This window comes from Stenotrophomonas sp. Steno-C17 (genome assembly GCF_056393165.1).
The window spans coordinates 227346-283388 of sequence record NZ_JBWJPD010000001.1 but is presented as its reverse complement, the minus strand read 5'-3'; the positions used below and the strand labels follow the sequence as shown (position 1 = coordinate 283388).

Below are 56043 nucleotides of genomic sequence, written 5' to 3'. Positions count from 1 at the left end.
CGCGGCCGCCTGATCGACCACCTGCAACTGGTGGTGCGCGACCTGGCCGCCAGCCGCCGCTTCTACCAGGCGGTGTTCGACACGATCGGCATTCCGGTGGCCGGCGAAGGCCCGGACTATTTCTGGGCCGACGAACTGTTCATTTCCACCGCCAGCAGCGGGGCCGCCGCCGGCCAGCTGACCGGCCGCCACCACCTGGCGTTCCAGGCCCGTGATGCGGCCACCGTCGATGCCTTCCACCGCGCCGCACTGGCCGCCGGCGGCACCGACAACGGCGCCCCTGGCGAGCGCCCCTACCACCCCGGCTACTACGGGGCGTTCGTGCTCGACCCCGATGGCAACAACATCGAAGTGGTCTACCACGGCCCTGCCCGCTACAGCGCCGACTCGGTGAAAGTCACCTTCTGAACCCAGCGACGAAGGGGATCGCGTCGCTCTACCTCAGTGGGACGGAAGCGAGCGGATCCCCGCCGTCCCTGTCTGCAAGGAGCGTGCAATGAGGATGTGGCTGTCGTGCCTGTTGCTGTGGGCCCTGCTGGGCCAGAACGCCGTTGCGCAATCGCGCTGCACCGATACGCCGCGCGGCCTGCTGACGCCCGCGCGGGTGACCTGCACGCACCAGACCGCGTGGATCGATTCGGGCGTGGTCGGCCAACGCCGGGTGACCTACCAGCTGCCACTGGGCACACCGCCCACACACGGCTGGCCGGTGGTGCTGGTCTACCAGGGCTCGTTCTTCCCGCTGCAGAATTTCGATTACCGCAGCAACCAGCCGTTTGGCGGCTATTACGAAGGCAAGCTGATCCAGACCCTGCTCGACCACGGTTACGCGGTGGTGGCACCGGCCGCGCCGGCCGATCTGTTCTGGCAGACCAACGTGCCGGGCCTGAGTGCGGCCTACGAGCTGGGCACCGATTACGATTTCCTCAGCAACGTCTTCGATGCGATTGCCGCCGGCCAGTTCGGCCCGCTCGACCCGCTGCGGCGCTATGCCACCGGCATTTCCAGCGGCGGCTACAACACCAGTCGCATGGCCGTTTCGTTCCCGGGCGAGTTCCGCGCGCTGGCCATCCAGTCCGGCTCTTACGCTACCTGCAGCGGGCCGCTGTGCGATGTGCCGGCGGTGCTGCCGTCCGACCATCCGCCCACCTTGTTCCTGCAGGGCTTCATCGACCCGGTGGTGCCGTGGTGGACCACCAACCGCTACTTCACCCGCCTGCAGGACCAGGGCCTGGAAACGGCGCTGTACACCGAACCGCTGGGCGGGCATGAATGGTTCGCCAGTTCACCGGCGCGCGTGCTGGCCTGGTTCGACGCACATCCGTAAGGCGCAGACCGCAGGTTCGGCACCCGTTGTACGTGCCAGTGTGCATACCGGTAGCGCCGGGCCATGCCCGGCGGATAGTAGTGCCAGCCCATGGCTGGCAGCCCGGAAAATCAGAACGTCTTCCGCAAGGACAACACGGTGAACGAGATGGACCTGTACGTAAGAAGCGACGTCTGGCGGCGTCTGCCAAAAGGCGCCTGCGTGCGCTACACCGTGTTGACCCACACGGCATCAGGCCTGCATGCGGTACACAGCGCGGATTTCTTCTCCGACGACGATCCCGATAGTCTCGCTCGCTTCTTTCTGCAGTACGTCCAGCTTTTTCGTGAGCAAAGCCCGCTCGAACGCTGCGATTGGTTTGACACCATCGAAGACGCGATCGCAGCGCACGATCAGGAGTTTTCTGAGGACCCTGCGGCCCCGGTCGGGTGATGTGTGCCCTCGGCACAGCCTTTGGGCTTTCGCGCTGTTGCAGCGTTTCCGTCTCAAGAAGACCTGCTGCGCGCCGGGGCCGACCCCGGCGCGCACACGGCACTCAGTGTGCCGCCATGTAGATGTCCTGCAGCACGGCCTTTTCCAGCTCCAGCTCGCCCAGCAGGTTCTTCACGATATCGCCCAGGCTGAGGATGCCGACCAGCGTGTTGCCCTCGGTCACCATCAGGTGGCGGCGGCGCGAGTACGTCATCAGCGACATGGCCTGCTTCAGCGTGGCGTCCGGCGCAATGCCTTCCAGGCCGGTGGAAGGCAGCGTGGAAATGACCCGGCGGCCGGCCTGCGGGCCGTCGTCGGCCAGCACGCGCACGATGTCTTTTTCGGAAATGATGCCCACCGGGGCACCGTCCTTGATCACGACCAACGCGGCGATACGGTTCGCGCTCATCTTGTGCGCGGCGGCACCGATCGTGTCTTCGGCGTCGATGGTGATGACAGCTTCTTTCTTCGATTGCAGGAGTTCGCGGACGTTCATTCTTGTTTCCTGGTGCAGGTCACTGAAGTCAAAAAAGTGTGCTCTTCCGAATCGCCCCCTCCCCGGGAACAGACCTTTCAGCGCACGTCTGGCGCATGCCACCTGCCGGTAAAAACAATGGGCAGTCGGCGTGCTGCAACGCGATCGAAACCGAACGCTGCAGCAGCAGCGGAGGCCCCGGTCGATTCGATTCTACGACTGCCCTGAGCGGCCACTACCGGCACCGGTGGGACAGTTCGTCGTGGAACCTGTCGACGATTCCGAGAATCGCACCCGCGCTGAAACCGGCGCTGAATACAGCCGCCCGGCAGCACTAAAGTTCGCGCCACGACGGCCGACGCATGCGCAGCCGCCCGACCCTGCAAAGTCAGGGGAACGGGCGCCAGCTGCCCAGCACCGCCTCGGTGCTGTACTGCGCCGCTTCATCGCCCGACAGGTGGTGCGACCACGGCACACGCTCCTCCGGCGAAGCGCCAGGCCCGATGCTGCCGAACTCACCGTAGTAAGTGGTACGTTCGGCATCGGGCTTGTCCCAGTTGTGCCAGCCCGCCTGCACGATGTGCGGGCCCAGGTTGGACTGCAGGAACACCGTGCGCGCGAACGGCCGCCACGGCCGGCCCAGGTAGGTGGTGCCCACCCCTTCGCCACGCAGCAGCGCACGCCGGAACACGTAGCCGAAGCGCTGCCCTTCCGGGGTGGACGCGGCAGTCACCCAGCCCAGCCGCCCCTTGGACACGATCGTGCAGTCGTCGAACAGCGCTGTGGCCGCGCCGAAGATGAAGTCCACCGTGCCTTCGATATAGCAGTCCTTGAAATGCAGCACGCTGCCTTCGTGGGTGTACAGCGTGTCCTGGTTGCCGAGCAGGCGCACGTTGCGGAAACCACCGCGTGGCGACGCCGCGTACAGCGCCAGTGCCTGGCCGACATTGCCGGCCGTGTTTTCGATGGTCAGGTCTTCGGCGATGAACTCATCGCCGTACACGTAGACCGTGGCCGAACCACTGGTGCGCTTCGCCTTGCCGGTGGCCGGGTCCACCAGGTCGGCGTAGTTGTTCCAGCTGATGATCGAGGCGCCCGCACCGGCGCCGCGCAGGGTGATCCGGCTCTTCTCCTTCGGCACTTTCACTACGCCGCGGTACAGGCCTTCGCGCAGTACGATCACCTGCCGCGTGCGGTTGCCATCGGGCACCGCATCGATGGCCGCCTGCACGCTGCGGTAGTCGCCGCTGCCATCGGCGGCCACCACCCAGTCACGGGCAGTGGCCGGCAGGCTGGCGCACCACAGCAGCATCGCCAGGGGAAGAAAACGACGGCATGGAATACGCATATTGGCTCCTGCGGGACGTGGCAACGGTCAGAACTTGTAGCGCAGGCCGACCAGGTACTCGCGCCCGGTCTGGGTGTAGGTCAGCGGCAGCTTCCAGGCCGTGGTGCCCACCCATTCGTTGCTGGTTTCGTTGGTCAGGTTGATCGCTTCCAGGCTGATTTCCAGCTGGTCATCGATCTTCCAGCTGATCGAGGCATCCACCGTGTCCACCGCGTCCATGCCGTGGAAGCTGAAGCCCTGCACGCTGGCCGGTACCTGCGTGTAGTAGCCGTCACGGTGGGTGTAGGACACGCGCGCGCCCAGCTTTTCGCCTTCGTAGAACAGCGTGCTGTTGTACGCATTCTTCGACAGCCCGGTCAGGTCGGTCTTCAGCGATGCCGCACCGGTGGAGGTGAGGTACTGGATCTGCGAATCCACCCAGGTGTAGTTCAACTGCAGGCCCAGGTTGCTCCAGCGCCCGGGCAGGAAGCTGAAGGGCTGCACGTAGTTGAACTCGGCGCCCTTCAGGTCACCGCCCGGGGTGTTCAGCGGGCGGGTGAAGGTGAAGTCCTCGTTGGGCGATACGCCGGTGCCGTCGAGCAGACTGGCCGGCAGGCCGCTGGCGGTGAACGGCATCACCGTGCTGGTGCCCTGCACGAAGCTTTCGATGTCCTTGTGGAACAGCGCCAGGCCCAGCAGGCCGCCTTCCTGGAAGTACCACTCCACGCCCAGGTCCAGCGTGCGTGCGCGGATCGGGTCCAGGTTGGGGTTGCCGCCGTTCACGTAGCGGTGGCCGCTGGACAGGCTGAGGGTGGTGCCCGGCGTAAGCGATGACAGCCCCGGCCGCGCCATCACCTTGGCCGCACCGAAGCGCAGCATCACGTCGGGGCCCAGCTCGGCCACCAGGTTCAGCGAGGGCAGCGTGTCGGTGTAGTCGCGCGAGACATGGGTCAGCACCATCGCCCCGTCCACGGTGGAATAGCCGGTGGACGACTGGGTGGTCTTCACCCGGCGCACGCCCACGTTGCCCGACACCGGCACGCTGCCGATATCGAAGCCGAACTCACCCATCAGCCATGCACCGCGGTCGCGCTCTTCCACGCTGCGCCGCGTGGCGTTGCGTTCGTACAACTGGTAGATGCCCTGCCCGCTGTAGATGCCCAGCAGCTGCGACAGCGCGGCAAGATCGGGCACCGCCCAGGCCTCGGGCGCACCGGCCACGCCGCCCAGGCGCGCGATGTCCACCATCGCTGCCGGCACGGTGTAGCTGCCATCGGCGAAGGCCGGCACCACCGTCTCGCTCTGTCGGCGGTATTCGCTGGTGTCGAACTGGTAGTCCTTGGCCAGCAGACCGCCCTTCAGGGTGAACGACGGCCCGAAGTTCCAGCTGAAATCCAGCGCGGCGGTGTCGAAGGTATTGGTGGCGTACTGCGGGCGCAGGCGCACTTCGGCCAGGGTCCAGCCCGTGGCATCGGTCGGGTCGATGCCGTAGTTGAAGGTCGGGTGGGTGACGCTGTCGCGGAAATCGTAGCTGTAGCCGGCCACGTTGGCCTTGTCCATGATCAACGTGGTCTGCACCGGGTTGGCGTGCTTGGAACTGGAATGCCCGGCCAGCAGGTTGATCTTGAACGCATCGCTGAAGCGGTGTTCGCCACTGAGCGAGACCTGCTTGAACTCGGTGCTCCACTCGTCGCGGCGCTGTTCCGAACGCACGCCGGCACCGTCGAACACGCCGTACAGCAGCGCGCCGGAGGTCGGATCGATGTAGCCATCGCGCAGCAGCATGTTCTGCTTCTGTGCCGAGTAGGCAAACGAGATCGCTTCGATGTACTTCTCGCTGCGCACGGTATCGATCTTCGAGTACAGCGCATCCAACGCGAATTCGGTGTTGTCGGTCGGCTTCCACTGCAGCGCGGCGGTCACGCCCAGGCGCTTCTGGTCGTGTTCCAGCAGGGTGTAGCGCGGGAAGTACGGGTGCCACACGCCATCGGCCAGGCCGGCGGTGAACGGCGACGCCGGATTGAAGCCGCCATTGCTGCTGGCGCTGTACCAGCGCCCGGTATTGCTGCCTTCTTCGCGCACCTGGCGCTCGGAATAGGCCACCGACAGCAGGCCACCGAAGCGGCCATCGGCCCAGGTATCGGCAATCAGCGCGGCCGCGCGCGGGCTGGCCTTGTTCGACAGATCGTTGAAGCTGCCCTGCCCGCTGGCGGCAAAGGTGAAGCCGTCGTAGTCGAACGGGCGCGCGGTGCGCAGGTCCACCGTGGCGCCCAGCGAGCCCTCTTCCACGTCAGCCGAGGCGGTCTTGCGCACGATCAGCTGCGAGAACAGGTCCGAGGCGAACACGTTGAAGTCGAAGCCGCGGCTGCGGTTGGTGCCACCGGACTGGTCCGAGCCACCGACGGTGGTCAGTGCTTCCAGGCCGTTGATGCGCACGCGGGTGAAATCCGGGCCCAGCCCACGCACGGAAATATTGCGGCCTTCGCCGGCGTCGCGGGTGATGGTGACGCCGGGAATGCGCTGCAGCGATTCGGCCAGGTTCAGGTCGGGGAAGTTGGCGATGTCCTCGGCCACGATCGCGTCGACCATGCCCTTTTCAGAGCGCTTGATGTCCAGCGCTTTTTCCACGCTGGCCCGATAGCCGGTCACGGTCACGGCATCCAGGTCGGTGGGGTTGGCGCCGCTGTCCTGCGCCGCGGCCGGGCCGGCCAGGGCCAGCAGCACGGCGCTGGCCAGCGCGCTGGCCGCGAAGGTAACCGGTGTCTTTTTGCGATTCAGCCTGTGCGTCATGAAAATCCCTTGCAATCACTGCTACTGGCGGTCGTAGGTGCGCATCAATCGATGACACCGGGGGACAGGCAACGTAACAGTGTCATCCGGCTGAAACATCGTGCGGCGCAGCACGGCGCCACAGCCAGCCAGGGGATTTCAGGCGGTATGGGTGGCCGGCGGCGCCGGCGGTGGCAGCGCGCGCGGCGGCCGGGTGGCCCACCAGCACAGCAGGGAACCGGCGGTCACGCAGGCCACCCCACGCACGAAGCCCATGCCCGGCTGCAGCGACAGCCACAGGCTGCTCCACAGCACCGACAGCACCGGCGCGAAGTAGGAAAAGATCGCCATTGAGGTGACGTTGCCGTGCTGCAGGCCGTGGTTCCAGCAGCCATAGGCGGTGGCGGTGAGCAGGCCGAACACCGCCACCTGCGCCAGCCCACCCCAGTGCAGGTGCAGCGGCGGCGCATCGCCCAGCAGGTACTTCAGCCACAGCACCACGGCGGTGGCGGCCATGAACAGCGGTACCGCATTGCGGGTGCCGCCGATGCGCTTGGTCACCAGCGAATAGGTCGCCCACATGCAGGCCGCGCCCAGTGCCAGCGCATAGGCCAACGGGTTGCTGCGCAGGTTGCCCCACAGCACCGCCGGCGACCAGGCGCCCTCGCCGGTCACCACCATCACCACGCCCAGCAGGCACAGCACCGTGGCCGGCAGCAGCAACCAGTTGCCGCGCTGCAGGCGGGTCAGCACGGTCAGCAGCACGGTCAGGCAGGGCCACAGGTAATTGATCATCACCAGTTCCAGCGCCTGCCCACGGTGGTGGGCCAGGCCGATGGACAGCGACAGCGACGCCTCGGTGCCGATGAACAGCGCGCCGCCCAGCAGCAGGTAGCGGCGCGGCAGCTGCGAAGGCCGCGGCATGCCCAGCATCAACGCGGAAAACAACGCGGCGGCAGTGAAGATCAGTGCGGCGCCACCGGTGGCACCGAAGATCTCGCTGATCGTGCGCAGCATGCCCAGCGTGGGGCTCCACAGCAGCACGGCACTGGCACCGATCAGGGTAGGAAGATGGGGGGACACAGAAGCGCGCAGCGCGCGGAAGCCGTACATGGGGGCGACGACAACAAGGGCAGTTCGGTTGAAAGGCACGCGCCCGCCTGCGCCCGGCCCCGACAACGGAACAGGCAGACAGCGGAACAGGTGAGTCCTGGGAAGTACGCTGGTCCGTAGCGACGTCCCCGGAATGCCCCGGCACTGTGCGTTGCAGGGGAATACGGCAGGAGGCGGGTTACAGCAGACGACTGGCCGAAGCGGATTGTACGCCTTCGATGTTGCGCCGCAATAGAACCCTGTTCAGGCGCTACGTGGCGCGGTCGCGGCGGAAGCGTGGCAGCCCGCGCAGGCGCTCCACCAGCCACTGTGCCGCGCCCGACAGCGGCCACTCCGCGCGGTGGATCAGCCACAGCGTATCGCGCACCGGATCGCCACATTCCACCGTGTCGATCAACGCCGGCTGCGCGAACGACTCGCGCGCGTGGCGCGGAATGACGGTGAAGCCCAGGCCGCGCGACACCGGCTCCAGGATCAGCGCGACCTGGTTGGTGAAACCGTGCACCGGCAGCGTGCCCACCCCGGGGTTGCCCGGGAAGCGCCGCGACAACAGGCGGGTGGCCATTGCCCGCCCATCGGGGTGGTCGATGAAGCCCAGCCGCTGCAGATCCTCCCAGTCTTCGGCCTGCGCACCGGCAGGCACCACCAGTTCCAGCACTTCCTCGGTGAAGGCCGAGGCGGCCACGCGCGGGTCGTCCGGCTTCAGCGTCACCAGGCCCAGTTCGTACTGTTTGTTCACCACCGCCTGCAGCGCTTCGGGGTCGGGCGCGAAACGGTGGCGGATCACCAGCCCCGGGTGATTGCGCTGGTAGTCCAGCAGGATGGGATACAGCGCCAGGCCCACGCTGCCGGGGCTGATCAGGCTGACCTCGCCCTGGTCCGAGACCGTCTGCGACAGGCTCGCCCGCAAGCGCCCCTGCGCGCGCTCCATGTCCTGGATGAAGGCCAGCAGCGCGGTGCCCGCCGGGGTCAGTTCGATCTGCCGCGGCCGGCGGATCAACAGCGGCCCCAGTTCGTCTTCCAGGTGGCGCACGTGCTGGCTCACTGCGGCCTGGGTCAGGCCGAGCTGCTGGGCCGCACGGGTGAAGCTGCCTTGGGCAACCACGGCGGCGAACGAACGGAGCCACTGCGGGTTATGCATAACCAGATTTTATCCATGGGATAAGTCGCCATTAGATCACCGATGGGCATGCGCCACCTACGCTTGTACAGCCCCCTTTCCCTCCCCTGCGCGACTCCCCCATGAAAATGAACGCCATCCACTGGCCCGACGGCTACCTGCCGGGCCTGACCGACAATTTCGTCTCCAATGAAGTCATCGTCGCCGGCCTGACCGCGGCCGACGTCTGGCCGCTGCTGGCCACCCCGGCGCACTGGCCGACCTACTACGCCAATTCGGCCAACGTCCGCTTCGACGATGGCCGCGGCCCGGTGCTGGCAGCAGGCGACCGCTTCTACTTTGAAACCTTCGGCTTCCCGGTCGAAGCCCGCTGCACCGAATACGTTGCGCCGACCGCCGCTATGCCGGGCCGGGTGGCCTGGCACGGTTGGGCCGGCGAGGAAGGCGCCGCCGATCGGCTGGATGTCCACCATGCCTGGCTGGTGGAAGACCTGGACGGTGGCCGCGTGCGCATCCTCACCCAGGAAACCCAGAACGGCGCACCGGCCAAGGCGCTGCAGGCGGCCAAGCCGAACCCGATGATCAACGGCCACCAGGACTGGCTGGACGGCCTGGTCGGCGCCGCCCGCGCCCTGCCGCCGCGCTGAGCCGGTCCCTGCCCGCCCGTTCGCAGCCCCACTACCGAGATCTTCATGACCGCTCTGTTCAGTCCCTTCACCCTGAAGGGCATCACGCTCCGCAACCGCATCGCCATTCCGCCCATGTGCCAGTACTCGGCGCACGACGGCTATCTCAGCCACTGGCACGCCACCCATTACGCCGGCATGGCGCGAGGTGGCGCCGGTCTGGTCATCGTTGAAGCCACCGCCGTTTCCCCTGAAGGCCGCATCACGCCCGGCTGTGCCGGGCTGTGGGAAGACGGCCAGATCGAAGGCATGGCGCAGGTCGCCGCGGCGATCAAGGCGGCGGGTGCCGTGCCGGGCATCCAGATCGGCCACGCCGGGCGCAAGGCCAGCGCCAACCTGCCGTGGGAAGGCGACGACCATATCGCCGAGGGCGACCGCCGCGGCTGGCCCACGCTGGCGCCGTCGGCGCTGGCCTTCGGCGGCGGGCTGGGCAAGGTGCCGAAGGCAATGACGCTGAACGACATCGCGCGCGTGCAGGCCGATTTCGTGGCCGCCGCCCAGCGCGCGCTTGCCGCCGGCTTCCAGTGGCTGGAACTGCACTTCGCCCATGGCTACCTGGCGCAGAGCTTCTTCTCGCCGGTGGCCAACCAGCGCACCGATGCCTACGGCGGCAGCGCTGAAAACCGCGGCCGCTTCCTGCGCGAAACCCTGGCCGCCGTGCGCCGCGTGTGGCCCGAACACCTGCCGCTGACCGCACGCTTCGGCGTTGTGGAATACGACGGCCACGATGACACCTTCTACGACGAGGCCATGCAGCTGGTGCGTGACCTGCGCGATGGCGGGCTGGACCTGATCGATGCCAGCATCGGCTTCTCCACCGCCGTCAGCCGTGCGCCGTGGGGCCCGGGCTTCTTCGTTCCGGTGGCCGCACGCCTGAAGCGCGACGTGCAGATGCCGGTGGCGGCAAGCTGGTGCATCGACGACCCGCACATGGCCGAAAAAGCGGTGGCCGAGGGCAGCATGGACCTGGTGTTGATCGCCCGTGCGCACCTGGCCAACCCGCACTACCCCTACCAACTGGCGCTGGCACTGGGCGAACAGAACCCGGCCGGCGTGCTGCCGCCGCCCTATGCGTACTGGCTGTCGCGCTACCGTGGCCCGGGCAAGGGCGCGGCGCAGTAACGCGGCAGGCGCAGCGCCGCCCTCACCCGCTTGCGGTGAACTGCAACCCCACCCCGGGCAGCGTCTGGATGTACCGGGGTGCGGCGGCGCTGTCGCCGATCTTGGGCCGAAGGCGCGCCAGCAGGATGCGGATGTAGTGCGCATCGCGGTTGTGGGTGGGCCCCCAGATTTCGGTCAGGATGACCGGCTGGGTCACCAGTCGCCCCGCGTTGCGCGCCAGCAGCAGAAGCAGGGCGTACTCCTTGCGCGACAGCGCCAGGGGGGCGCCTTCGTAGGTCACGGCATGGGTCTGGTCGTCGATGCACAGGCAGCCGTCATCGAAGCGGAACGGCGCATCGCTGCTTCGGCTGGCCGAGCGCAGCAGAACACGGATGCGCGCCATCAGCTCATCAATGCCGAACGGCTTGGTGACGTAGTCGTGGGCGCCGGCATCGAGCGCGGCGACCTTGTCCCGCTCACCCGCGCGGGCGGTCAGCATGATCACCGGCACCGGTGAAAACGTCCGCAGCTGGGCCAGTACCGTATGCCCGTCCATGTCCGGCAGGCCGACATCCAGCACGATGATGTCCACCCGGCAGCTGCGCGCCACGTCCAGCCCGCCCTGCCCATCGTCGGCCATCAGCACCGTGTACCCCTGGGCACGCAGGCTGATCTGCAGGAACCGGCGGATGTGCGGCTCATCATCGATCACCAGCACGCTGACACCGGATTCGGCGGTTGCAGGTTGCATCATCTCAGGCCCCTCCTGCCGCCGTCGGCCGCAGCATCGGCAGGGTGATGCGGATGACGGTGCCCACCCCATCCGGCCCGGAAAACGCCTCCACTGATCCACCATGCGCACCGATCATGCCCTGCGCGATGGTCAGGCCCAGCCCGGTGCCCTTGCGGTTCCGGTCGCCGCGCTCGACGCTGTAGAACATGTCGAAGATGCGCTTGCGTTCGTCCTCGGGAATGCCAGGGCCACGATCGCGCACATCGATCTGCAGGTTGCCGCCCAGCAGGCGTGCCGACACATCCACCGCCGCCCCCGGTGGTGAGAACTTCGCAGCGTTCTCCAGCACATTGAACAGGCCCTGTTCGACCAGGGCCGGATGCACCCAGATCGGCGGCACGTCGGCGGCAATGGTCACATCCAGCTTGACCCCCGGCTGGTACCGGCGCAGACGCCCCGATGCCGACCCGATCAATTCATCCACGCCCACCCAGTCGCGATTCAGGGTCAGCCCGTCGTGGCCCAGCCGGGTCATGTCCAGCAGATTCTGGATGTAGCGGTCCAGGCGGTCGCCTTCCTCCAGGATGGTGTCGAGCAGGTTGGCCTTGTCCTCGGCCGACAACGCATCGGGATAGCTGACCAGGCTGCTGGCCGAACCGATCATGGAGGCCAGCGGCGAGCGCAGGTCGTGCGACACCGAGGACAGCAGTGCCGAGCGCAGGCGCTCGGTCTCGTTGCTGACCCGCGCGCCTTCCAGATCGGCCACCAGCCGGGTGCGCATGATGGCCTGGGTCACATCGTCGATCATCGCTTCGGCCAGGCGGCGCTGCTCGGGCGCCAGGCGCCCCGCGTCCTCGCCCCAGCGCAGCCCCATCACGCCCACCACGGTGCGGTTGGCCAGCAGCGGAACAAACCACCACGGCGAGGCGGCCAGCGTATCGGTGAAGCGCCCGGCCTGCTGGCGGTGGGCCAATGACCAGTCCGCCGCCGCCCGATCGGTGGCCTGCAGCATCGTGCCAGGCGACTGCTCGGTGCGGTCGGCGGACTGGATCCAGACCGATACCCCCAGGCTGCGCTCCATCGCAATGCGCCCCACATGCAGCACCTGGCCCAGATCGGCGGCACTGCTCAGGCCGCGTCCCAGCCGTTCCATCATCGTGGCCTGCGCATTGACCGCGCGCAGCGCCAGGATCTGCGCGCGCAGGCGCGTGGCCAGGCTGCCACACACCAGTGCCGCCACCAGGAAGATGACCACCGTGGCCACGCCGCGGTTGGCGCTGATACTGAAGGTGAAGGTCGGTTCGATGAAGAAGAAGTTGTAGCTGAAGAAGCACAGCGCCGCGGTGCCGACCACGCCCAGCATGCTGGTGCGGGTGGCCACCAGGATCACCGCCACGATGAACACCATCGACATATCGTCGATTCCGAGCCAGCGTTGCGCCATCCACGAGGCGACGATGGCGCCCACCGTCGCCAGCACCGCAGCACTCAGGTCGTGCCGCAGCAGCGAGCGGTCCGGAATGCGCAGGCGGCGGCGCGCACGCGCACGCGCTTCGGGCGAGCTGATGATGACCAGTTCGTAATGTGCACCGCGCTGCAGCAGCTGCTGGGTCAGCGTGCGATTGACCATGCGCGCCAGCGGCCGCTCGCGGGTGCGGCCCACGATCAGGGTGGACGCACCACAGCGTTCGGCATGGTCCAGCAGTGCATCGGCCACGTGGGTGCCATGCACCACCTCCGCCTCCGCCCCCAGGCTGCGGGCCAGCGCGAATGCACGGTCAAGCTCGGCCTGGCGTGCAGCCTCCACCGGCTTGCCGGACTGCACGGTCACCACGGTCCAGGGCGCATCACGGCGCTGGGCGATCCTGCGCCCCGCGCGCACCATGTATTCCGATGCGCCCATGCCATCGATGGCGATCAACACGCGGTTGCGCAAGGCGATGCCGGGCAGGCCACGCGCGATCTGCGATTCGCGCAGGTCTTCTTCCACATGGTCGGCGGCGGTCTGCATGGCCAGTTCGCGCAGCGCGGCCAGGTTGGACGGCGAGAAGAACGCCTGCAGCGCATGGGTTGCCTGTTCGGGCAGGTAGACCTTGCCCTGGTTAAGCCGTTCGATCAGTTCGCGCGCAGGAAGATCCACCAGGCGGACGTCGCGCAGGCGGTCAAACACCGCATCGGGCACGGTCTCGCTGACACGGATGCCGGTGATGCGATGGACCACGTCGTTCAGGCTTTCCAGGTGCTGGATGTTGATCGTGGTGTAGACATCGATACCCGCATCCAGCAGATCGATCACATCCTGCCAGCGGCGCTCATGGCGGCTGCCGGGTACGTTGCGACGGGCCAGTTCATCGATCAACGCCACCTGCGGGCGACGCGCCAGGATCGCATCGACATCCAGTTCCTGCAGCTTGCGCCCCTGGTATTCAATCCGCCTGCGTGGAATCAGTTCCAGCCCGTCCACCAGCGCGGCGGTTTCGGAGCGGCCGTGGGTTTCGACGATCCCCACCACCAGGTCGATGCCCTGCCGGCGCAGTTCGCGTGCACGCGACAGCATGGCGTAGGTCTTGCCCACGCCCGGTGCGGCGCCCAGGAATACGGTGAGGTGGCCGCTGTTCTGGCGGCGGAGTTCTCCGGCCAGGGCATCGGCCTTGGCGCTGCGGTCTTCGTTCATGGCCCGCTTCCATCAAGGTGGCGCACGCCCCTGTGCGTGCACAGGGGCGGCTCGATTCGCGCGTGTCGCGCTCAGTGCCTGGACGGTGCCGTTGCCACCTGGTCCAACGCCAGGTTCAGCTCCAGCACGTTCACGTGCGGCGCGCCGTAGAGGCCGAAGCGCATGCCCTCGGTGTGTTTGGCCAGCAGCGCCTGCACATCGGCGACCTGCATGCCACGCGCTGTGGCCACGCGCTGCACCTGGATCTGCGCGGCCTGCGGCGAGATATGCGGATCGATACCGCCACCGGACTGGGTGACCAGATCGCTGGGCACGGCCTCCGGCGCCACGCCGTCGCGTGCAACGACCGCCGCGCGGGCCTCGTCCACCCGTTTGCGCAGGTCTGGATTGGTGCGGGCCTGGTTGCTGCCGGCCAGCGCCATCACGTCGTACGACGCCGCCGACGGGCGCGACTGGAAGTAGCGGTCATCGGCAAACGGCTGCGCCACCAGCGACGAGCCGACCACCTTGCCGTCGCGCTCGATCAGGCTGCCGCTGGCGGCGGCGGGGAACATCAGTTTTCCCAGGTGGGTGGCCGCCAGCGAGTAGACGAAACCGAAGCCCAGCAGCGAAACGATCGCCAGGCCGATGGAAGCGCGCCAGACGCCGCTGCGGGCAGCGGTGGATCGGGACGGAGCGTGTTCAATGATGTTGTTCATGACAGGTCCTCAGGCACCGAACACGGCGGCCAGCGCCATGTCGATCAGTTTGATGGCCGGGAACGGCAGCAACACGCCGCCCAGGCCGTACACCAGCACATTGCGGCGCAGCAGCGCGGTGGCACTGGCAGCACGGAAGCGCACACCGCGCAGGGCCAGCGGAATCAGGATCGGAATGATGATCGCGTTGAAGATCAGCGCGGCCACCACGGCGTTGGTCGGGCTGGACAGGTGCATCACGTTCAGCGCGGCCATCGACGGCACGGCGGCGAACATCGCCGGCAGGATGGCGAAGTACTTGGACACGTCGTTGGCCAGCGAGAACGTGGTCAGCGCGCCGCGGGTGATCAACTGCTGCTTGCCTACTTCCACCACCTGCAGCAGCTTGGCCGGATCCGAATCCAGGTCGACCATGTTGCCGGCTTCCTTGGCGGCCTGCGTACCCGAATTCATCGCCAGGCCGACGTCGGCCTGCGCCAGCGCCGGTGCGTCGTTGGTACCGTCGCCCACCATCGCCACCAGTCGCCCCGAGGCCTGTTCCTGGCGGATGCGGGCCAGCTTGTCTTCCGGGCGTGCCTCGGCGATGTAGTCGTCCACGCCGGCTTCGGCGGCGATGGCCGCGGCGGTCAGCGGGTTGTCGCCGGTGATCATCACCGTCTTGATGCCCATAGCACGCAGCTGCGCGAACTTTTCCTTGATGCCGTGCTTGACCACGTCGGACAGTTCGATCACCCCCAGCAGGTGGCGACCATCGGCCACCACCAGCGGCGTCGCGCCATTGCGGGCCACCTGCTCCACGCGCGCCGACAGTTCCGGCGACGGTTCCGAGCCCAGCGACTGCGCGTACTTCACCATGGCGTCGATGGCGCCCTTGCGGATCGCACGCACCTGCCCATCGGCCAGGCTCAGGTCCACACCGGACATGCGGGTGTGTGCGCTGAACGGCACGAAGTGCGCGTTGGCCGGTTCCTCGATCGGCGTGTTCGGCTGGCGGGCCAGCTTCACGATCGACTTGCCTTCCGGGGTCGGGTCGGCCAGCGAGGACAGCAGCGCTGCTTCGCGCAGGCGCTGCATGTCCACGCCCGCCAGCGGATGGAACGCCGTGGCCTGGCGATCGCCGTGGGTGATGGTGCCGGTCTTGTCCAGCAGCAGCACGTCCACGTCACCGGCCACTTCCACCGCCTTGCCCGATTTGGCCAGCACGTTGGACGACAGCGCGCGGTTCATGCCGGCGATGCCGATGGCCGGCAGCAGGCCACCGATGGTGGTCGGGATCAGGCAGACCAGCAACGCGACCAGCAGCAGCGGGTCCAGCGAAATGCCGACGAAACCTGCGATGGACGGCAGGGTCAGCACCACGATCAGGAAGGTGAGCGTCATGGTGATCAGCAGCAGGCCCAGCGCGATCTCGTTGGGGGTCTTCTGCCGATTGGCACCCTCCACCAGCGAGATCATGCGGTCCAGGAAACTGTTGCCCGGCTCGGCGGTCACCCGCACCACGATCTCGTCGGACAGCACCTTGGTGCCACCGATCACGCCGGAGCGGTCGGTACCGGCCTCACGCAGCACCGGTGCCGATTCGCCGGTCACCGCCGATTCGTTGATGGTGGCCAGGCCACGGATGATTTCGCCGTCGGCGGGCACGATCTCGCCTGCCGACACCACCACCAGATCGTCCGGGCGCAGTTCGGCGGCCGGCACCGAGACCGCGCTGGCCGGCATGGCCGCGTCGCTGATTTTGCGTGCCACCAGATCCTTGCGTGCACGGCGCAGCGAGGCGGCCTGGCCGCGACCGCGCGCTTCGGCCACGGCCTCGGCGAAGTTGGCGAACAGCACCGTGACCAGCAGCAGTGCGGTGACCGCCCAGCCGGTGCCGGTGGTGGCCTTGCCGGCGATGGTCAGGCCCGCGGTGAGCAGGGTACCCAGCCACACCACGGCCATCACCGGGTTGCGGAAGGCATGGCCAGGCGACAGCTTGGCGAAGGACGCAATGACGGCGGCCTTGAACCCGGCGGCATCAAGCAGCGCCGGGCGACCGGGGCGTTGCCCCGCATGCATGGAAGTGTCAGTCATTGGGAAATCCTCAGAAGGCCTTGAGCGCCAGGTGATCGGCGATGGGGCCCAGCACCAGAACCGGCATGAACTGAAGCAGGGTCAGGATGACGACCACCGCGATCAGGGTGAGTGCGAACGTCGGCGTTTCCACATGCAGCGTGCCCGGGCTTTCCGGAACGGCACGTTTGCGCGCCAACATCGCCGAGATGACCAGCGGGATGATCAGAGCCGGGTAGCGGCCCAGCGCCAGCACCACGGCACAGGTCAGGTTCCACCAGTAGGTGGCATCGCCCAGTCCTTCGAAACCGGAACCGTTGTTGGCAAAGGCCGAGGTGAATTCATAGAACACCTGGCTGATGCCGTGGAAGGACGGGTTGGAGTTGCCGGTCAGGCTGGGCACGGCCAGGGTGATGGCAGTAAGGGTCAGCAGCACCAGCGGCTGCAGCAGCACCAGCACGGCCAGCAGCTTCACCTCGGGCGCCTCGATCTTGCGGCCGAACAGTTCCGGGGTGCGACCGGTCATCAGGCCCGCCAGGAACACGCTCAGCAACAGGTAGACGATGAACTGCTGCAGGCCACAGCCGATGCCACCCCAGATGGAATTGACCAGCATGTTGCTGATCGTGACCATGCCGGTAAGCGGCGCCAGCGAATCGTGCATCGCGTTCACCGAACCGTTGGAGGTCTGCGTGGTCAGCGCCGCCCACAGCGCGGATGCGTCGGCGCCGAAGCGCACTTCCTTGCCCTCCATCAGCGCACTGTTCGTGCTCGTGGACGACAGCGATTCAGACCACAGGGCCACACCGGTGGAGACCAGCGACATCGCCAGCATGGTGCCCACCACCAGGGCGGTGAAGCGGCGGCGGCCGGTGAAGGCGCTGACCATGAAGGCGACGCTGACCGGAATCAGGATCAGGGCCAGGGTTTCCAGCAGGTTGGAAAGCGCGGTCGGGTTTTCCAGCGGCACGGCACTGTTGGGGCCATACCAGCCACCGCCATTGGTCCCCAGCTGCTTGGCCGCCACCATCGAGGCCACCGGGCCCAACGGAATCTTCTGCTCGGCCATGCCGGCCGAAGCGTCGATGGGCGTTGCCACCGGGCCACCATTGAGAGTGGACGGCACGCCCTGCCAGGTCAGCAGCATCGACCACAGCAGGCACAGCGGCAGCATCAGGCGCACCGCCGGGCGGATGATATCGGCCCAGTAGTTGCCCAGGTCGGGTTCGCCATCGTTGGCAGCGACCGGCGTTGCGCGATCCTTGCCCGCATCGGCCAGCAGATCGCGCTTGCGCCCGCCAAACAGGCCGCGCAGGGTCGCCACCACCAGGGCCAGGCCCATCATCGGGGTAATCACCTGCAGGCCGACGATGCCGGTCATCTGCGCGAAGTAGGACAACTGCGCCTGGCCGGAATAGTGCTGCTGGTTGGTGTTGGTCAGGAACGAGACCATGGTGTGCAGCGCCAGGTCCCAGCGCATGTTGGGCGCGTTGTTGGGGTTCAGCGGCAGCCAGGCCTGGGTCATGAAGATGGCCAGGGTCAGCACGGCCAGCACCAGGTTGCTGACCAGGAAGGCCTTGACGTACGACTTCCAGCCCATGCCCTGGCCGGGTACAACGCCCAGGATGCGATACAGCGGCCGTTCGATCAGGCCAAACACGCGGTCACCCCACATGGGTTGGCCGCGCATCACCGCCGCCAGATAGCGGCCGATGGGCCAGCCCAGCAGCAGGGCCAGCGCAATTACGGAAAGGAACTCGAACATGGGATGTCCCACCTTGTTGTGGTTGGATCGCTGTGTGCGCAAAGGCGCACGCCGGCGATGCCGGACTCAGTTCAGAACGACGCCTGCAGCGCGGCTTCGACGCGCGAACCTGCCAGATCGGGAAAGATGCGCTTGGCCGCCGAATCGGTGGCATGCGCGGTCACGCGCAGTTCGAACGGCGCCTTGAAGGCCCAGATGCCGCTCAGTTGGCCGTGCGTGTAGCTGTCGTTGTAGGCGTCTTCCAGCCAGTAGTGGCCCACGGCGGCCTCGAAGCGCACGCTGTCGCTGACCGGCAGTCGTGCGCCCAGCTGCGCGTACACGCCGCGCTCATCGGTGGCCAGTGCATCCGGCGAGTACGCCACCTGCAGCCAGTAGTTCTGCTTCCAGGTCACGGTGCTGTTCAACTCGGTCCAATTCAGATCCACCGTGGTGGACGGGTACCGGTAGTGGGTCAGGTTGACGTCCAGCGCCCAGTCGTCGGACAGGCCGCCGGACCAGCCGGCAATGAAATCCAGCTCGCTGCTGGCATGGGTGTCCGGCGCGAATTCGACATTGGAACCCCACACCGACGCATACCAGCCCGATTCGGCGCTGGCCTTGAAGCCGGCCTGCACGGCCGCGTCGCCCTGGGTCTGGCTGGAACCGCGCCACACATAATCATTGGCAATGGCGGCCGAGCCGGACACGGTGGCCGCGTGGCTGCTGAAGGCCGCGCCGGCGAACAGAACCAGACCGGCCAGGGTACGGGTGGCAATGACCTGGGCACTGATGGGCTGGCCCGGAAAGAGGTGCAGAGACATGGAATGACAACTCACAGGATGGCTGTTCAGCCGATGCGAAATTGTCGAATCGATGCCTGTAAAAAGCCCATTCCCGCGCTGATACGCCGCGTAAAATCCGCATAAATTTTTCACGCCGGGCAGGCGGCGCTGCGGCGCGCAGCAGCGCATTACGCTGATTTTATGCCCGGCACGGGAAAGGCGGCTGGCGATTTTACGCAGCCCACCGCGACCATGGCATCACCGCACCGCAGGGTGTGAAACCAGAACTGCCATGACCGTGATTGTGATTCGCCACGCAACCCCCGCCAGTGTGCCGCCGAGCCTGCCCACGCAGTTGGGCAACCACCCCATGGTGTGCAGGGACTGCAGTGGCGTGGAAGAGATTCGCCAGTGTCTGTGCCAGATCGACGCCCAGCCCCGCGACTGGGTGGTGCTGGAACTGGGCACCGTGGACGAGCAGCAGTGGTGCGAACAGGCCGCCGCGCTGGGCCACGCGCTGGACCAGTTGCCGGCGCAGTACATCGAAGTGCAGGCCACCTGCGAACTGGACCTGCAATCGCGGCTGCGCCTGCAGCACGCGCCGGCAGCCGTGGTGGTCGACCATCGCAACGCGCAGGGCGGCTACCCGCTCTCGCTGGGCATCATCCGCCACCGTCTGGCCATGGAGGCCTGAGCCATGTCGATCTTCATCATTCGCGGCCCGGAAGCCAGCGGTCGCCTGATCCGCACCGCTGCACCGCTGCCCAGCCCAGTATTGAAGGCCCTGGTGGAGCGCGCCATCGACGCCGGCACCACCATCGCCATCCGCGCGTGCGGTTCCGAACAGGAACTGCTGGACGCACTGCGCGTGGCCGACCACAGCCGCGGCGAGATCACCCTGCTCGACCCCGGTGCGTGCGCCGACAGCGCCCGCCTGCAGCGCCTGCTGCCGCACCTGCATAACGCCTACGTGGAAGTGCACGACGATGGCGCACAGCGCGAGACCTGCATTCCCGCCGGCGCGGGGCGCAGGCTGGCGGTGGCCAGTGGCTACGGTGCGCAGAGTTATGCGCTGGGGCTGGAGATCGCGCTGGAGCACCTGGGGCTGGCCGAAGACAGCAATCGCTTCCACGTGGGCACCTGAGCCGCGCCCGGCAGGTTGACAGCCGTGAGGGTCGATCTGATCATCGCGGCCATGAAGATTCCCATGTTCAAGGCAGGCGTTGCGTTGGCCAGTCTGGCCCTGGTGGCCTTGGCATGGGCCGGGTACCGGGAACATGCCGCCCAGAAGGCGGCCATGCAGCGCTACCTCCCCGAACAGAGCCTGGCGTCGCTGCTCACCGTCCCCGAAGATGACAACGGCGAGCTGCGCCAGGGAGTGCTGGCGTACTGTGGCCAGCACATCCGCGTGGACTGGGCCGAGCCGCGCCCAGTGGGCACCCCCGCATTTCCGGCCAATGGCGTGAAGCTCCGGCTGAAGAACGTGCCGTCCACCGATAAATCGGCGGTCGTCATGATCCTCGACAGCGTGGATCGCGTGCAGCACCGCTGCCTGGATGACGCAGTGGCATCATCCATCGACGTGACGCTTGAATGCGACCCCGCTGATGCGCCGATCTGGTCAGACTTTTCCACGCAGGCATGGCGTGAACGGACCCCACACCCGGAGTACGGGCTCATCATGTTGCAGGGTGAGCCGGATTACTTTTCCCGGAACTTCAACTACATCGCCGCCGACGAAGCCCACTATCGGCCCGAGGGATTCCCGTTCCAGGGCCGCTGCACGGCCGAACCGGGCACCCGCCCTGACAGCGAACGCTGCGAAGTCAGCTTCAAACGCGGTCGCATGGCAGTCAGCTACGGTTACGACGCCACGTCGCTGCGCAGCTGGCGCGAGGTGGACATGCTGGTGCGCAGTACGCTGGATGGCCAACCGGCCACCGAGCGCTGTGGGCCTGCCCCGGCTGCCTCATCCTGATGCGACAGGGCTACCTGCGGTTCATTGACCGAGCGCAGGTAGCGTCGAGCCATGCTCGACGAACCGTCGGCAAGCGATGTCGCAATCGGCGCTCCGCGTCGTGCACCTGCAGCGCATCCGCGTATTGCAACGTTTTCGATCTTTCCAACTTTCCTCATTGGCGGCCAAGGCCAGCCGTGCGAAACATGTGGGGCCACCGAAAACGGGTGGCACGGGCTTGCAATCCCGTTTGATAAACGTAGTAAAGCTGGTCTGCCGGCGTCGCCCATTCCCTGTGGGTGGCGCCGGCAGACAATCTGCTCGCCTATCTATGGCGGGCGGGGCGTGGGGGCTTCGGCCCACCGGCGTTTCACTACGTTTCCACCGGTATTGCAACCACGCACCGTCCGCCACCCTCGCTGTTAAGCGGGGTGGCTTCTTCGCCGCATGCAGAAGGAAGCCGCCATGAGCACAACGCGATACCCGTACCTGTTCGCCACACTGGGCGAAGCCGCCAACACGCTGCCCGATGAACTTGCCCAGCCGCTGGAAACCACGCTTGCCGCCCAGCAGACCGATGTTGGCATCACCCTGCTGGGCAGCCTGCAGCGCATCCGCCAGGTAGACGCTGCCGATGGCCAGCCGCTGCAGCGCAAGGGACGAAGCAGCGGCCAGTGCATGGCGCTGGCGCGCATCAATCGCGCCAACGCCGGGCTGACGTTGCTGCTGGAATTGCTGCACGCCAGCGAGCGCGTCCGCGTGGATGGTGACGAAGCGCAGCAGGTCGGCAACGATGTGCGCGAAGGCCTGCTGCTGGCTTGTCGTGGCCTGGCCGAATATGTGGATGTGCAGGTGCACGCGGCCTGAGGCAGTCCGCCGGGCATGGCCCGGCGCTACCGATGGTGGCCGTGTAGTGCTGCTTTTCTGCCCGCGCAGTTATGGCGGGCGGTGCGTGGGGGCCACGTGCCCGCCGGCGTTTTCACTAGAGCTACCACCGGCATTGCAACCACGCACTGTCCGCCGCCCTCGCTGTCAGGCGAGGTGGTTTGCTCGCCGCGCTCCGTGGAATCACGACAGCAAGCCCAAGAGCATAAAAAAAAACCCGCCAATTTGAGCGTGTCGCGACGGTGCGCGGCAGAGGCGTGGCGGGTGTATTGGGACCAACCTAATGCTTGGGTTTGGGGCGATCAAGTACCGCCCTCTGTCGAACCCGGCGTGCGCGAGGATGTGGGCAGGCGAAGGAACGCAGCCCTACCGGGCCTCAAGGGTTTCCAGCGCTGAGGTCCACTTCTGTTCACTCATGAATCAGCCACACCACACGGCGGGAACGGCCCACGTAGACGCTGGCGTTCAGGCCGAAACCGTCGCGCCGGAATATCGCTCACCGCCGGGCATGGCCCGGCGCTACCCATGCCTGCCACGCATGGCCCGATGCGGGCCGGGCCGCCGTGCGCGGCGACCACAGGCCCTTCCGGCTTATTCCACCGTAACGCTCTTGGCCAGGTTGCGCGGCTTGTCCACGTCGGTGCCGCGTGCCAGCGCGGTGTGGTAGGCCAGCAGCTGCACCGGAATGGTGTGCACCACCGGGCTGAGCACGCCGGCATGGCGCGGGGTGCGGATCACGTGCACGCCTTCGGACTCGTTGAAGTTGCTGTCCTGGTCGGCGAACACGAACAGCTCGCCGCCACGCGCGCGCACTTCCTGCATGTTCGACTTCACCTTTTCCAGCAGGCTGTCGTTGGGCGCGATCACCACCACCGGCATGTCTTCGTCCACCAGCGCCAGAGGGCCGTGCTTCAACTCACCGGCCGGGTAGGCCTCGGCATGGATATAGGTGATTTCCTTCAGCTTGAGCGCACCTTCCAGTGCGATCGGGTAATGCAGGCCACGGCCCAGGAACAGCGCGCTGCTCTTGCGGGCGAAACGCTCGGCCCAGGCCGCAATCTGCGGTTCCATGTTCAGGGCGTGCTGCACGCTGCCCGGCAGGAAGCGCAGCTGTTCCAGGTATTCTGCTTCCTGTGCCGCGTCCACCCGGCCATGCAGCTTGCCCAGCACCACGGTCAGCTGGAACAGCGCGGCCAGCTGGGTGGTGAACGCCTTGGTGGACGCCACGCCGATCTCGGCGCCGGCACGGGTGTAGCAGACCAGTTCGCTGGCGCGCGGAATCGCGCTTTCCGGCACGTTGCAGATCGACAGCGTGTGGGTGTGGCCCAGCGACTTGGCGTACTTCAGCGCTTCCATCGTATCCAGCGTTTCGCCGGACTGGGAAATGGTCACGATCAGGTGCTTGGGATTGGCATACGCGGCGCGGTAGCGGTACTCGCTGGCAATTTCCACGCTGCACGGCAGGCCGGCGATGGATTCGATCCAGTAACGCGCGGTCAGGCCCGAGTAGTAGCTGGTACCGCAGGCCAGGATCTGCACGCCTTCAATGCCGGCCAGCACGGTTTCGGCATTCTTGCCGAACAGCTCGGCCGGGAAACCACCGGCGTCGATCGCCGCTTCGATGGTGTCACCCAGCGCGCGCGGCTGCTCGTGGATTTCCTTCTGCATGAAGTGGCGGTACGGGCCCAGTTCCAGCGAGGCCAGCGACACGTCGGACAGGTGGGTATCGCGCTGCACCGGCTGGTCGTGTTCGTCGAACACCTGCACGCCATCACGGCGGATATCGGCGGTGTCGCCCTCTTCCAGGAAGATGACCTTGCGCGTGGCCGAGATCACGGCCGAGACATCGGACGCGACGAAGTTCTCGCCCTCGCCCAGGCCCACCAGCAGCGGGCAGCCCATGCGCGCGCAGACGAAGTGGTCCGGTTCGGCGCGGCTGACCACGGCCAGGGCGTAGGCGCCGGTCAGTTCCTTCACCGTGCGCTGCAGGGCGCCCAGCAGGCTGTCGCCGCCCTTCAGGTGGTGGTGCATCAGGTGCGCGATCACTTCGGTGTCGGTCTGCGACTCGAAGGTATAGCCCAGCGCGCGCAGCTTCTCGCGCTGCTCTTCGTGGTTCTCGATGATGCCGTTGTGCACCAGCGCCACGCCGTGGCTGATGTGCGGGTGTGCATTGGCCTCGGTCACCCCGCCATGGGTGGCCCAGCGGGTGTGGCCGATGCCCAGGCTGGCGTTGAAGCCTTCGGCCTCGGCGGCGGTGGCCATTTCCGAAACACGGCCGGTGCGGCGCACGCGGCGCACGTCCGGGCGCTCGCCCTGGTCGATCACCGCAATACCGGAAGAATCGTAGCCGCGGTATTCCAGTCGTTTCAGTCCTTCGATCAGCACCGGCACCACATCGCGATCAGCGATCGCACCTACGATTCCACACATGTCGCGTTTCCTTGAAGACGGTGTCCGCATTCTAGCGTGGGTGCCTGCCCTCCCCCGCCTGTCCGCTAAATGAAAGTGTCCGCCACAGTGTCCGCGGACACCCGGACACCGATCACGGATCGCTAAATCACTGATTCATAACACCAAAAAGTTGGCACGCCACGTGCTTGGTATGGGCTACCACCGACAGGCACGTACCCGATGATCCGCGACACCTCTGCCCAGGACCAGATCGTTTCCTCCGCCCCGGCCGGCACCTCGCGCTCGGGCGCCGCCCTGCGCCGTTACCGCTGGCCGGTGCTGGGCGGGCTTGCCCTGCTGGCCGCCATCGGCTGGGCGGTACATGCCTGGTCCAATGCCAGCCGCTCCTTCGACAGCAGCCGGGTGCGCATTGCCGAAGTGCAGCGCGGCGACCTGGTGCGCGACATCGCCGCCGACGGCCGCGTGATCGCCGCCAACAGCCCCACCCTCTACGCCATCTCGGCCGGCACCGTGGACCTGAAGGTGGTGGCCGGTGACGTGGTGAAGAAGGGCCAGGAGCTGGCGATCATCGACAGCCCGGAACTGCGCAGCAAGCTGGCCCAGGAACAGGCCACCCTGGCCGGCCTGGAAGCCGAAGCCAGCCGCGCCGCGCTGGACGCCACCCTGGCCCGCGCCAAGTCGCGCAAGGAAACCGACCAGGCCAGCATCGAACGGCAGGCTGCCGACCGCGACCTGCAGCGCTACCAGCGTGGCTACGACGGCGGCGCGGTGCCGCAGATCGACCTGGCCAAGGCCCAGGACACCCTGAAGAAGGCCGACATCACTCTGGCCAACGCCACCACCGACGCCCGCCTGCAGAGCCAGGGCGCCGACCTGGATGCGCGCAACAAGCGCCTGCTGGCCGACCGCCAGAAGGCCGTGGTGGCCGAAGTGCAGCGCCAGGTGGACGCACTGACCCTGCGCGCCCCGTTCGATGGCCAGGTGGGCCAGGTGCAGGCCACCCAGGCCACCAACCTGGCGGCCAACGCGCCGGTACTGGGCGTGGTGGACCTGTCCAAGTTCGAAGTGGAGATCAAGGTGCCGGAAAGCTTCGCCCGCGACCTGGCCATCGGCATGCCGGCGCAGCTGACCGGTGGCAACGGCAAGCCGTTCGCCGGTGAGATCAGCGCGGTGTCGCCGGAAGTGGTGAACGGTGAAGTGAACGCCCGCGTGCGCTTTGCCGCCGCACAGCCCGAAGGCCTGCGCCAGAGCCAGCGCATGTCGGTGCGCGTGCTGCTGGATACCCGCAGGAACGTAATGAAGGTCGAGCGTGGCCCGTTCGTGGAACAGGGCAACGGCATGGCCTACGTAATGGACGGCCGCACTGCGGTGCGCCGGCCGGTGGAACTGGGCGTCAGCAGCCTGGGCGAAGTGGAAATCAAGTCGGGTGTGCAGCCGGGCGACCGCATCGTGGTCTCTGGCAGCGACCTGTTCAAGGACGCCGAACGCGTCTCCGTCAACTGACACATCCTGGAGAGAGGACACCCCATGTACATGCTCGAAATGCGTTCGGTCGCCAAGGTCTTCCGCACCGAACAGGTGGAAACCCATGCACTGCGCTCGCTGGAACTGCAGGTGAAGGAAGGCGAATTCGTGGCCGTCACCGGCCCGTCCGGCTCCGGCAAGACCACCTTCCTGAACATCGCCGGCCTGCTGGAAACCTTCACCAGCGGCACCTACCTGCTGGACGGCCAGGACGTGAGCACGCTGGGCGATGATGCGCGCAGCCGCCTGCGCAACCAGAAGATCGGCTTCATCTTCCAGGGCTTCAACCTGATTCCCGACCTGAACCTGTTCGACAACGTGGACGTGCCGCTGCGCTACCGCAAAATGAGCGCCAACGAGCGCCGCGAGCGCATCGAGAAGGCGCTGACCCAGGTCGGCCTGGGCTCGCGCATGAAGCACTACCCCAACGAACTGTCCGGCGGCCAGCAGCAGCGCGCGGCGATTGCCCGTGCCCTGGCCGGCAGCCCGCGCCTGCTGCTGGCCGACGAACCGACCGGCAACCTGGACACGCAGATGGCACGCGGGGTGATGGAGCTGCTGGAAGAGATCAACGCCGCCGGCACCACCATCGTCATGGTCACCCACGACCCGGAACTGGCCGCGCGTGCACAGCGCAACGTGCACATCGTCGATGGCCAGGTGACCGACCTGGTGCGCGAGCCGGTGCTGGCCACCCCGCGCCGCATCGTTGCCGTGAACGAGTGAGGGCCTGACCATGTTCGCCTACTACGCCCGCCTGGCGGCGCGCAGCTTCCGCCGCAACAAGGTACTGACCGCACTGATGGTGGTGGCCATCGCGCTGGGCATCGGTGCATCGATGACCACCCTGACTGTCTTCCACGTGCTCTCCGGCGATCCGATTCCGGAAAAGAGCGATCGCCTGTTCTACGTGCAGGTGGACCCGGGCCAGCGCGGTGGCTACGTGCCCGGCGAAGAGCCCAACTCGCAGATGACCCGCTTCGACGGTGAGGCGCTGCTGCGCGAGGCCAAGGCCGAACGCCAGGCGTTGATGAGCGCCGGCGGCGGCACCATCGAACCGGACAACAGCACCCTGCAGCCGTTCACGATCGATACGCGCTGGACCTCGGCCGATTTCTTCCCGATGTTCAACGTGCCCATGCAGTACGGCCGCCCCTGGACCCGCCAGGACGATGACGCCCGCGCGCGCGTGGTGGTTATTTCCAAGGCGCTGAATGACAAGCTGTACCAGGGCGGCAACAGCGTGGGCAAGGACATCCGCATGGATGGCCAGAGCTTCCGCATCGTGGGCGTCATGAAGGAATGGAATCCCGAACCGCAGTTCTTCGACCTCACCACCGGCACCTACGGCAAGGATGAAGACCTGCTGCTGCCGGTCAGCACGTCCTTCGAGATGAAGCTGGGCAGCAGCGGCAACATGAACTGCTTCGGCGAGAACCCGGATGGCAACAGCTATTCGTTGAACGCACCCTGCACCTGGCTGCAGTACTGGGTCGAGGTTGACCCGGCCAAGGCCGACGACTATCGCCGCTACCTGGAAAACTACTCCAGCCAGCAGCGTGAGGCCGGCCGCTTCCAGCGCCCGCCGAACGTGCGCCTGCGCAACGTGATGGAGTGGCTGGACTTCAACGGCGCGGTGCCCAGCGATGTGCGCCTGCAGCTGTGGCTGGCACTGGGCTTCCTGGGCGTGTGCCTGGTCAACACGGTGGGCCTGCTGCTGGCCAAGTTCCTGCGCCGCAGTGGTGAAATCGGCGTGCGCCGTGCGCTGGGCGCCAGCCGCGGGCAGATCTTCCTGCAGTGCCTGGTGGAAGCCGGTGCGGTGGGCGTGGTCGGCGGCGTGCTCGGCATCGGCGTGGCCCTGCTGGGGCTGTTCGCGGTGCGCCAGCAGCCGGTGGACTACGCCAAGCTGGCCCACCTGGACGGCAGCATGCTGCTGCTGGCCATCGGCCTGACCCTGTTTGCCAGCCTTGCTGCCGGCTTCCTGCCCGCCTGGCGCGCGATGCAGGTCACCCCGGCCATCCAGCTCAAGTCGCAGTAAGCACCCGAACGAGGACTCCCATGGACATCCGCCCCATCCTCAGCACCCTGCGCCGGCACAAGACCGCTGCCGCCCTGATCGTGCTGGAAGTCGCCCTGACCTGCGCCATCGTCTGCAATGCGCTGTTCCTGGTCAGCCAGCGCGTGGAAAAGATCAGCATGCCCAGCGGCATCGCCGAAAACGAACTGGTGATGGTCCGCGTCAGCGGCATCGGCAAGCAGACCAATGGCCAGACCCGCACCCGCGAAGACCTGGCTGCCCTGCGCGCCATTCCCGGCGTTACCAGCGCCACCATCATCAACCAGGTGCCGTTCCGCGGCGGCTCGTCCAGCAGCAGCATCCAGCGCCAGCAGGACCAGGAACAGCCGACCACCGAAGCATCGATGTACACGATGTCCGAAGATGGCATCCGCACGATGGGCATCAACGTGATCGCCGGGCGTGACTTCCAGCCCGACGAATACCGGGACTACGAAGTGGTCAGCAAGGCCGGTTCGCAGGACAAGGCGATCCCGGTGATCTTCACCCAGGCCACCGCCGCGAAGATGGAGCCCAATGGCAATGCGCTGGGCAAGACCTACTACATGGGCAAGCAGCCGCTGCATGTGATCGGCATCGTCGACACCCTCGCCACGCCCACCGGCTGGGCCAACAACTGGTCCGAATCGATGCTGCTGCCGCTGCGCCGCGGCTTCGACGAAGGCGGCACCTACATGCTGCGCACCGCACCGGAACGCCGCGACGAAGTGCTGAAGGCTGCGGTGGCTGCGCTGGAACGCAACGACCCCAACCGCCTGATGCGCGAAAAAATGACCTATGAAGAGCAGCGCCAGAAGTACTTCAGCAACGACCGCGCCATGGTCGGCCTGCTGGTGACGGTGTGCGTGGCGCTGCTGGTGGTCACGGCCCTGGGCATCGTCGGCCTGGCCAGCTTCTGGGTGCAGCAGCGCAGCAAGCAGATCGGCATCCGCCGTGCCCTGGGCGCCACCCGCGGGCAGATCCTGCGCTACTTCCAGACCGAGAACTTCCTGCTGGCCACCCTGGGCATCGTGCTGGGCATGCTGGCCGCCTACGCCATCAACCTGGCCCTGATGAACATGTACGAGCTGCCGCGCATGCCGCTGCTGTACCTGCCGCTGGGCGCGCTGCTGCTGTGGGTGCTGGGCCAGATCGCAGTGTTCGGGCCGGCCCGGCGCGCCGCTGCGGTGCCCCCCGCCGTGGCCACCCGCGGGGCCTGAGACGTACCCCCGCGGCCCTGCGCGGCCACGGGTTTGGCTATGCTTGATGGGTAGCGCCGGTCATGGCTCTCCCGGCGCTGCCCATCCCTTCTCCAGAATGCGTCCATGCCTGCGATCCTGATCATCGACGACAACGCCAGCGTCGCCACCGCGTTGGACGTGCTGTTTTCCCTGCATGACATCGACACGCTGCAGGCGCAGAGCCCGTCAGAAGGGCTGGCCCTGCTGGAATCGCAGCCGGTGGACCTGGTCATCCAGGACATGAATTTCACCGAGGACACCACCTCCGGTGAGGAAGGCGAAGCGCTGTTTGCACAGATCCGCGCGCGCCACCCCGATCTGCCGGTCATCCTGCTGACCGCCTGGACCCACCTGAGCAGTGCGGTGGACCTGGTCAAGGCCGGTGCGGCCGACTACCTGGCCAAGCCGTGGGACGACCGCAAGCTGCTGACCACGGTGAACAACCTGTTGGAGCTGTCCGAGGCGCGCCGCGAACTGGACCAGCGCCGCGCGCGCGAACAGCGCCAGCGCAGCGCCCTGGAAGCGAAGTACGATCTCTGCGGCGCGGTGGTCGCCGATCCGGCCAGCGAACGTGTCATCACCCTGGCCTGCCAGGTCGCACGCTCGGAACTGCCGGTGCTGATCACCGGCCCCAATGGCGCCGGCAAAGAGAAGATCGCGCAGATCATCCAGGCCAACTCGCTGGTGGCCAAGGGCCCGTTCGTGGCGGTGAACTGCGGCGCACTGCCGTCGGAATTGATCGAGGCCGAACTGTTCGGCGCCGAAGCCGGGGCCTACACCGGTGCCAACAAGGCACGCGAGGGCAAGTTCGAAGCGGCCGACGGCGGCACGCTGTTCCTGGATGAGATCGGCAACCTGTCCCTGGGCGGGCAGATGAAACTGTTGCGGGTGCTGGAAACCGGCCGCTTCGAACGGCTGGGTTCCAACCGCGAGCGGCAGGTCAAGGTGCGCGTGGTCAGCGCGACCAATGCGGACCTGCCGGCGATGATCCGCGAGGGCAGCTTCCGCGAGGATCTCTACTACCGTTTGAATACCGTCGAGCTGGCGCTGCCGCCGCTGGCCGAGCGGCCCGGCGACATCGTGCCGCTGGCCGAGCGTTTCCTGACCGCCGGCAAGCCACTGTCCAGCGCTGCCGCTGCGGCCCTGCAGCGCCATCCGTGGCCGGGCAATGTGCGCGAACTGCGCAACGTCATCCAGCGTGCCGAACTGCTGGCCAGCGGCCCACGCATCGAAGTGGCCGATCTGAACCTGCCCCGCGCGCCGGCCGCCACGCGCCCGGCACCGAGCACCGGCAATGATCCCGATCGCGCACGCATCGAGGAGGTGCTGTCGCGCAACCACGGCGTGATCGCGCAGGCCGCCGCCGAACTGGGTCTGAGCCGGCAGGCGTTGTACCGCCGCATGGACCGCCACGGCATTCCGCGCGAATGAAGCGGCGCTCGTTCACCTTCCGCCTGTTCCTGCGCCTGCTGCCGGTGCTGGCACTGGCTGCGGCGCTGCCGTGGCTGCTGGCCTACTGGCTGGACCACGGCTGGGTGATCACCCTGGTGTCGACGGTACTGCTGCTGGCGCTGATGTGGTGGGCGCTGCGGCGTGCCACCGCTCCGGTGCGGTCACTGATGCGGGCGCTGGCCGGGACCACCAGCAGCTACCGCGATGGTGAGTACAACTTCAGCGTGCACTGGCCGGGCAACGACGAATTGGGCGATCTGGTGCAGGCCCACCGCGAACTGGGCAATGTGCTGCGCGAACAGCGCCAGGGCCTGGTGCAGCGCGAACTGCTGCTGGACACCATGGTGCAGAACACACCGGTGGCGATGCTGCTGATTGCCGCGGGCGGCGATGGCATTGCACGCGTGGTGTTTTCCAACCTGGCCGCACGCAAGCTGCTGCACGGTGGCTGGAAGCTGGAGGGCCAGCGGCTGCAGGATGTGCTGGAACAGATGCCGGTGGAACTGCGCGATGCCATCGAGCGCGGCGGCGACAGTCTGTTCGCGGTGCGCCCCGAGGTGGAAGACGGTGCCGAAGTGGATGAGGACGACGAGCAGGTCTATCACCTGTCGCGGCGCGCATTCCATCTGAACGGTCGCCCGCACGATCTGCTGCTGGTGCGCCTGCTGACCGCCGAACTGCGCCGACAGGAAGTGCAGACCTGGAAGAAAGTGATCCGGGTGATCAGCCACGAATTGAACAACTCGCTGGCGCCGATCGCCTCGCTGGCCCATTCCGGCGGCGAACTGGTCAAGCGCGAGCGCTTCGACCGCCTGCCCGAGATCTTCAGCACCATCGAAGACCGCGCGCGCCATCTGGAAGGCTTCATCCGCGGCTACGCGCGCTTTGCCAAGCTGCCGCAGCCACAGCTGCAGACCGTGCACTGGGCTCCGTTCCTGTCCAGCCTGTGCCAGCAGATTCCATTCACCATGGAACACCCGCCCAGCGAAGACCTGAGCAGCCGCATCGATATCGCGCAGTTCGGCCAGGCGCTGTTGAACCTGTTGAAGAACGCGCATGAAGCCTGCGCCGAGGCCGAGCCGCCCAATGACGATGTGCAGGTGCAGCTGACCCGGCTGCCGCAGTGGCTGCGGCTGGACGTGCTGGACCGCGGCAAGGGCATGAACGAGCAGGTGCTGCAGAACGCGCTGATGCCGTTCTATTCCACCAAGCGCAACGGCACCGGGCTCGGCCTGGCGCTGACCCGCGAGATCGTGGAAGCGCATGGCGGGCGGGTGTCGCTGCAGAACCGCGGTGAAGGCGGCTTGTGCGTGTCGATCCTGCTGCCGGTGGGTTGATCGGCGGAGCGTATCCACGCGTGGCGTGGATGGGCCGACCAAGGTCGGCCGCTAAAGCACGCGACGCATCGCGACCCGCAGATGCATCGGAAACGCCAACGCAGCCTCTTCGGCCATCACGGCCTGCAGGCCGACGCCCCATTCCGTTTCCGGCACCGTGACGAATCCTTCGCTGGCGTAGAAGGCCGCGTTCCACGGCACATCGCTCAACGTGGTCAGCACAGCTGCCGCGTAGCCGTCGGCCCTGGCCATCGCCAGCGCGTGGCGCAACAGCGCACGTCCATGGCCCCGACGCGCGTGCGCGGGATCCACATCCATCTGCAGCACATGGAACTCACCTGCCAGTTCACCGGCCAGCAGGTAACCGGCGATTCCACCGTCGGCCGCATCCACCACCCACAGCTGCCGGCGCTGCAGACCTTCGTGCAGCGCAGGCAGATCCAGGCCATGCCCGGCAAACACCTGGTAGGCGTCATGGCCCTTCAGCAGCTCGCCGGCGCGCTGTTCGATGCCTGGCAGCACGCCGAGCTCATCGGCGTGCGGCACACGTGGCTCAGGATTTCTTGATCGGGCGCTTCCAGCCATCGATGGTTTCCTGTCGTGCGCGCGCCAGGGTCAGCTTGCCATCGGGTGCGGTGCGGGTGATGACCGAACCTGCCGCAATGGTGGCGCCCTCGCCGATCAGCACCGGCGCCACCAGCGCACTGTTGGACCCGATGAAGGCGTTGTCGCCGATGGTCGTGGTCGACTTGTTCACCCCATCGTAGTTGCAGGTGATGGTGCCGGCACCGATGTTCACCTTGCTGCCGATCACCGCATCGCCCAGGTAGGTCAGGTGGTTGGCCTTGCTGCCCACGCCCAGGGTGACTTTCTTGGTTTCCACGAAGTTGCCCACGTGCACGCCATCGGCCAGCACCGTGCCCGGGCGCAGGCGCGCGAATGGCCCGATCTGTGCGGCGCCTTCGGTGACCACGCCTTCCAGATCGCAGTGCGCGCGCACTTCGGTGCCCGGCCCCAGCTTCACGTCCTTCAAGCGGGTGAACGGACCAATGCTTACGCCATCGGCCAGCACTACGGTGCCCTCCAGAATCACGTCCACGTCAATCTGCACGTCGCTGCCCACCGTCACCTGGCCACGCACGTCCACGCGCGCCGGGTCGAGCACGCGTGCGCCCTGGGTGCACAGGGCGCGCACCGCACGACGCTGCCACGCGCGTTCCAGCTGCGACAGCTGCCAGGGATCGTTGGCGCCTTCGGCTTCCTGGGCGTCGGCCACCAGGGCCATCTCCGCCGGGGTGTACTCATGCGCGGCGAAGGCGAACACATCGGTCAGGTAGTACTCGCCCTGCGCGTTGCGGTTCGACAGCTGCGACAGCCAGCGCCGCAGCGCGGTCGATTCGGCGGTGATGATGCCGGTGTTGATGATGCGGATGCGGCGCTGTTCTTCGTCCGCATCCTTCTGTTCGACGATGGCGCCGACCTTGCCCTCTGCATCGCGCAGGATGCGGCCGTAGCCGGTGGGGTCGTCCATCTCGGCCACCAGCACTGCCAGGCGGCCGGGCTGCGCCAGCAGATCACGCAGGGTCTGCGCGCGGATCAGTGGCACATCGCCGTACAGCACCAGCACCTGCGCGGCATCGGGCACCTCGGGCATGGCCTGGGCCACGGCGTGGCCGGTGCCCAGCTGCTGCGCCTGTTCGGCCCAGAGCAGATCCGGCTGGTCGGCGAAGCGCTGGCGCACGGCTTCGCCGCCATGACCGTAGACCACGTGGATCGCCGCTGGCTGCAGTTCGCGCGCGGTGGCGATCACATGCGCCAGCATCGGCTGCCCGGCGATCGGCTGCAGCACCTTGGGCAGCACCGACTTCATGCGCTTGCCGGCGCCGGCGGCCAGAATGATCACGTGCAGGGGTTGGGTCATGGGCGGCTATCCGTAGGTCGTTGCCGACGATTCTAGAACGCAGGCCGTTAACATGGGCATCCATTGCCGCACCGGTCCGCCATGAGCCTGTTCCGCCAGGGACGTTCCTACCTTGTTGTCGGCCTGGCCCAGCTGCTGCTGGACTGGCTGCTGTTCGTCGCCTGCACGGCGGCGGGCATGCCGGTAGTGCCGGCCAACGTGGCCGGGCGCGTGGGCGGCATGCTGCTGGGGTTCTGGCTCAACGGCCGCTACACGTTCGTCGATGGCCAGGGCCGCCAGCGGCTGGGCTGGCGGCGGTTCGCACGCTTCCTGCCGCTGTGGCTGCTGCTGACCGCGGCCAGTTCGTTGCTGGTGGCCGCCGCCGACCATGCGCTGGGCCTGCAGTACGCGTGGCTGGCCAAGCCGCTGGTGGAAGGCGGGCTGGCGTGCGTATCGTTCGTGTTGATGCGGTATGTGGTATACCGCTGAAGGTTGAAACCCCGACCGGGTGTGGGGGACGGGGTAGAGTCGACCGTTGGTCGACTGCTCTTCCGGGATGCCGCTGAAAACCCGCGCTGCGCGCGATAGTCGACCAACGGTCGACTCTACCCCGTCGGCGCCATGGAAAAACCTACCCGGTAGAGTCGACCGTTGGTCGACTGCTCTTCCGGGATGCCACAAACAAAAACGCCGGCACTGGGCCGGCGTTTTCGTGGGTGCTGCGGATGAACCTCAGTGCTTCAGGTTCTTGCGCAGACGTTCCAGGGCCTGCAGCTGGACCACGGCTTCGGCCAGCTTCTGCTGGGCTTCGGCCACTTCCATCGCTTCACCACGGTTGGCCAGGATGCGCTCGGCTTCTTCCTTGGCCTTGCGGACCGAGGCTTCGTCGATGTCCTGGGCGCGGATGGCGGTGTCAGCCAGCACGGTCACTACCTGCGGCTGCACTTCCAGGATGCCGCCAGAAATGGCGAAATCCAGCTGCTCGCCGTTCGGCGTGGTGACCACGACCTTGCCGGGCTTGAGTCGGGTGATCAGCGGGGCGTGCTTGGGCGCAATGCCCAGCTCGCCCAGCTCACCGGTCGCCACGACCAGGGTCGCTTCGCCACGGAAGATTTCCTGTTCAGCGCTGACGATGTCGCAACGAATGGTGCTCATGATCAGGCCTTCTCAGCCATCTTCTTGGCCTTCTCGACCGCTTCTTCAATGCCGCCGACCATGTAGAACGCCTGCTCCGGCAGGTGGTCGTACTCGCCATCGACGATGGCCTTGAAGCCACGGATGGTGTCCTTCAGCGGCACGTACTTGCCCGGCGAACCGGTGAACACTTCGGCCACGTGGAACGGCTGGCTGAAGAAGCGCTCGATCTTGCGGGCGCGCGACACGGCCTGCTTGTCTTCTTCGGACAGTTCGTCCATGCCCAGGATGGCGATGATGTCCTTCAGTTCCTTGTACTTCTGCAGGGTCTGCTGGACGCGCTGGGCGGTGTCGTAGTGCTCGTGGCCGATGACCAGCGGGTCCATCTGGCGGCTGGTGGAATCCAGCGGATCGACGGCCGGGTAGATACCCAGCGAGGCGATCGAACGCGACAGGGTGACGGTCGAGTCCAGGTGGGCGAAGGTGGTCGCCGGCGACGGGTCGGTCAGGTCATCCGCGGGAACGTAGACGGCCTGGATCGAGGTGATCGAACCGTTCTTGGTCGAGGTGATGCGTTCCTGCAGAACGCCCATTTCCTCGGCCAGGGTCGGCTGGTAACCCACGGCGGACGGCATACGACCCAGCAGTGCCGACACTTCGGTACCGGCCAGGGTGTAGCGGTAGATGTTGTCGACGAACAGCAGGACGTCCTTACCCTTGCCGTTTTCGTCCTTCTCGTCGCGGAAGTACTCGGCCATGGTCAGGCCGGTCAGGGCGACGCGCAGACGGTTGCCCGGCGGCTCGTTCATCTGGCCGTACACCATCGCCACCTTGTCCAGGACGTTGGAGTCCTTCATTTCGTGGTAGAAGTCGTTGCCCTCACGGGTACGCTCACCCACGCCGGCGAACACGGACAGACCGCTGTGCGCCTTGGCGATGTTGTTGATCAGTTCCATCATGTTGACGGTCTTGCCGACGCCGGCGCCGCCGAACAGGCCGACCTTGCCGCCCTTGGCGAACGGGCACATCAGGTCGATGACCTTGATGCCGGTTTCCAGCAGTTCGGTGGCCGGGCTCTGGTCTTCGTACGACGGGGCCGCACGGTGGATTTCCCAGCTGTCGCTGGCGGCCACCGGGCCGGCTTCGTCGATCGGACGGCCCAGCACGTCCATGATGCGGCCCAGGGTGCCAGCGCCGACCGGCACGGAGATGCCGCGGTCGGTGTTGACGGCCACCAGGTTGCGCTTCAGGCCGTCGGTGGAACCGAGGGCGATGGTACGCACCACGCCGTCGCCCAGCTGCTGCTGGACTTCGAGGGTGATTTCGGTGTTTTCAACCTTCAGTGCGTCGTACACCTTCGGCACCGACTCACGCGGGAATTCGACGTCGACGACCGCGCCGATGATCTGAACGATCTTGCCCTGACTCATTGCTGCATCCTCTAATGTGTGCTTTGAACGAACGCGGTCAGACTGCTGCCGCGCCGCCGACGATTTCGGAGATTTCCTGGGTGATCGCTGCCTGGCGCGCCTTGTTGTAGACGAGCTGCAGGGTACCGATCAGCTTGTTGGCGTTGTCGCTCGCCGCCTTCATCGCGACCATGCGTGCGGCATGTTCGGAGGCGACGTTTTCCAGCAGTGCCTGGTACACCAGCGATTCGATGTAACGCGTCATCACGTGCTCGAGCACGGTCGCGGCATCGGGTTCGTACAGGTAGTCCCAGTCATGGTGGGCGACCTGCTTTTCAGCCGGCGGCAGCGGCAGCAGCTGATCGAAGCTGGCCTTCTGCACCATGGTGTTCACGAAGCGGTTGTAGACCAGGTACACGCGGTCGACCTTGCCTTCGGTGAAGGCGTCGAGCATGACCTTGATCACACCGATCAGCGATTCCAGCTTCGGCACGTCGCCGATGTGGGTCACGCTGCCGACCATGTTGACCTTCACGCGGCGGAAGAAGGTCGATGCCTTCTGGCCGATGGTCACCAGGTCCACTTCAGCACCCTTGTCCTGCCATGCCTTGGCTTCGCCCAGCATCTTGCGGAACAGGTTGTTGTTCAGGCCGCCGGCCAGACCGCGATCGGAGGAGATCACGATGAACCCGACCCGCTTGACCTGCTCACGCTCGACCAGGAACGGATGCTGGTAATCGGTGCTGGCCTGGGCCAGGTGGCCGATCACCTGCTTCATCGCCTGCGCGTACGGACGCGAGGTCTTCATCCGATCCTGCGCCTTGCGGATCTTGGAGGCCGAGACCATTTCCAGGGCGCGCGTCACCTTGCGGGTGTTCTGCACGCTCTTGATCTTGGTTTTGATTTCGCGTCCGCTTGCCATCTCTTGTTTCCCGTGGCGCGGGGCTGTTGCCCCGCGTTGTTCAACCGTTTGTCATCTGGTCCAGCGGAGCATGGCTCCGCTCTACAGGACCGCGATTACCAGCTGCCGGTGGTCTTGAACTCGGCGATGCCCTTCTTGAAGGCACCTTCGATGTCGTTGTCCCAACCGCCGGTGGCGTTGACCTTGCTGACGAGCTCGCCCTGGGTGTTGGCGAAGTGGGCGTGCAGGCCTTCTTCGAACGCCAGCAGCTTGTTGACCGGCACGTCGTCCAGGTAGCCCTCGTTGACGGCGTAGATCGACAGCGCCTGGTTGGCGATGGACATCGGCGCGTACTGCTTCTGCTTCATCAGCTCGGTAACGCGCTGACCGCGCTCCAGCTGCTTGCGGGTCGCTTCGTCCAGGTCCGAGGCGAACTGCGCGAACGCAGCCAGCTCACGGTACTGGGCCAGCGAGATACGGATGCCGCCCGACAGCTTCTTGATGATCTTGGTCTGGGCCGAGCCACCGACGCGCGACACCGAGATACCGGCGTTCACGGCCGGGCGGATGCCGGCATTGAACAGGTCGGTTTCCAGGAAGATCTGGCCGTCGGTGATCGAGATCACGTTGGTCGGAACGAAGGCGGACACGTCGCCGGCCTGGGTTTCGATGATCGGCAGCGCGGTCAGCGAACCGGTCTTGCCGGTGACCTTGCCTTCGGTGAACTTCTCGACGTATTCCTCGGACACGCGGGCAGCGCGTTCCAGCAGGCGCGAGTGCAGGTAGAACACGTCACCCGGGTAGGCTTCACGGCCCGGCGGGCGCTTCAGCAGCAGCGAGATCTGGCGGTAGGCCACGGCCTGCTTGGACAGATCGTCGTACACGATCAGCGCGTCTTCGCCGCGGTCCATGAAGTACTCACCCATGGTGCAGCCCGAGTAGGCGCTGATGTACTGCATGGCAGCCGATTCGGAAGCGGTAGCGGCCACCACGATGGTGTGGGCCAGCGCGCCGTTCTCTTCCAGCTTGCGCACGATGTTGGCGATGGTCGAAGCCTTCTGGCCGATCGCAACGTACACGCACTTGATGCCGGTGCCCTTCTGGTTGATCACCGCATCGATGGCCATGGCGGTCTTGCCGGTCTGGCGGTCACCGATGATCAGCTCGCGCTGGCCACGGCCGATCGGGATCATCGAGTCGACCGACTTGTAACCGGTCTGCACCGGCTGGTCGACCGACTTGCGCCAGATCACGCCCGGAGCAACGCGCTCCACCGGGGCGGTGACGTCGGTGCCCAGCGGGCCCTTGCCGTCGATCGGTTCGCCCAGGGCGTTCACCACGCGGCCCAGCAGTTCCGGACCGACCGGCACTTCCAGGATGCGACCGGTGGTCTTGGCGACGTCGCCTTCGCGCAGGTGCTCGTAGTCACCCAGGACCACGGCGCCGACCGAGTCGCGCTCCAGGTTCAGGGCCAGGGCGAAGGTGTTGTTCGGCAGTTCGATCATTTCGCCCTGCATCACGTCGGCCAGACCGAAGATGCGCACGATGCCGTCGGACACGCTGGTCACGGTGCCTTCGTTGCGCGATTCCGCGGCCAGCTTGACCTTCTCGATGCGGTTCTTGATCAGTTCGCTGATTTCGGAGGGGTTGAGCGTGGTTGCCATCGTCAAGTCCTAGTGCCGGCAGCGGGGCCGGACGTTAAATGAATTCAGTTAGCGAGCGCGGTCTGCAGACGGGCCAGCTTGCCCTTCAGCGAACCATCGATGACCACGTCGCCGGCATCGATCACGGCGCCGCCGATCAGCGAGGCATCCACCGCGGTGGTCACATCGACCTCGCGGTTGAAGCGCTTGCGCAGCGCGACCTTGATCGCGTCCAGCTCGCCGGCCGACAGTTCGGCGGCCGAGGTCACGGTGGCCTTGACCACGTGTTCGGCTTCGGCGCGCAGGGCGTCGTACATGCCGGCGATTTCCGGCAGCAGCGGCAGACGATGCGATTCGGCCAGGATGGCCAGGAAACGCGAGTAGCTTTCGCCGTGGTTCACCGGCGCCAGCAGGGCGACGGCGTCGTCACGACCCAGCTCCGGGTTGGCGAGCAGGGCCGCCACGCGCGGGTCGGCGGCGACGTGGGCGGAGAACGCGAGGGCGTCCGACCACGGCGCGAACGTGCCTTCGTCGCGCGCGGTCGCGAAGGCGGCGCGGGCGTACGGGCGGGCAAGCGTGAGGGCCTGGCTCATCCTTAGATCTCCGAGGCCAGCTCGTCGAGCAGCGCCTTGTGGGCGTTGGCGTCGATTTCGCGCTTGAGCAGCTTTTCGGCACCGGTCACGGCCAGCGCGGACACCTGCTTGCGCAGATCTTCACGGGCACGGTTGGCGGCGGCGTCGATTTCAGCCTGGGCCAGTTCCTTCTGACGGGTGGCTTCGGTGATCGCTTCGGTACGGGCAGCGTCGACGATCTGGTTGGCGCGCGCGTGGGCCTGGTCGATGATCTCGTTGGCCTTGGTGCGTGCGTCCTTCAGTGCTTCGTTGACCTTTTCCTGCGCCTGGGCCAGATCTTTCTGGCTGCGGTCGGCAGCGGCGAGGCCTTCAGCAATCTTCTGCTGGCGCTCTTCGATCGCGTTCATCAGCGGCGGCCAGATCTTGGTCGCGATGATCCAGATCAGACCAGCGAAGGCGAGCGCCTGCGCAAGAAGGGTGAAATTGATATTCATGGTTAGCTCGATCGCTGGTTTCGGGGTGGATGCGCCGCCGGAGCGGCGCACCCGGACCTTCATCCGAAACCGGGTGCATCAGCACCCGGTCGTCTCAAACCGCTGTATCAGCCGGCCAGAGCCTTGGTGACGGCGCCAGCGAAGGCGGCCGACAGCGGGTTGGCGAAGGCCAGCAGCAGGCCGACGGCGACCGAGATGATGAACGCGGCGTCGATCAGGCCGGCGGTGATGAACATGCGGACCTGCAGGACCGGGATCAGTTCCGGCTGGCGGGCGGCCGACTCCAGGAACTTACCAGCCATGATGGCCAGACCCAGACCGGCGCCCAGCGCGGCCAGGCCGATCATGATGCCGACGGCAAGGGCGGTGGAGCTCTGAATCTGCGCGAAGTTGGTCAGGACGGCGAAGTACATGGTTATCTCCAGGAACTAAGTTGCTAAGGGTGATGAAACGGATGAAGGTTGAAACGCGTTGAAGCTTGGAACTTTAGTGAGCGTCTTCCGACAGGCTCAGGTACACGATCGACAGCATCATGAAGATGAAGGCCTGCAGCGGGATCACCAGCAGGTGGAACAGCATCCAGCCGAGGCCGAACGCACCACCGGCAATGGCACCGAAGAAACCGGCACCACCCAGCACCCAGATCAGCAGGAACACGATTTCGCCGCCGAACATGTTGCCGAACAGTCGCATCGCCAGCGAGATCGGCTTGCTCAGCCACTCGACGATGTTCAGGATCAGGTTGAACGGCATCATCCACTTGCCGAACGGCGCCGTCAGGAATTCCTTGATGAAACCCAGCAGGCCCTTCGACTTCAGGGCGAAGAACAGCATCAGGAAGAACACGCTGAAGGCCATGCCCAGGGTGGCGTTGACGTCAGCGGTCGGCACCGGCTTCCAGGAGTGGATACCGGCCATTTCCAGCGGCTTGGCGATGAAATCGGCCGGGATCATCTTCAGCAGATTCATCAGCAGAATCCAGAAGAAGATGGTGATGGCGATCGGCGTGACCAGCTTGCTCTTGCCGTGGTAGGTGTCCTTGGCCTGGCGGTCGACGAACTCCAGGCAGATTTCCACGAACGCCTGCCACTTGCCCGGCACGCCGGCGGTGGCCTTGCGGGTGCCCAGCCAGAACGCCACCACGATCACCAGGCCCATCAGGACGGCAGTGAGAATGGTGTCGACGTGGATGTGCCAGAACATCCCTTCGCCGTTACCGACCGGGGCGGTCAGGTTCTGCAGGTGATGCTGGATGTAGCTGGTAGGGGTTAGAGCCTCGCCCGCCATGTGTCCGGAACCTTCGTTAATTGAATTTTTGTCAACGCCTGGCCATGGCCAGGACCTGGAACATCAAACCGACGGCGATACCGGCCAGCAGCGCCAATGCAGGCAGCTTGAAGACCAGGAACCCCACCAGCAGGACGCCGAAAACCACGACCCACTTGGCGACGATCGCGACAATCAGCCGCGCCATCGCCGAACCCGCTGCCACCGCCCCACCACTGAGCGCCATCCGTGCCGCCACCCAGCCACCGGCCGAGATCGCCACCCCGGACGCCAGCGCGCCAAGGGCATACTTCGGCCCTACCAGAAGGAAGGCCAGAGCCAGCACAGCGACTGCAGCCAGCGGGTAGACCGCGGCGCGCAGCATCAGTCGCCGACCCGCTTCAACGGAGTTCAGCACAGGACGTCCCACGTGGTTACAAGTGAATGGCTGAGGCTGCTGAAACAGGGGGTGCCTCATCGAGCCGCCAAATTATAGCAATGGGACAATTTGCGAGACAACCGCTGCCTGTTCATCCCGGAAGCCGCAAGTTGCGGGAACGGCAGGTTTTTTAGGGCCCAGCAGGGGGACAATGGCGTCCGCCGCATGCTGCAGCGCAGCGTATTGAACTTTGGTCGCACGGCCGGGAACTTTCCCACACGCCTGCAGTCTGACCTTTCGACCTGCCTGCTGCACTTCCTCGTCGATGCTCCGCCCTGCAGGTCCCAGGATGGCCCCGAAGCGCGCTCCGGGGCCATCTTCTTTGCAACGTCATGACTGCGCTGAACCGTCCACGCAACGTGGACCATACGTTCACGTAGGGTGGACGCGCGCGTCCGGCACAGTGGCCTTCATCCCGAATGAACCACCGCAAGGACTCTCTGATGCGCTCCGTACCCACCCTGCTCGCCCTGTCGCTGCTCGCCGCCGGCGCTTCCTTCGCTTCGTCCGCCCACGCTGCCGAAGGCGATGACCGTTTCGCCCTGCGCCTGGGTGCGATGAACATCGATTCGGACAACACGCTGCGTGGCCAGACCAACGTGGCCGGCCAGGACATCGGTTTTTCCGAGGATTTCAAGCTGGGCGGCAAGGAATGGGAACCGCGCGTTGACGGTATGTTCCGCATCAGCAACCGCCAGCGCCTGCTGTTCAACTACTTCAAGTACGACAAGGACCGCCGCGAAACGCTGGGCCAGGACATCACTTTCGGTGATGTGAACGTGCCGGCCGACAGCTTCGTCAAGGCCGAGCTGAAGTACCAGGTGGCCAGCCTGGTGTACGACTACTCGGTGGTGGACACCGAGACCTTCGACCTCGGCCTGCAGCTGGGTGCCGAGTATGCCAAGGTCAGCACCAAGGGTTACGCCGATCTGGGCACGCTGTATGAAGGCCAGTTCCTGGACGAGAAGACCGACGGCGTGGCCCCGGTGGTCGGTGCGCGCCTGAGCTTCACCCCGTCGGAGAAGTGGATGATCACCGTGCAGGGCCAGTACCTGAACACCCGCTGGGGCAGCTTCGACGACTACAAGGGCGACCTGAGCCGCGCCAACGCCATTGTCGATTACCGCTTCACCGATAACTTCGGCATCTTCGCCGGCTACGACTGGTTCAAGCTGGACGCCGACAAGAAGGGCAGCGACGGCACCATCGGCCTGAAGCAGGAATTCAAGGGCCCGGTGGCCGGCATCAGCGTCAGCTTCTAAGCGTTACCGTTCTCTCTCTCCAACGCGGCGCCTGGGCAACCAGGCGCCGCGTTTTTTGTGTTTACGCGCAGGGTTGGCGGGTCGAACACGTGGCTGATGGTGTGTCGGGCGCTGGCTGTGGAGGGCGCTGCGTGCGAATGTCCCCCGGCGCCGGCCTGCGGCCGTCCCCTCCTCCTTTAATTCGCACGCAGCGCCCTCCACAGCCGCGTGCCAGGCATCGCCTCTGCCACAGGAAGAAACAGGGGCACTGTCTTTGCCCGCCGAAAGCCCAGCCGCGTTGCGGGTGGCAGGCATTCCGGCAAATTCAAGGAGGAGGCTGGCGCCGCCAGGCGTCAGCCGGGGGACATTTGCCGGAATGCCTGCCACCCGCGGCGCGGCCCCGACCCTCGCCACAGTGGCAATCGAAGCCCCACGCAATCTTCAGGCAACAAAAAACCCGGCTTTCGCCGGGTTTTCTGTTTACAGCGCGCGGGCGCCTTACTTCTTCTTCGGCATGTACAGATCGGTGATGGTGCCGTCGTAGATTTCCGAGGCCATCGCCACCGATTCGCTCAGCGTCGGGTGCGCATGGATGGTGTGGCCGATGTCTTCGGCTTCGGCACCCATTTCAATGGCCAGGCCGATTTCGGCCAGCAGGTCACCGGCATGCACGCCGACGATGGCACCACCGATGATGCGGTGGGTCTCTTCGTCGAAGATCAGCTTGGTGAAGCCTTCGGTACGACCGATGCCGATCGCGCGGCCGCTGGCGGCCCACGGGAACTTGGCCACGCCCACCTTCAGGCCCTTGGCCTTGGCTTCGGTCTCGGTCACGCCCACCCAGGCGATTTCCGGGTTGGTGTAGGCCACCGACGGAATCACCCGGGCGACCCATTCCTTCTTGTGGCCGGCCGCCACTTCGGCCGCCAGCTTGCCTTCATGCGTGGCCTTGTGGGCCAGCATCGGGTTGCCGACGATATCGCCGATGGCAAAGATGTGCGGCACGTTGGTGCGCATCTGCCGGTCGACCGGAATGAAGCCGCGGTCGGTGACCTGCACGCCGGCCTTTTCGGCATCGATCTTCTTGCCGTTCGGCGAGCGGCCCACGGCCACCAGCACGCGGTCGAAGGTGCCCTGCGCCAACGCCGGCGCCTGGCCTTCCTCGGCGGCCTCGAAGGTGACCGTGATGCCCTTGGCATCGGCGGTGACGCCCGACGCCTTGGTCTTCAGGTGCACTTCAATGCCCTGCTTCTTCAGGCGGTCGGCCAGCGGCTTGACCAGGTCCTTGTCGGCACCCGGCATCAGCTGGTCCATGAACTCGACCACGGTGACCTTGCTGCCCAGCGCGCCATACACGGTGGCCATTTCCAGGCCGATGATGCCGCCGCCGACGACCAGCAGCGAACCCGGCACTTCGGCCAGCTCCAGCGCGTCGGTGGAATCCATCACGCGCTTGTCGTCCCACGGGAAGTTCGGCAGCTTCACCGCCTGCGAACCGGCGGCGATGATGCACTTCTGGAAGCGCAGCAGCTGGGTGCTGCCGTCAGCTGCAGTGATTTCCAGCTCGTTGGCGGAAACAAACTTGCCCACGCCCTGCACGCTGCGGACCTTGCGCTGCTTGGCCATGCCGGCCAGGCCCTTGGTCAGCTGGTTGACGACCTTTTCCTTGTACTGGCGCAGCTTGTCCAGGGTGATGGTCGGCTTGCCGAACTCGACGCCGAAATCACCGGCATGGGCCACTTCGTCGATGACCGCCGCGGCGTGCAGCAGGGCCTTGGACGGAATGCAGCCCACGTTGAGGCAGACGCCGCCGAGGCTGGCGTAGCGCTCGACCAGCACCGTATCCAGGCCCACGTCGGCGGCGCGGAAGGCGGCGGTGTAGCCGCCCGGGCCCGAGCCCAGCACGACCATTTCGCATTCGATGTCGGCCGGCTTGCCGCTGGACAGCGCCGGCTTCGGCACGGCCGGCTCGGCCGGGGCGCGGTGCGACGGGGTGACCGGCGGCTTGCTGGCCGGGGCGGCCGCTGCCGGGGCCGGCGCGGCGGCCTTGGCCGGGGCTTCGGCGGCGCCTTCAGCGTCCAGCAGCACGACCACGGCGCCCTCGGAGAGCGTGTCGCCCAGCTTGACCTTGATTTCCTTCACCACGCCGGCGGCCGACGACGGCACTTCCAGGGTGGCCTTGTCCGATTCCAGGGTCACCAGGCCCTGGTCCTTCTTCACCGTGTCGCCGACGGCGACCAACACTTCGATCACCGGCACATCGCTGTAATCGCCGATGTCGGGAACCTTGACTTCAATCGTGGCCATGGTGGTTTTCCTCGTGCCCGGCCGGGGGTGCCGGCGGGCTGTCACTGCATCTGTTCACGCGGCCGCGCCAGGGGCAGCGGCCGCACGGTGGGGGCGAAGCGGTGCCTTACAGCAGCACGCGGCGCATGTCGGCCAGTACCTGCGACAGGTACGTGGTGAAGCGTGCGGCCAGGGCGCCATCGATGACGCGGTGGTCGTAGCTCAGCGACAGCGGCAGCATCAGCTTCGGTGCGAATTCCTTGCCATTCCAGACCGGCTGGATGGAGGACTTGGACACGCCCAGGATGGCCACTTCCGGTGCATTGACGATCGGGGTGAACGCGGTGCCACCGATGCCGCCCAGCGAGCTGATCGAGAAGCAGCCGCCGCTCATGTCGGCCGGGCCCAGCTTGCCGTCGCGCGCCTTCTTGGCCAGTTCGCCGGTTTCCTGGGCGATCTGCACCACACCCTTCTTGTCCACGTCGCGGATGACCGGCACGACCAGGCCGTTCGGCGTATCGGCAGCGAAACCGATGTGGAAGTACTTCTTCAGGGTCAGGTTTTCACCGCTGGCATCGAGCGAGGCGTTGAATTCCGGGAACTTCTTCAGCGCCGCGGCACTGGCCTTGATCAGGAAGGCGAGCATGGTCAGCTTGATGCCGGCCTTCTCGTTTTCCTTGTTCAGCGCCACGCGCAGGCCTTCCAGATCGGTGATGTCGGCCTGTTCGAACTGGGTGACGTGCGGGATCATGGCCCAGTTGCGGGCCAGGTTCGCGCCGGAGATCTTCTTGATGCGCGACAGCGGCTGCACTTCGGTTTCGCCGAACTTGCTGAAGTCGACCTTCGGCCACGGCAGCAGGTTCAGGCCACCACCGGCAGCAGCGGCGGCACCGCCGGCAGCCGGCACGCCACCACTGAGCGCGGCCTTGACGAACTTCTGCACGTCACCCTTGGTGATGCGGCCGCCCTTTTCGGTGCCGCTGATCTGCAGCAGGTCCACGCCCAGTTCGCGAGCGAACACGCGAACGGCCGGGGTGGCATAGGGCACCTTGGCCGGCAGCACGCCATCGGCGTTGAACTGCACCGGCGGGCTGGACGGCGCGCCTGCGGACGGGGCGGCGGCAGCCGGCGCCGGGGCGCTGACCTGGGCCGGGGCCGGTGCGGCGGCCGGCGCGGCAGCCACCGGCGCCGGGGCAGCAGCGGCCGGAGCGGCAGCGCCCTCGGCCTCGATGATGGCGACCACGGCGCCCTGCGACAGGGTATCGCCGACCTTGACCTTCAGCGCCTTGACCACGCCAGCGACCGAGGACGGCACTTCCATGGTGGCCTTGTCGCTTTCCAGCGTGACCAGACCCTGATCCTTCTTCACCGTGTCGCCCACGGCGACCAGCACTTCAATGACCGGGATGTCGGTGTAATCGCCGATGTCCGGCACCAGGGCTTCAACCGCACCGCCACTGGCGGCCGGGGCGGCCGGGGCAGCAGCGGCCGGGGCCGGCGCGCTCTGGGTGGCGGCGGCCGGGGCAGCGGCCTTGGCCGGGGCGGCAGCGGCGGGCTTGGCGGCCTCGCCTTCGGCCACTTCGATCAGCGCCACGACCTTGCCCTCGGACAGGTTGTCGCCGACCTTGACCTTGATTTCCTTGACCACACCGGCGACCGAGGACGGCACTTCCATGGTGGCCTTGTCGCTTTCCAGCGTAACCAGGCCCTGGTCCTTCTTGACCGTATCGCCGACGGCGACAAGCACCTCGATTACCGGGATATCGCTGTAGTCACCGATATCGGGGACAAGTGCTTCCTTGATTTCGGCCATGGGGATAACTCCGGCAATCTGGTGTAGGGAAACGTCTATTGTGCGGCCAGCGGGGGCCAGCGCCAACCGTTACAGGTGTTTTCAGTACGCACGCCACCGGGACACGCTGTTGCCACGGGCCTGCGCGGCCTTCCAGTCGGTAGCGTATTGTCCCGATGATGTCCGCTTCATGTCGCCAGCGCATCGGCCACCGGCTGCCAGGCCTGGCGCAGGCGGGGCAAGGACCAGGCGGCATTGGCCGGGCTGGTGGAGGGCAAGGCCAGCACCGGCGGCGGCGCCGCCAGCTGTGGCAGCACCCAGCGCCGGAAGGCCTGCGCGGCGGCGGCACCGTTGCAGCCGATCAGCACCAGCGACGGCAGGCCCGCGATCAAGGCGGGCAGCGCATTGGGCACTTCGCTGCCACGCACGATGTCCGCATCCAGGCTGCCGCGCCGCTGGCACTGCCCGATCACGTCCCACACCCCCACCCGCGCAGCGGCCAGCGCGTGCAGTCGCTGCGCGTACGGCAGGTCCGCATCGAAACCGCACAGCGCGCCCAGCAGCGGCCAGAAACGATTGCGCGGGTGCGCGTAGTACTGCTGTTCCTGCAGTGATGCCACGCCCGGCATCGAACCCAGCAACAGCACGCGACAGTCGGTGTTCACCTGCGCGGCAAGACCGATGCAGAGGTGCTCGACACTCACATCTTCTGCAACAGCATGAACATTACGACGCATCAAAAACCCCTTTGAAACAGCACTTTCGCGCTGCTCGCTGAACAAGGAAAACCATTTTTTAACGCGCGTCGGATTCGATTCATGTTGGGGCGACTACGGTGTGCTCGCCCCGCAACCGGGGGCTTAAAACAAGAAATATCAGGAGATTCCCCCATGCGCTCCATCCGTATTCTGAGCCTCGCCCTGCTGACCTCCGCCGCCTTTGCGCCGGCCGCATTCGCCCAGGACAGCAGCAGCACCGACACCGCCTCGGGCAAGCATTTTGCCGTGGTTGGCGGCGTGACGCTGCTGCAGCCGAAGAACGATCCGATTGAAGGCGTGAAGAAGGTCGATGGTGGCCCGGCGCCGACCGTCAGCTTCAGCTACTACGTCAACGACAACTGGGCCGTTGAACTGTGGGGCGCCGCCGACAAGTTCGACCACCGCGTGAAGGGTCCGGGCGACGCCCGCCTGGGCAGCGTCGAGCAGCAGCCGGTCGCGCTGAGCGGCCAGTACCACTTCGGCCAGGCCGACAACGTGTTCCGTCCGTTCGTGGGCGTGGGCTACTTCCAGTCGGCCTTCAGCAATGAATCGCTGTCCGATGGCAGCACCTCGGACATCCGCCTGAAGGATGCCAAGGGCGTGATCGGTACCGTCGGCGTGGACATGAACATCAACTCCACCTGGTTCGCCCGTGCTGACGCGCGCTACATGCGCTCGCGCCCGGACGTGAAGATCGATGGCGTGAAGGTGGGTGAAGCCAAGATCGACCCGTGGACCGTGGGCGTCGGTATCGGTGCCCGCTTCTAAGCGCGTACCCGCTTCACTGCAGTAACACGACGGGCCCTGCGGGCCCGTCGTCGTTTCCGTCACCACGGAATTGACTGGTAGAGTCGACTGTCAGTCGACTGCCCTGTTCGGTAGAGTCGAGCTTGCTCGACTGTTTCTCCAGCAGTCGAGCAAGCTCGACTCTACGCGGGAGGCAGTCGAGCAAGCTCGACTCTACACAGCTGCGGGAACGCCCATGCACGACGTAGACCTGCTGGTGATCGGTGGCGGCATCAACGGTGCCGGCATCGCCCGTGATGCCAGCGGCCGCGGCCTGCGCGTTCTGCTGTGCGAACAGCACGATCTGGCCGCACACACCTCCAGCGCCAGCAGCAAGCTGATCCACGGCGGCCTGCGCTACCTGGAACAGGGCGAGTTCGCGCTGGTGCGCAAGGCACTGGGCGAACGCGAGGTCGTTCGCCGTCAGGCCCCCTTCCTGGTGCAGCCGCTGCGCTTCGTGCTGCCGTGGGAACCGCACCTGCGGCCGCGCTGGATGCTGCGCCTGGGCCTGTGGCTGTACGACCACCTGGGCCAACGCAGCCCTGCCTTCCCTGCGGCACGTGCGCTGAACGTCCAGGCCGACCCGCTCGGCGCGCTGCTGCAGCCGCATCTGCAGCAGGGCTTCAGCTATGCCGACGCGCAGGTGGATGACGCACGCCTGGTGCTGCTCAACGCGCTCGATGCCGCTCACCGCGGCGCGCGCGTCCTTACCCGCACCCGCTGCCTGCAGGTAGAGCGGCACGGCTCGCACTGGCAGGCGCTGCTGCAGACCGCCGCCGAACCGCCCTTCACGGTGCATGCCCGCGCCGTGGTGAACGCCGCTGGACCCTGGGCCGGCAGCCTGCTGCAGCAGATGCAGGGCGACAGTGGCGCCCCGGCCCTGCGCCTGGTGCAGGGCAGCCACATCGTGCTGCGCCGGCCCTGGCCCAGCCACAGCGCCTGCCTGCTGCAGCAGCCCGATGGCCGCGTGGTGTTCCTGCTGCCCTTCGCCGGCGACCACCTGCTGGTCGGCACGACCGATACCGACTATCACGGCGACCCGGCCCGCTGCAGCGTGCTGCCCAGCGAAGTGGACTATCTGTGTGCTGCGGCCGGCCGCTATCTGCGCGATCCGGTCACGCCGACGCAGGTGGTCTGGCAGTTTGCGGGGGTTCGCCCACTGCTGGCCGACCCGGACCCGCGCGCGGCGCGCCTGAGCCGCGACTACCGGCTGCAACTGCAGGACGACGGCGCTGCGGCGCTGCACGTGCTGGGCGGCAAACTGACCACCTACCGGGTGCTGGCCGAACAGGCCCTCGAACTGCTGCGCAGCGCGCTGCCGCAGATGGGCCCGGCCTGGACCGCACATGGCCCTGCCCTGCCCGGCAGCGACTGGGGCGATGCGGCACGGGCCACCCAGCAGTTGCAGCAGCGCGCGCCGTGGTTGCCTGCCGGCGTGGCGCAACGTTGGGCCCACGCCTACGGCAGCCGCAGCGCCGAACTGCTGGGGGACGCGCATGATCTGCACGCGCTGGGCGAAGACTTCGGTGGCGGCCTGCATGCACGCGAAGTGACGTTCCTGCGCGAACACGAATGGGCACGCAGTGCCGATGACGTGCTGTGGCGCCGGAGCAAGCTCGGCCTGCGCCTGGATGCATCGCAGGCAGCACGCCTGCAGACCTGGATGCAGGACCGGTAGCGTCGAGCTTGCTCGACTGGCCTTTCGTAGAGTCGAGCTTGCTCGACTGGCCTTTCGTAGAGTCGAGCTTGCTCGACTGCCCTGCTTCGTAGAGTCGAGCTTGCTCGACTGCCGTGGAAAGCAGTCGAGCAAGCTCGACTCTACGGATCGCAAGCATTCCCGCATCCCCGCAGGCCATACAGATCGCAAGCATTCCCGCATCCCCGCAGGCCATACAGATCGCAAGCATTCCCGCATCCCCGCAGGCCATACGGATCGCAAGCATTCCCGCATCTCCGCAGGCCATACGGATCGCAAGCATTCCCGCATACCCGCAGGCCATACAGATCGCAAGCATTCCCGCATCCCCGCAGGCCATACAGATCGCAACCATTCCCGCATCCCGCAGGCCATACAGATCGCAAGCATTCCCGCATCCCCGCAGGCCGTACAGATCGCAAGCATTCCCGCATCCCCGCAGCCCATCCAGATCGCAGGCAATCCCACACAACCGCAGCCCGTACAAACCCCAAGCAATCCCCCACACCGCACCATCGCTGGCGATGCCGTACGATTTCCCCATCGCCACCGGAGACGCCCCATGACGCCCCGCTACGTGCTGGCCATCGACCAGGGCACCACCAGTTCCCGCGCCATCCTGTTCGACCACGCCGGCGATATCGTCGGCAGTGCGCAGCGCGAGTTCGCGCAGATCTTCCCCCAGCCCGGCTGGGTCGAACATGACCCACGCGAAATCCTCACCAGCGTCTACGCCACCCTGACCGAACTGCTCAGCCGCGAACAGATCGATCCGCGCCAGATCGCGGCGCTGGGCATCACCAACCAGCGCGAAACCACCGTGGTCTGGGACCGCGCCACCGGCCAGCCGATCCACAACGCCCTTGTCTGGCAGTCGCGGCAGAGCCAGGCCATCTGCGAGCGCCTGCGCGCCGAGGGCCACGAAGCGCTGGTGCGCGAGCGCACCGGCCTGTTGATCGACGCCTATTTCTCCGCCACCAAGGTGCGCTGGATCCTGGACCACGTGCCCGGTGCGCAGCAGCGTGCCGAGCGCGGCGAGCTGCTGTTCGGCACCATCGACAGCTGGCTGGTGTGGAACCTGAGCGGTGGCCAGGCCCACGTGACCGATTACAGCAACGCCGCGCGCACGCTGCTGTTCAACATCCACACGCTGGACTGGGACGCTGACCTGCTGGCACTGCTGGACATCCCGCGCGCCATGCTGCCGCAGGTACGCGATTCCAGTGCGGTGTACGCGCATACGCGGCCGCAGTTTTTCTTCGACCACCCCATTCCCATTGCCGGCATCGCCGGCGACCAGCAGGCCGCCCTGTTCGGCCAGGCCTGCTTCACCCCCGGGCGGGTCAAGAACACCTATGGCACCGGCTGTTTCATGCTGATGCACACCGGCGAACAGGCGGTGCGCTCACGCAACGGCCTGCTGACCACCATCGCCTGGGGTCTGCACGGCAAAGTGGAATACGCACTGGAAGGCTCGATCTTCGTGGCCGGTTCGGTGGTGCAGTGGCTGCGCGACGGCCTGCGCATGATCGACCATGCCAGCCAGAGCCAGGCACTGGCCGCGCAGGTGCCCGACAGCGGCGGCGTGTACCTGGTGCCGGCCTTCGTGGGCCTGGGCGCGCCCTACTGGCGCAGCGATGTGCGTGGGGCGATGTTCGGCCTGTCACGCGGCACCAGCAAGGCCCACTTCGCACGTGCCGCGCTGGAAGCCATGGCCTACCAGACCCGTGACGTGCTCGATGCCATGCAGTCCGACGCCGGCATCGCGCTGAGCGAACTGCGCGCCGACGGCGGTGCGATCGCCAATGATTTCCTGGCCGGGTTCCAGGCGGACATCCTGGGCGTGCCGTTGCTGCGGCCGCGATTGACCGAGACCACCGCGTTGGGTGCAGCCTATCTGGCCGGGCTGGCGGTGGGCTTCTGGGAGAGCCGCGAGCAGATTGCCGCGCAGTGGGGCCTGGACCGGCGCTTCGAGCCGCAGATGGAGGCGGCCCGCCGCGAAAAGCTGTACGCCGGCTGGCAGCAGGCGGTGGCCGCAACACTGGCCTTCCACGTCGATTGAGATCGGTAGCGCCGGGCCATGCCCGGCGAATCCCGAACCCGCCGGGCATCGCCCGGCGGCCCCCCACCATCAGAACGCCGGCAGCACCGAGCCCTTGTACTTGGTTTCGATGAAGGCCTTCACCTGCGGGCTGGTGAGCGCCTTGGCCAGCTTCTGCACGCGCGCATCGTCCTTGTTGTCCGGGCGCGCCACCAGGAAGTTCACGTACGGCGAATCCTTGCTTTCGATCGCCAGCGCATCCTGGGTCGGGTTCAGGCCGGCATCCAGCGCGTAGTTGGTGTTGATCAGGGCCAGGTCCACCTGGTCCAGCACACGCGGCAGCATGGCCGAATCCAGCTCGCGGAACTTCAGCTTCTTCGGGTTGGACACGATGTCGCGCTGGGTCGAAAGCGCGTTGGTCGGGTCCTTCAGTTCGATCAACCCGGCCTTGTGCAGCAGGATCAGCGCGCGGCTGTTGTTGCTGGGATCGTTGGGAATGACCACGTCGGCGCCTTCGCGCAGCTCGGCCAGCGACTTCACCTTGCGCGAGTACGCACCGAAGGGCTCGATGTGCACGCCGATCACCTTGGTCAGGTCGGTCTTGCGATCGCGGTTGTAGGCGTCCAGGTACGGCTCGGTCTGGAAGTAGTTGGCGTCCACCTGCTTCTGCACCAGCTGGTCGTTGGGCTGCACGTAGTCGTTGAACACGCGCACGTCCAACTCCACGCCTTCCTGCTTCAGGATCGGCTTGACCACCTCCAGGATCTCCGCGTGCGGCACCGCCGTGGCGGCCACCACCAGTTTCTGCGAGGGCTCGCCGGACTTGCCGCAGGCGGTCAGGGCCAGCGCAGCGGCGAACAGGGGCAGCAACAGGGTCTTCTTCATGGGTGCAGGGGGTCTCTCGGGGGGAGGGTCAGGATTTTTCGTAGTTGCTCAGGGCCAGGTCAAGCAGCGCCTTGGCCTGCTCGCGCAGCATCACCGGTTCGACGATCTCGGCGTCGGAGCCGTAGTGCAGCACATCCATCAGCAGCTCGCGCGAAACACTGTAGGGCACTTTCAGCTCATAGCGGCCATCGGGCAGGAAACGCCCCTGCTGCTTGGAATGCCAGTGCTCATCGGCCACCCAGCGCGCCGCCTTGGCGCTGAACAGGATGGTCGCCCAGCCCTTGGGCGCGCCGGAGAAGATGCCGTAGCTGGCGCCCAGCTGTTCGTCCAGCTCGGTGTCGGCCACGTCCCTGGCGCCTTCGTCCACCACCCGCGCCTTGTACACGCGATCCACGGCGAAGCTGCGCAGCGCCTCGCGGTCGTGGTCCCAGGCATCCAGGTACCAGTTGTCGCGGTAGTGGGTCAGGCGCTGCGGTGACACCGTGCGCCGGGTCGGCTCGTCGGTGGAGCGGGCGCGGTATTCGAAGGCCAGCTGCTTGCGCTCCAGCACGGCCGACGCCACGGTACGGAAGCTGGCTTCGTCGAACTTGCGGCCGCGGTGCGGAATGACCCGCACGCGGTCGACCGGCCAGCTGGACACACCGGCCTGGGCGGCCAGCAGGCCCTCGATGCGCTGCTGCAGCGGCGCCAGCACCGACGACAGCACGCCGCCGCCGGTGCGCGCCAGCAGGTGCTGCGAGGCCAGCAGGGCATGCAGTTCCTCGGAACTGAGCCACAGCCCGGGCAGCTCGAAGCGGTCGCTTTCATCGGCCTGGTAACGGAAGCCGGCCTCGCCATCGCCCTCGATCGGCGCCATCAGCGCATCGCGCAGGAAGGCCAGATCGCGGTAGACGGTGGCGCGGGAACACGCGAGCTTGTCCTGCAGCGTCGCCACCGTCACCGGGTAGCGAGCGGACTTGAGCAGACGATGCAGGGCGGTGATGCGTTCGTATCGGTCCATACCCCCGATTATGTCCGAGTCGCGGGCGTTGTGTGGGGGCTTTGGGCTATCGTGGGCGCCCCCTGCCCCATGGACGCCCCGATGCGCCGGTTGCCCGCCCTGCCCCTGCTGGCCTGCCTGTTGCTGGCCGGCTGCGATCGCGCCCCCGCGCCCGCGCCTGCTGCCGCACCGGTTCCCGCCGCTGACGCCGCCCAGGCCGTGCTGGCGGCCAGCCAGCGCTTCGCCGCCCTGCGCAGCTTCCATGCCGAACTGGACGTGCGCGGCGGCCCCCGCCCGGTACGCAGCGCGATGGACTTCGTGGCGCCGGACCGCTTCCGTGTACAGACCCCGGCCGGCGCACAGATCATCATCGGCGACACCTTGTTCCTGCAGGCCGAAGGCGCGATCCGCCAGGTGCCGCTGCCGGCAGGCGCGCTGGAACAGTGGCGCAGCCCGCTGCCGGCCGACGCCGATCCGGCGGCCCTGCAGGTGGAAGACCTGGGCAGCCAGGCGCTGGACGGGGTGGCCACGCGCCACTACCGGCTGCGCAGCGGCCCCGGCGAACACCTGGATTACTGGGTGGACGACCAGGGCCTGCCGCGGCAGATCCTGCGCAGCGGCACCGCCCAGGATGGGCCATACCAGCTGCGGCTGCGCTATTCGCGCTTCAACGACCCGGCCCTGCGCGTCGATCTGCCCTGAATGGGGAGCGGCGGCAACGCCTGCTGAAGCCCGCGCACCGATGGGTCGGCCTGTCATCGACCATCCAGTATCATCACGGGTTGTTAACCGCTTCGGAGAAGCCTTGATGTCCCTGCGTTTGTCCCTGCTGGTCCCCCTGCTGCTGTGTGCGCCGCTGGCCTACGCGCAGGACGCATCCGAGCTGGCGGCGATGACCTCGCCATGGAGTGGCAGCGGCGGCGAGCTGGGCTTCGCGTCGGCACGCGGCAACAGCAGCACCGAAAGCGCCAACGGCAGCCTGCGCCTGCGCTACACCGACGATGACTGGGTGCACACCATGGATCTGTTCGGCCTGCGCTCGAGCTCCAAGGTGACCGAGACCAACGACGACGGCACCACCACCCGCCGCACCAACACCACGGCCAACCGTTACACCGGTGCTGCCGGCAGCGCGCTGCAGCTGGGCGAGCACCGCCAGCTGTCGGCCAAGGTGCGTTTCGAGCGCGATGACTTCGCCACCTACGACCGCCGCAGCTCGTTCGGCCTGGGCTACGGCACCCGCCTGTGGAACACCGAGCGCTTCTACTTCGACGCGCTGATCGGCCCGGGTGTCAGCCGCACCCACAGCACCGAAGACGACCGCACCCGCACCGGCCTGATCGGCCAGGGTCAGTTCGAACTGAAGTATTCGCTGACCGACAACACCGACCTGATCAACAACCTGTTGGTGGAATCGGGCTCGTACAATACCTTCGGCCAGAATGACTTCGGCGTGTCGGTAAGCATGAACGAACACCTGGCACTGAAGGCCGGCTGGCAGGCGCGTTACAACAGCGACGTGGCCGACGACAAGCGCAAGACCGATACCCTGACCACGATGAACGTGGTCTACAAGTTCAAATAAGAAACGGTTCTGTAGAGTCGAGCTTGCTCGACTGCCTGGCCAACAGCAGTCGAGCATGGCTCGACTCTACATAAGAAGCAGTCGAGCAAGCTCGACTCTACGGAATCCGGGTTCGTTCAGACGTTCAGCAGTTCGCCGGCGCCGGCATCCAGCAGCATCTTCGCCACCTGCTGGCCCAGTGCGTCCGGATCGCTGCCCGGCCCGACCGCCTCGGCCCGCACCGCGCTGCCATCACTGGCGCTGCCGACCAGGCCCTGCAGGTGCAGATCCGTCCCCTGCCATTGCGCGATGGCCGCCACC

At 66.5% G+C, this 56043-nt stretch carries 51 protein-coding genes (2 of these 51 running past the window's edge); 22 read left to right on the top strand and 29 right to left on the bottom strand.

Annotated elements, in window-relative coordinates:
- The 3 genes from AC06FA_RS01265 to AC06FA_RS01255 form a co-directional block, all read left to right on the top strand.
- Window positions 1-408 carry the 3' portion of a VOC family protein gene (locus AC06FA_RS01265; RefSeq protein WP_108754214.1) on the top strand. 21 nt of this gene lie to the left of the window's left edge, so 408 of the gene's 429 nt are visible here — the last part of the coding sequence; the start codon falls outside the window, past its left edge; the stop codon is at window positions 406-408.
- Between the two features lie 88 nt (window positions 409-496).
- Complete coding sequence (locus AC06FA_RS01260) at window positions 497-1327, top strand: extracellular medium-chain-length polyhydroxyalkanoate depolymerase (protein WP_478066772.1); 831 nt, start codon at window positions 497-499, stop codon at window positions 1325-1327.
- 90 nt (window positions 1328-1417) lie between these two features.
- Window positions 1418-1759 (top strand): hypothetical protein, encoded by a 342-nt coding sequence (locus tag AC06FA_RS01255; RefSeq protein ID WP_478066771.1) that lies wholly within the window; start codon window positions 1418-1420, stop codon window positions 1757-1759.
- Window positions 1760-1862: 103 nt separating this feature from the next.
- Here AC06FA_RS01255 and AC06FA_RS01250 read toward each other — a convergent pair whose 3' ends face one another.
- The 5 genes from AC06FA_RS01250 to AC06FA_RS01230 all read right to left on the bottom strand — a co-directional run bounded on the left by AC06FA_RS01250 (window position 1863) and on the right by AC06FA_RS01230 (window position 8623).
- On the bottom strand, window positions 1863-2294 hold the full coding sequence (locus AC06FA_RS01250; RefSeq protein WP_478066770.1) for a CBS domain-containing protein: 432 nt from the start codon (window positions 2292-2294) through the stop codon (window positions 1863-1865).
- A 367-nt stretch (window positions 2295-2661) separates the two neighbouring features.
- A complete protein-coding gene (locus AC06FA_RS01245) occupies window positions 2662-3621 on the bottom strand; it encodes a pectinesterase family protein (RefSeq protein ID WP_478066769.1) in 960 nt (319 codons plus the stop codon).
- A gap of 27 nt (window positions 3622-3648) precedes the next feature.
- Complete coding sequence (locus tag AC06FA_RS01240) at window positions 3649-6390, bottom strand: TonB-dependent receptor (protein ID WP_478066768.1); 2742 nt, start codon at window positions 6388-6390, stop codon at window positions 3649-3651.
- Between the two features lie 138 nt (window positions 6391-6528).
- Window positions 6529-7521: an aromatic amino acid DMT transporter YddG gene (gene yddG / locus AC06FA_RS01235; protein WP_478066767.1), complete on the bottom strand. Its 993-nt coding sequence runs from the start codon at window positions 7519-7521 to the stop codon at window positions 6529-6531.
- Window positions 7522-7732: 211 nt separating this feature from the next.
- Window positions 7733-8623: a LysR family transcriptional regulator gene (locus AC06FA_RS01230; protein ID WP_478066766.1), complete on the bottom strand. Its 891-nt coding sequence runs from the start codon at window positions 8621-8623 to the stop codon at window positions 7733-7735.
- A gap of 101 nt (window positions 8624-8724) precedes the next feature.
- On the opposite strand from AC06FA_RS01230, the gene AC06FA_RS01225 reads away from it, so the two are divergent.
- Both AC06FA_RS01225 and AC06FA_RS01220 read left to right on the top strand, forming a co-directional pair.
- Window positions 8725-9249 (top strand): SRPBCC family protein, encoded by a 525-nt coding sequence (locus AC06FA_RS01225; RefSeq protein ID WP_478066765.1) that lies wholly within the window; start codon window positions 8725-8727, stop codon window positions 9247-9249.
- 45 nt (window positions 9250-9294) lie between these two features.
- Window positions 9295-10410, top strand: a complete 1116-nt coding sequence (locus AC06FA_RS01220) for an NADH:flavin oxidoreductase/NADH oxidase (RefSeq protein ID WP_478066764.1) — start codon at window positions 9295-9297, stop codon at window positions 10408-10410.
- A gap of 22 nt (window positions 10411-10432) precedes the next feature.
- Here the strand turns inward: AC06FA_RS01220 and AC06FA_RS01215 are convergent, their stop codons facing one another.
- The 6 genes from AC06FA_RS01215 to AC06FA_RS01190 form a co-directional block, all read right to left on the bottom strand.
- Complete coding sequence (locus AC06FA_RS01215; RefSeq protein ID WP_478066763.1) at window positions 10433-11143, bottom strand: response regulator transcription factor; 711 nt, start codon at window positions 11141-11143, stop codon at window positions 10433-10435.
- A 1-nt stretch (window position 11144) separates the two neighbouring features.
- Window positions 11145-13796, bottom strand: a complete 2652-nt coding sequence (locus AC06FA_RS01210) for an ATP-binding protein (protein WP_478066762.1) — start codon at window positions 13794-13796, stop codon at window positions 11145-11147.
- Between the two features lie 71 nt (window positions 13797-13867).
- A complete protein-coding gene (gene kdpC / locus AC06FA_RS01205; protein ID WP_478066761.1) occupies window positions 13868-14494 on the bottom strand; it encodes a potassium-transporting ATPase subunit KdpC in 627 nt (208 codons plus the stop codon).
- A 9-nt stretch (window positions 14495-14503) separates the two neighbouring features.
- On the bottom strand, window positions 14504-16552 hold the full coding sequence (gene kdpB, locus AC06FA_RS01200) for a potassium-transporting ATPase subunit KdpB (RefSeq protein ID WP_478066854.1): 2049 nt from the start codon (window positions 16550-16552) through the stop codon (window positions 14504-14506).
- 25 nt (window positions 16553-16577) lie between these two features.
- Window positions 16578-18311, bottom strand: coding sequence for a potassium-transporting ATPase subunit KdpA (kdpA, locus tag AC06FA_RS01195; RefSeq protein WP_478066760.1), 1734 nt, complete (start codon window positions 18309-18311; stop codon window positions 16578-16580).
- Window positions 18312-18382: 71 nt separating this feature from the next.
- Window positions 18383-19111, bottom strand: coding sequence for a TorF family putative porin (locus AC06FA_RS01190; protein ID WP_478066758.1), 729 nt, complete (start codon window positions 19109-19111; stop codon window positions 18383-18385).
- 355 nt (window positions 19112-19466) lie between these two features.
- On the opposite strand from AC06FA_RS01190, the gene AC06FA_RS01185 reads away from it, so the two are divergent.
- From AC06FA_RS01185 to AC06FA_RS01170, 4 genes are all read left to right on the top strand, one after another.
- Window positions 19467-19766, top strand: coding sequence for a hypothetical protein (locus tag AC06FA_RS01185; RefSeq protein WP_478066757.1), 300 nt, complete (start codon window positions 19467-19469; stop codon window positions 19764-19766).
- A 3-nt stretch (window positions 19767-19769) separates the two neighbouring features.
- Window positions 19770-20216, top strand: a complete 447-nt coding sequence (locus AC06FA_RS01180; protein ID WP_108750447.1) for a 3-dehydroquinate dehydratase — start codon at window positions 19770-19772, stop codon at window positions 20214-20216.
- A gap of 24 nt (window positions 20217-20240) precedes the next feature.
- Window positions 20241-21050 (top strand): hypothetical protein, encoded by an 810-nt coding sequence (locus tag AC06FA_RS01175; RefSeq protein WP_478066756.1) that lies wholly within the window; start codon window positions 20241-20243, stop codon window positions 21048-21050.
- 444 nt (window positions 21051-21494) lie between these two features.
- On the top strand, window positions 21495-21896 hold the full coding sequence (locus AC06FA_RS01170; RefSeq protein ID WP_478066755.1) for a hypothetical protein: 402 nt from the start codon (window positions 21495-21497) through the stop codon (window positions 21894-21896).
- 609 nt (window positions 21897-22505) lie between these two features.
- Here the strand turns inward: AC06FA_RS01170 and glmS are convergent.
- Complete coding sequence (glmS, locus tag AC06FA_RS01165; RefSeq protein ID WP_108772280.1) at window positions 22506-24344, bottom strand: glutamine--fructose-6-phosphate transaminase (isomerizing); 1839 nt, start codon at window positions 24342-24344, stop codon at window positions 22506-22508.
- 201 nt (window positions 24345-24545) lie between these two features.
- On the opposite strand from glmS, the gene AC06FA_RS01160 reads away from it, so the two are divergent.
- The 6 genes from AC06FA_RS01160 (at window position 24546) to AC06FA_RS01135 (ending at window position 31936) form a co-directional block, all read left to right on the top strand.
- Window positions 24546-25829 (top strand): efflux RND transporter periplasmic adaptor subunit, encoded by a 1284-nt coding sequence (locus tag AC06FA_RS01160; RefSeq protein ID WP_478066754.1) that lies wholly within the window; start codon window positions 24546-24548, stop codon window positions 25827-25829.
- Window positions 25830-25853: 24 nt separating this feature from the next.
- A complete protein-coding gene (locus AC06FA_RS01155) occupies window positions 25854-26576 on the top strand; it encodes an ABC transporter ATP-binding protein (protein ID WP_108757225.1) in 723 nt (240 codons plus the stop codon).
- A gap of 10 nt (window positions 26577-26586) precedes the next feature.
- Window positions 26587-27888, top strand: a complete 1302-nt coding sequence (locus tag AC06FA_RS01150; protein ID WP_478066753.1) for an ABC transporter permease — start codon at window positions 26587-26589, stop codon at window positions 27886-27888.
- Window positions 27889-27908: 20 nt separating this feature from the next.
- Window positions 27909-29126, top strand: coding sequence for an ABC transporter permease (locus tag AC06FA_RS01145; protein ID WP_478066752.1), 1218 nt, complete (start codon window positions 27909-27911; stop codon window positions 29124-29126).
- Between the two features lie 105 nt (window positions 29127-29231).
- Entirely contained in the window at window positions 29232-30578 is a 1347-nt protein-coding gene (locus AC06FA_RS01140; RefSeq protein ID WP_478066751.1) for a sigma-54-dependent transcriptional regulator, read from the top strand.
- Complete coding sequence (locus tag AC06FA_RS01135; RefSeq protein WP_478066750.1) at window positions 30575-31936, top strand: sensor histidine kinase; 1362 nt, start codon at window positions 30575-30577, stop codon at window positions 31934-31936. The genes AC06FA_RS01140 and AC06FA_RS01135 overlap by 4 nt, the downstream gene beginning before the upstream one ends.
- A gap of 51 nt (window positions 31937-31987) precedes the next feature.
- On the opposite strand, the gene AC06FA_RS01130 is transcribed toward AC06FA_RS01135, so the two are convergent.
- Complete coding sequence (locus AC06FA_RS01130; RefSeq protein WP_478066749.1) at window positions 31988-32521, bottom strand: GNAT family N-acetyltransferase; 534 nt, start codon at window positions 32519-32521, stop codon at window positions 31988-31990.
- Entirely contained in the window at window positions 32490-33857 is a 1368-nt protein-coding gene (gene glmU, locus AC06FA_RS01125; RefSeq protein WP_478066748.1) for a bifunctional UDP-N-acetylglucosamine diphosphorylase/glucosamine-1-phosphate N-acetyltransferase GlmU, read from the bottom strand. The genes AC06FA_RS01130 and glmU overlap by 32 nt, the downstream gene beginning before the upstream one ends.
- Before the next feature lie 81 nt (window positions 33858-33938).
- Between glmU and AC06FA_RS01120 the strand changes: the two genes are divergently transcribed.
- Window positions 33939-34325 carry a GtrA family protein gene (locus AC06FA_RS01120; RefSeq protein WP_478066747.1) on the top strand — a complete coding sequence of 129 codons (387 nt, stop codon included), beginning with the start codon at window positions 33939-33941 and terminating at the stop codon, window positions 34323-34325.
- Between the two features lie 243 nt (window positions 34326-34568).
- Here the strand turns inward: AC06FA_RS01120 and AC06FA_RS01115 are convergent, their stop codons facing one another.
- The 9 genes from AC06FA_RS01115 to AC06FA_RS01075 form a co-directional block, all read right to left on the bottom strand.
- Window positions 34569-34991: a F0F1 ATP synthase subunit epsilon gene (locus AC06FA_RS01115; RefSeq protein ID WP_005419509.1), complete on the bottom strand. Its 423-nt coding sequence runs from the start codon at window positions 34989-34991 to the stop codon at window positions 34569-34571.
- Between the two features lie 2 nt (window positions 34992-34993).
- Window positions 34994-36400, bottom strand: coding sequence for a F0F1 ATP synthase subunit beta (atpD, locus tag AC06FA_RS01110; protein WP_308157449.1), 1407 nt, complete (start codon window positions 36398-36400; stop codon window positions 34994-34996).
- Between the two features lie 37 nt (window positions 36401-36437).
- A complete protein-coding gene (gene atpG / locus AC06FA_RS01105; RefSeq protein WP_010481324.1) occupies window positions 36438-37301 on the bottom strand; it encodes a F0F1 ATP synthase subunit gamma in 864 nt (287 codons plus the stop codon).
- Between the two features lie 95 nt (window positions 37302-37396).
- Complete coding sequence (gene atpA / locus AC06FA_RS01100) at window positions 37397-38944, bottom strand: F0F1 ATP synthase subunit alpha (protein ID WP_108750368.1); 1548 nt, start codon at window positions 38942-38944, stop codon at window positions 37397-37399.
- Window positions 38945-38988: 44 nt separating this feature from the next.
- Window positions 38989-39516: a F0F1 ATP synthase subunit delta gene (locus AC06FA_RS01095; protein WP_108750367.1), complete on the bottom strand. Its 528-nt coding sequence runs from the start codon at window positions 39514-39516 to the stop codon at window positions 38989-38991.
- 2 nt (window positions 39517-39518) lie between these two features.
- A complete protein-coding gene (locus tag AC06FA_RS01090; RefSeq protein ID WP_108750366.1) occupies window positions 39519-39989 on the bottom strand; it encodes a F0F1 ATP synthase subunit B in 471 nt (156 codons plus the stop codon).
- A 107-nt stretch (window positions 39990-40096) separates the two neighbouring features.
- Entirely contained in the window at window positions 40097-40402 is a 306-nt protein-coding gene (gene atpE, locus AC06FA_RS01085) for a F0F1 ATP synthase subunit C (protein ID WP_005411133.1), read from the bottom strand.
- 73 nt (window positions 40403-40475) lie between these two features.
- Window positions 40476-41276: a F0F1 ATP synthase subunit A gene (gene atpB / locus AC06FA_RS01080; RefSeq protein ID WP_478066746.1), complete on the bottom strand. Its 801-nt coding sequence runs from the start codon at window positions 41274-41276 to the stop codon at window positions 40476-40478.
- A gap of 31 nt (window positions 41277-41307) precedes the next feature.
- Complete coding sequence (locus AC06FA_RS01075) at window positions 41308-41640, bottom strand: hypothetical protein (protein WP_057496518.1); 333 nt, start codon at window positions 41638-41640, stop codon at window positions 41308-41310.
- A gap of 497 nt (window positions 41641-42137) precedes the next feature.
- Between AC06FA_RS01075 and AC06FA_RS01070 the strand changes: the two genes are divergently transcribed.
- The gene (locus AC06FA_RS01070; protein ID WP_478066745.1) at window positions 42138-42956 is read left to right on the top strand and encodes a hypothetical protein; all 819 of its coding nucleotides are present in this window, start codon (window positions 42138-42140) and stop codon (window positions 42954-42956) included.
- 477 nt (window positions 42957-43433) lie between these two features.
- Here AC06FA_RS01070 and lpdA read toward each other — a convergent pair whose 3' ends face one another.
- The 3 genes from lpdA to AC06FA_RS01055 form a co-directional block, all read right to left on the bottom strand.
- Window positions 43434-45242: a dihydrolipoyl dehydrogenase gene (gene lpdA, locus AC06FA_RS01065; protein ID WP_478066743.1), complete on the bottom strand. Its 1809-nt coding sequence runs from the start codon at window positions 45240-45242 to the stop codon at window positions 43434-43436.
- Between the two features lie 106 nt (window positions 45243-45348).
- Window positions 45349-47034, bottom strand: coding sequence for a dihydrolipoyllysine-residue acetyltransferase (aceF, locus tag AC06FA_RS01060; RefSeq protein WP_478066742.1), 1686 nt, complete (start codon window positions 47032-47034; stop codon window positions 45349-45351).
- A 167-nt stretch (window positions 47035-47201) separates the two neighbouring features.
- On the bottom strand, window positions 47202-47750 hold the full coding sequence (locus AC06FA_RS01055; RefSeq protein WP_478066741.1) for a DNA-deoxyinosine glycosylase: 549 nt from the start codon (window positions 47748-47750) through the stop codon (window positions 47202-47204).
- Window positions 47751-47903: 153 nt separating this feature from the next.
- Here AC06FA_RS01055 and AC06FA_RS01050 point away from each other — a divergent pair, with 153 nt between their 5' ends.
- From AC06FA_RS01050 to glpK, 3 genes are all read left to right on the top strand, one after another.
- A complete protein-coding gene (locus AC06FA_RS01050; RefSeq protein ID WP_478066740.1) occupies window positions 47904-48539 on the top strand; it encodes an OmpW/AlkL family protein in 636 nt (211 codons plus the stop codon).
- Window positions 48540-48753: 214 nt separating this feature from the next.
- The gene (glpD, locus tag AC06FA_RS01045; RefSeq protein WP_478066739.1) at window positions 48754-50235 is read left to right on the top strand and encodes a glycerol-3-phosphate dehydrogenase; all 1482 of its coding nucleotides are present in this window, start codon (window positions 48754-48756) and stop codon (window positions 50233-50235) included.
- Between the two features lie 580 nt (window positions 50236-50815).
- Window positions 50816-52315, top strand: a complete 1500-nt coding sequence (gene glpK / locus AC06FA_RS01040; protein WP_478066738.1) for a glycerol kinase GlpK — start codon at window positions 50816-50818, stop codon at window positions 52313-52315.
- 69 nt (window positions 52316-52384) lie between these two features.
- Here the strand turns inward: glpK and AC06FA_RS01035 are convergent, their stop codons facing one another.
- Both AC06FA_RS01035 and AC06FA_RS01030 read right to left on the bottom strand, forming a co-directional pair.
- Window positions 52385-53179, bottom strand: a complete 795-nt coding sequence (locus AC06FA_RS01035; protein WP_478066737.1) for a MetQ/NlpA family ABC transporter substrate-binding protein — start codon at window positions 53177-53179, stop codon at window positions 52385-52387.
- A 28-nt stretch (window positions 53180-53207) separates the two neighbouring features.
- Entirely contained in the window at window positions 53208-54179 is a 972-nt protein-coding gene (locus AC06FA_RS01030; protein ID WP_108750356.1) for a helix-turn-helix transcriptional regulator, read from the bottom strand.
- An 81-nt stretch (window positions 54180-54260) separates the two neighbouring features.
- On the opposite strand from AC06FA_RS01030, the gene AC06FA_RS01025 reads away from it, so the two are divergent.
- Together AC06FA_RS01025 and AC06FA_RS01020 are read left to right on the top strand one after the other, a co-directional pair.
- Complete coding sequence (locus tag AC06FA_RS01025) at window positions 54261-54860, top strand: hypothetical protein (protein ID WP_478066736.1); 600 nt, start codon at window positions 54261-54263, stop codon at window positions 54858-54860.
- A gap of 106 nt (window positions 54861-54966) precedes the next feature.
- Window positions 54967-55743 carry a DUF481 domain-containing protein gene (locus tag AC06FA_RS01020; protein WP_478066735.1) on the top strand — a complete coding sequence of 259 codons (777 nt, stop codon included), beginning with the start codon at window positions 54967-54969 and terminating at the stop codon, window positions 55741-55743.
- Between the two features lie 116 nt (window positions 55744-55859).
- On the opposite strand, the gene hemC is transcribed toward AC06FA_RS01020, so the two are convergent.
- Window positions 55860-56043: the 3' portion of a hydroxymethylbilane synthase gene (gene hemC, locus AC06FA_RS01015; RefSeq protein WP_478066734.1), read on the bottom strand. Its footprint extends 728 nt past the window's final position; the window shows 184 of its 912 coding nt (coding positions 729-912); the start codon falls outside the window, past its right edge; it ends in the stop codon at window positions 55860-55862.

What these genes read in the sequence shown, in the direction of transcription:
- AC06FA_RS01260 (WP_478066772.1), top strand. Translation starts at nt 497, where the DNA reads ATGAGGATGTGGCTGTCGTGCCTGTTGCTGTGGGCCCTGCTGGGCCAG.
- AC06FA_RS01255 (WP_478066771.1), top strand. Translation starts at nt 1,418, where the DNA reads ATGGCTGGCAGCCCGGAAAATCAGAACGTCTTCCGCAAGGACAACACG.
- AC06FA_RS01250 (WP_478066770.1), bottom strand. Translation starts at nt 2,294, where the DNA reads ATGAACGTCCGCGAACTCCTGCAATCGAAGAAAGAAGCTGTCATCACC.
- AC06FA_RS01245 (WP_478066769.1), bottom strand. Translation starts at nt 3,621, where the DNA reads ATGCGTATTCCATGCCGTCGTTTTCTTCCCCTGGCGATGCTGCTGTGG.
- AC06FA_RS01240 (WP_478066768.1), bottom strand. Translation starts at nt 6,390, where the DNA reads ATGACGCACAGGCTGAATCGCAAAAAGACACCGGTTACCTTCGCGGCC.
- AC06FA_RS01230 (WP_478066766.1), bottom strand. Translation starts at nt 8,623, where the DNA reads ATGCATAACCCGCAGTGGCTCCGTTCGTTCGCCGCCGTGGTTGCCCAA.
- AC06FA_RS01225 (WP_478066765.1), top strand. Translation starts at nt 8,725, where the DNA reads ATGAAAATGAACGCCATCCACTGGCCCGACGGCTACCTGCCGGGCCTG.
- AC06FA_RS01220 (WP_478066764.1), top strand. Translation starts at nt 9,295, where the DNA reads ATGACCGCTCTGTTCAGTCCCTTCACCCTGAAGGGCATCACGCTCCGC.
- AC06FA_RS01215 (WP_478066763.1), bottom strand. Translation starts at nt 11,143, where the DNA reads ATGATGCAACCTGCAACCGCCGAATCCGGTGTCAGCGTGCTGGTGATC.
- AC06FA_RS01210 (WP_478066762.1), bottom strand. Translation starts at nt 13,796, where the DNA reads ATGAACGAAGACCGCAGCGCCAAGGCCGATGCCCTGGCCGGAGAACTC.
- kdpC (WP_478066761.1), bottom strand. Translation starts at nt 14,494, where the DNA reads ATGAACAACATCATTGAACACGCTCCGTCCCGATCCACCGCTGCCCGC.
- kdpB (WP_478066854.1), bottom strand. Translation starts at nt 16,552, where the DNA reads ATGCATGCGGGGCAACGCCCCGGTCGCCCGGCGCTGCTTGATGCCGCC.
- kdpA (WP_478066760.1), bottom strand. Translation starts at nt 18,311, where the DNA reads ATGTTCGAGTTCCTTTCCGTAATTGCGCTGGCCCTGCTGCTGGGCTGG.
- AC06FA_RS01190 (WP_478066758.1), bottom strand. Translation starts at nt 19,111, where the DNA reads ATGTCTCTGCACCTCTTTCCGGGCCAGCCCATCAGTGCCCAGGTCATT.
- AC06FA_RS01180 (WP_108750447.1), top strand. Translation starts at nt 19,770, where the DNA reads ATGTCGATCTTCATCATTCGCGGCCCGGAAGCCAGCGGTCGCCTGATC.
- AC06FA_RS01170 (WP_478066755.1), top strand. Translation starts at nt 21,495, where the DNA reads ATGAGCACAACGCGATACCCGTACCTGTTCGCCACACTGGGCGAAGCC.
- glmS (WP_108772280.1), bottom strand. Translation starts at nt 24,344, where the DNA reads ATGTGTGGAATCGTAGGTGCGATCGCTGATCGCGATGTGGTGCCGGTG.
- AC06FA_RS01160 (WP_478066754.1), top strand. Translation starts at nt 24,546, where the DNA reads ATGATCCGCGACACCTCTGCCCAGGACCAGATCGTTTCCTCCGCCCCG.
- AC06FA_RS01155 (WP_108757225.1), top strand. Translation starts at nt 25,854, where the DNA reads ATGTACATGCTCGAAATGCGTTCGGTCGCCAAGGTCTTCCGCACCGAA.
- AC06FA_RS01150 (WP_478066753.1), top strand. Translation starts at nt 26,587, where the DNA reads ATGTTCGCCTACTACGCCCGCCTGGCGGCGCGCAGCTTCCGCCGCAAC.
- AC06FA_RS01145 (WP_478066752.1), top strand. Translation starts at nt 27,909, where the DNA reads ATGGACATCCGCCCCATCCTCAGCACCCTGCGCCGGCACAAGACCGCT.
- AC06FA_RS01140 (WP_478066751.1), top strand. Translation starts at nt 29,232, where the DNA reads ATGCCTGCGATCCTGATCATCGACGACAACGCCAGCGTCGCCACCGCG.
- AC06FA_RS01135 (WP_478066750.1), top strand. Translation starts at nt 30,575, where the DNA reads ATGAAGCGGCGCTCGTTCACCTTCCGCCTGTTCCTGCGCCTGCTGCCG.
- AC06FA_RS01130 (WP_478066749.1), bottom strand. Translation starts at nt 32,521, where the DNA reads ATGGCTGGAAGCGCCCGATCAAGAAATCCTGAGCCACGTGTGCCGCAC.
- glmU (WP_478066748.1), bottom strand. Translation starts at nt 33,857, where the DNA reads ATGACCCAACCCCTGCACGTGATCATTCTGGCCGCCGGCGCCGGCAAG.
- AC06FA_RS01120 (WP_478066747.1), top strand. Translation starts at nt 33,939, where the DNA reads ATGAGCCTGTTCCGCCAGGGACGTTCCTACCTTGTTGTCGGCCTGGCC.
- AC06FA_RS01115 (WP_005419509.1), bottom strand. Translation starts at nt 34,991, where the DNA reads ATGAGCACCATTCGTTGCGACATCGTCAGCGCTGAACAGGAAATCTTC.
- atpD (WP_308157449.1), bottom strand. Translation starts at nt 36,400, where the DNA reads ATGAGTCAGGGCAAGATCGTTCAGATCATCGGCGCGGTCGTCGACGTC.
- atpG (WP_010481324.1), bottom strand. Translation starts at nt 37,301, where the DNA reads ATGGCAAGCGGACGCGAAATCAAAACCAAGATCAAGAGCGTGCAGAAC.
- atpA (WP_108750368.1), bottom strand. Translation starts at nt 38,944, where the DNA reads ATGGCAACCACGCTCAACCCCTCCGAAATCAGCGAACTGATCAAGAAC.
- AC06FA_RS01095 (WP_108750367.1), bottom strand. Translation starts at nt 39,516, where the DNA reads ATGAGCCAGGCCCTCACGCTTGCCCGCCCGTACGCCCGCGCCGCCTTC.
- AC06FA_RS01090 (WP_108750366.1), bottom strand. Translation starts at nt 39,989, where the DNA reads ATGAATATCAATTTCACCCTTCTTGCGCAGGCGCTCGCCTTCGCTGGT.
- atpE (WP_005411133.1), bottom strand. Translation starts at nt 40,402, where the DNA reads ATGTACTTCGCCGTCCTGACCAACTTCGCGCAGATTCAGAGCTCCACC.
- atpB (WP_478066746.1), bottom strand. Translation starts at nt 41,276, where the DNA reads ATGGCGGGCGAGGCTCTAACCCCTACCAGCTACATCCAGCATCACCTG.
- AC06FA_RS01075 (WP_057496518.1), bottom strand. Translation starts at nt 41,640, where the DNA reads ATGCTGCGCGCCGCGGTCTACCCGCTGGCTGCAGTCGCTGTGCTGGCT.
- AC06FA_RS01070 (WP_478066745.1), top strand. Translation starts at nt 42,138, where the DNA reads ATGCGCTCCGTACCCACCCTGCTCGCCCTGTCGCTGCTCGCCGCCGGC.
- lpdA (WP_478066743.1), bottom strand. Translation starts at nt 45,242, where the DNA reads ATGGCCACGATTGAAGTCAAGGTTCCCGACATCGGCGATTACAGCGAT.
- aceF (WP_478066742.1), bottom strand. Translation starts at nt 47,034, where the DNA reads ATGGCCGAAATCAAGGAAGCACTTGTCCCCGATATCGGTGACTACAGC.
- AC06FA_RS01055 (WP_478066741.1), bottom strand. Translation starts at nt 47,750, where the DNA reads ATGCGTCGTAATGTTCATGCTGTTGCAGAAGATGTGAGTGTCGAGCAC.
- AC06FA_RS01050 (WP_478066740.1), top strand. Translation starts at nt 47,904, where the DNA reads ATGCGCTCCATCCGTATTCTGAGCCTCGCCCTGCTGACCTCCGCCGCC.
- glpD (WP_478066739.1), top strand. Translation starts at nt 48,754, where the DNA reads ATGCACGACGTAGACCTGCTGGTGATCGGTGGCGGCATCAACGGTGCC.
- glpK (WP_478066738.1), top strand. Translation starts at nt 50,816, where the DNA reads ATGACGCCCCGCTACGTGCTGGCCATCGACCAGGGCACCACCAGTTCC.
- AC06FA_RS01035 (WP_478066737.1), bottom strand. Translation starts at nt 53,179, where the DNA reads ATGAAGAAGACCCTGTTGCTGCCCCTGTTCGCCGCTGCGCTGGCCCTG.
- AC06FA_RS01030 (WP_108750356.1), bottom strand. Translation starts at nt 54,179, where the DNA reads ATGGACCGATACGAACGCATCACCGCCCTGCATCGTCTGCTCAAGTCC.
- AC06FA_RS01025 (WP_478066736.1), top strand. Translation starts at nt 54,261, where the DNA reads ATGCGCCGGTTGCCCGCCCTGCCCCTGCTGGCCTGCCTGTTGCTGGCC.
- AC06FA_RS01020 (WP_478066735.1), top strand. Translation starts at nt 54,967, where the DNA reads ATGTCCCTGCGTTTGTCCCTGCTGGTCCCCCTGCTGCTGTGTGCGCCG.